The sequence below is a fragment of the Pseudomonas sp. FG6 genome (assembly GCF_057809015.1).
In genome coordinates this window covers 56803-112574 of record NZ_JBMDJD010000016.1, presented here as the reverse complement: position 1 = coordinate 112574, position 55772 = coordinate 56803, and the positions used below count along the sequence as shown (strand labels likewise).

The following is a 55772-nucleotide window of genomic DNA, read 5'->3' as shown; positions in this document are numbered from 1 at the left end:
ACGCTGCAACAATTGACTGATGCCGTTGAGTAGCCAGGCGACGGGGTAGAGGATCTTCAGGGGCACTCCGAGCAAGGCGTTGCCCAATGCCAGAACCGCATCGGGCTGGCGGGTCGCCAGGGTGCGCGGCAGGTAGTCGGCGAAGATCAATAACGCGGCGCTGGTGCCGAGCCAGGCCACCCACGGGCCGTTTTCCAGCCAGACAAAGATCGACAGCAAGGTGCCGATCACCACTGCCATGGCGCGGCAGAGGGTGTTGCACAGGATCAGGCTGACCAGGGGGAATGCCAGTTTCGCCAACGGTTTGTCGTTGGCGCGCGAGGCCTTGCGTTGGGCCAACAGGTGTTGCCGGGCGGCTTCGATGGCCGTGAACAGCGCCGACCAGAGGATCAGTACCACCAATACAGCCAGCAGCGGCCCCACGGGCAACGTATCCATCAGGGCCGTCCGTCAGACATGCAGGATGTATTCGCGGACCAGCTTGCTGCCGAAGTACGCCAGCATCAGCAGGCAGAAACCGGCCAGGGTCCAGCGGATGGCTTTGTGGCCACGCCAGCCAAGGTGGTTGCGGCCCCACAGCAGCACGCTGAACACCACCCACGCCAGGCAGGCCAGCAGGGTCTTGTGCACCAGGTGCTGGGCGAACAGGTTCTCGACGAACAGCCAGCCGGAGATCAATGACAGCGAGAGCAGGGTCCAACCGGCCCAGAGGAAGCCGAACAGCAGGCTTTCCATGGTTTGCAGCGGTGGGAAATTGCGGATCAGCCCGGACGGGTGCTTGTGCTTGAGCTGGTGGTCCTGCACCAGTAGCAGCAAGGCTTGGAACACCGCGATGGTGAACAGGCCGTAGGCCAGGATCGACAGCAGGATGTGGGCGAGGATGCCCGGCTCCTCGTCGATGACCTGCACCGTGCCCGACGGCGCGAACTGCGCCAGCAGGGCCGTGGCCATCCCCAAGGGGAACAGCAGCACCAGCAGGTTCTCCACCGGGATGCGCGAGCAGGCCAGCAGTGTCAGGGCGATCACGGCGACGGCGATCAGGCTGGCAGCGTTGAAGAAATCCAGGCCCAGGCCGATCGGCGTCATCAAGTGGGTATAAAGGCTGGCCGCGTGGCCGAGCACTGCCAGCACGCCAAGCGTGACCAGCAGGCGTTTGTTCGCCTTGGCGCCGGTGGCCAGGCGTGTGCCTTGATAGAGGGTCGCAGCGGCATAAAGACAAGCGGCGGCGAGAGTAATAAGCAAGCTGGGTGGCAAGGGGAGCATAAGTCCAGTTAGGCAGGCCCGAAAGGCGCTGAGTTTGGCATAGAACCCCCTCCGCACGAAAGACCGCGGCGAGGTGTACGTTGCACGCTTCTTCGCTATAATCCGCGACCTGCCCACGCCGCAGGCTCGCCGAGCACATTTTTATACGGTCCGGGCCGCCACTCTCCCGGCCTCACCTGGGCCTGAAAGGATCGCGCATGTTTGAAAACCTAACCGACCGTCTCTCGCAGACGCTGCGCCATGTCACCGGCAAGGCGAAACTGACCGAGGACAACATCAAAGACACCCTGCGCGAAGTGCGCATGGCGTTGCTCGAAGCCGACGTCGCCCTGCCGGTGGTCAAGGACTTCGTCAACTCGGTCAAGGAACGCGCCGTCGGCACCGAAGTGTCGCGCAGCCTGACGCCAGGCCAGGCGTTCGTGAAGATCGTCCAGGCCGAACTCGAAAGCCTGATGGGCGCGGCCAACGAAGACCTCAACCTCAGCGCCGTGCCGCCAGCGGTGGTGCTGATGGCCGGTCTGCAAGGTGCGGGCAAGACCACCACGGCCGGCAAGCTGGCGCGCTTGCTCAAAGAGCGCAAGAAGAAGTCGGTGATGGTGGTGTCCGCGGACGTCTACCGTCCGGCGGCGATCAAGCAGCTGGAAACCCTGGCCAACGATATCGGCGTGACCTTCTTCCCGTCCGACCTGAGCCAGAAGCCGGTGGACATCGCCCAGGCGGCAATCAAGGAAGCGAAGCTCAAGTTCATTGACGTGGTCATCGTCGATACCGCCGGTCGCCTGCACATCGATGAAGAGATGATGGGCGAGATCAAGGCGCTGCATGCCGCGGTCAATCCGGTGGAGACCCTGTTCGTGGTCGACGCTATGACCGGCCAGGACGCCGCCAACACCGCCAAGGCGTTTGGCGATGCGCTGCCGCTGACCGGTGTGATCCTGACCAAGGTCGACGGCGATGCCCGTGGCGGTGCCGCGCTGTCGGTGCGCGCCATCACTGGCAAGCCGATCAAGTTCATCGGTATGGGCGAGAAGAGCGAAGCGCTCGAACCGTTCCATCCCGAGCGTATCGCTTCGCGGATCCTGGGCATGGGCGACGTGCTCAGCCTGATCGAACAGGCCGAGCAGACCCTCGACAAGGAAAAGGCCGACAAACTGGCCAAGAAGCTGAAGAAGGGCAAGGGCTTCGATCTCGAGGATTTTCGCGACCAGCTGCAACAAATGAAGAACATGGGCGGCCTTGGCGGCCTCATGGACAAACTGCCGAGCATCGGTGGCGTGAACCTGGCACAGATGGGCAATGCCCAGAATGCGGCTGAAAAGCAGTTCAAGCAGATGGAGGCCATCATCAACTCCATGACCCCGGCCGAGCGCCGCGACCCCGAGCTGATCAGCGGCTCGCGCAAGCGCCGCATCGCACTGGGTTCGGGCACGCAGGTGCAGGACATCGGTCGCTTGATCAAGCAGCACAAGCAGATGCAGAAGATGATGAAGAAATTCTCCGCCAAGGGCGGGATGGCCAAGATGATGCGCGGCATGGGCGGTATGTTGCCCGGTGGCGGCATGCCGAAAATGTAAAGAATCTGCGCCGGCTATCATGTCGGCGTTGCCCTGCATGGATGCGGGGATCTCCAGCAAACCCGTGCTGCACGGGAGCTGACCTGCCGTTTTTCATGACGGCCCTATGGCAAATCTTGATCGCACGGCGCCGGGCGCCGGAAAAAGTCATTTGCAAAAGTCCGGATATTCCTTAGAATATGCGGCCTTTCGGGCACCCATGCCCGCTGTGCATTTAGATTTGCAGCACCGACTACAGGAACGATGTTCACATGCTAACAATCCGTCTTGCCCTTGGCGGCTCCAAAAAGCGCCCGTTTTACCACCTGACCGTAACCGACAGCCGCAACCCGCGTGACGGTTCCCACAAAGAACAGGTTGGTTTCTTCAACCCGATCGCACGTGGTCAGGAAGTTCGTCTGTCCGTGAACCAAGAGCGCGTTGCCTACTGGCTGAGCGTTGGTGCACAACCTTCTGAGCGCGTTGCTCAGTTGTTGAAGGAATCGGCTAAGGCTGCGGCCTGAGCAATATGAACGCGACGCCAAAAGATGCTGATGATCTGATCGTTATCGGCAAAATCTACTCTGTACATGGCGTTCGCGGCGAAGTGAAGGTGTATTCCTTTACTGATCCGATCAAGAACCTGTTGGACTACAAAGCCTGGACGCTCAAGCGCGAAGGCAGCGTGAAGCAGGTTGAGCTGGTCAGCGGACGCGGGAATGAAAAGTTCCTGGTCGCAAAGCTCAAGGGTCTCGATGATCGTGAAGAAGCGCGTCTTCTGGCCGGTTATGAGATCTGCGTGCCGCGCAACCTGTTCCCTGAACTGACCGACGGCGAGTACTACTGGTACCAGCTGGTAGGTCTGAAGGTCATCGACCACCTCGGGCAATTGCTCGGGAAGATCGATCACCTGCTCGAGACCGGTTCGAACGATGTCATGGTGGTAAAGCCTTGCGTCGGCAGCCTGGATGATCGCGAACGCCTGTTGCCCTATACCGAGCAATGCGTGTTGGCCGTCGACCTTGCAGCAGGCGAGATGAAGGTGGAATGGGATGCGGATTTCTGAACGTGGCTAATCTGCGCGTTGAAGTCATCACGTTGTTTCCCGAGATGTTTTCCGCCATCAGCGAGTACGGCATAACCAGCCGCGCGGTGAAACAGGAGCTGTTGCAGCTGACCTGTTGGAATCCGCGGGACTACACCACGGATCGACATCACACTGTGGACGATCGCCCGTTTGGCGGTGGTCCGGGCATGGTGATGAAGATCAAGCCCCTGGAAGATGCGCTGGTTCAGGCCAGGACGGCAGCCGGGGAGGGTGCGAAGGTGATTTACCTGTCGCCCCAAGGCCGCCAGCTGACTCAGTCGGCGGTACGCGAGCTGGCGAATTCGGATGCATTGATCCTGATTGCCGGCCGTTATGAAGGCATTGACGAGCGTTTCATTGAAGCTCATGTCGATGAAGAGTGGTCGATTGGCGACTATGTACTGTCTGGCGGCGAGCTGCCGGCGATGGTCCTGATCGATGCGGTTACACGACTGCTGCCTGGAGCTTTAGGGCATGCGGATTCCGCCGAGGAAGATTCCTTTACGGATGGTCTGCTGGATTGCCCGCATTACACCCGACCGGAGGTGTATGCGGATCAGCGTGTTCCCGACGTGTTGCTAAGTGGCAACCACGCGCACATCCGGCGTTGGCGTTTACAGCAGTCCCTTGGTCGGACCTATGAACGACGCGCCGATCTTCTGGAAAGCCGCTCGCTTTCTGGAGAAGAGAAGAAGCTGCTCGAGGAATATATCCGCGAGCGGGACGATAGTTCACAACGTATCGATGGTAAGTCCGACGACTTGCCTTAGGAGCACAGCATGACTAACAAAATCATCCTTGCACTCGAAGCAGAGCAGATGACCAAAGAGATCCCTACCTTTGCCCCAGGCGACACCATTGTCGTCCAGGTGAAAGTGAAGGAAGGCGACCGTTCGCGTCTGCAAGCGTTCGAAGGCGTTGTTATCGCCAAGCGTAACCGCGGTGTGAACAGTGCATTCACCGTTCGTAAAATCTCCAACGGTGTTGGCGTAGAGCGTACTTTCCAGACCTACAGCCCGCAAATCGACAGCATGGCTGTGAAGCGTCGCGGTGACGTGCGTAAAGCCAAGCTGTACTACCTGCGCGACCTGTCCGGTAAAGCAGCACGCATCAAGGAAAAACTGGCCTGAGTCCAGCTTCCGATGCAAAAAAAGCAGCCTGCGGGCTGCTTTTTTGTTGCCTGGAATTTGCTCTTTGAGCACCCTGCGTACCTTCACTACCTTTCTGGAGCAGCGCTGCCTGCCCGCTGCATGAGTGCCTATGCCAGCCATCGATCACCCGCTGATAGACCAGTTCCTCGACGCCTTGTGGCTGGAGAAAGGGCTGTCCGACAACACCCGCGATGCCTATCGCAGTGACCTGGCGCTGTTCAACGGTTGGTTGCAGGACAAGGATCTGGCGTTGATCAATGCCGGGCGGGAGTTGATCCTCGATCACTTGGCGTGGCGCCTGGAGCAGAACTACAAACCACGCTCGACCGCGCGGTTTCTCTCCGGTTTACGTGGGTTTTATCGCTATCTGCTGCGGGAAAAACTGATCGCGGTGGATCCGACCTTGCGTGTGGACATGCCGCAACTGGGCCGTCCGCTGCCCAAGTCCCTGTCGGAAGCCGATGTGGAGGCGCTGCTGAAGGCGCCTGACTTGAGTGAAGCCATCGGCCAGCGCGACCGGGCGATGCTGGAGGTCCTGTACGCCTGCGGCCTGCGTGTCACCGAGCTGATCAGCCTGACCCTGGAACAGGTCAACCTGCGCCAGGGCGTGCTACGGGTGATGGGCAAAGGCAGCAAGGAACGCCTGGTGCCGATGGGTGAGGAAGCGATCGTCTGGGTCGAGCGCTACCTGCGCGACGGCCGTCATGAGTTGCTGGGCGGGCGTCCCAGCGACGTGCTGTTCCCGAGTCGTAACGGCGAGCAGATGACCCGCCAGACCTTCTGGCATCGCATCAAGCACCAGGCCAAAGTGGCGGGAATCGGAAAATCCCTGTCGCCTCACACCTTGCGCCACGCTTTCGCCACCCACCTGCTCAACCACGGCGCCGACCTGCGAGTGGTGCAGATGCTGCTCGGCCACAGTGACCTGTCCACCACTCAGATCTACACCCACGTCGCCCGGGCGCGGCTGCAGGACTTGCATGCCAAGCATCACCCTCGCGGCTGAATGAAATCCCCTGTAGGAGCAAGGCTGCGGCCCAGATACCCTGACCCGTGGCGAGGGAGCTTGCTCCCGCTCGGCTGCAGCAGTCGTAACCGGACAACGCGGTTTACCTGAAGAACTACAGGGCCTGCTCCGCAGGCCAGCGGGAGCAAGCTCCCTCGCCACAGGGGCGGTTTGGGACCAAGAATCTCCCTTGGAAGGTGTCGTCAACGTCGTGCGTCAGCGGCATTCGGTCACGCGAGCCTTATGTGGTAGGCTTTGTCGGTTTGCACAGTGGGCGGTTGGAAGCCGAATCTGCACCCCGGCGTTTCCTCGTCCCATTTGTTCGCCACAGGAGTCCCCATGCGTTTGATCCAGTTGTTCACCGCCGCCGCCATTGCGCTGGCCAGTACCTTTGCCATCGCCGATGACGCGGCCGACAAGGCTATCCGCAAGAGCCTGGAGACCCTTCAGCTCGACGTGCCGATCGAGGCCATCTCCGCCAGCCCCATGGCCGGCCTGTATGAGGTCAAGCTCAAGGGCAGCCGCGTGCTGTACGCCAGCGCCGACGGCCAGTACATCGTCCAGGGCAACCTGTTCGAGCTCAAGGACGGCAAGCCGGTCAATCTCACCGAAATGACCGAGCGCCAGGGCATCTCCAAATTGATCAATGGTATTCCGGTCGCTGAGACCGTGGTTTACCCGGCGATTGGCGAAACCAAGTCCCACATCACTGTCTTCACCGACACCACCTGCCCGTATTGCCACAAGCTGCACGCCGAAGTGCCTGAGCTGAACAAGCGCGGCATCGAAGTGCGCTATGTTGCGTTCCCGCGCCAGGGCCTGGGCTCGCCGGGTGATGAGCAGTTGCAGGCGGTATGGTGCTCCAAGGACAAGAAAGCGGCCATGGACAAGATGGTCGACGGCAAGGAAATCAAGGCCGCCAAGTGCGATAACCCGGTTTCCAAGCAGTTCGCCCTGGGCCAGTCCATCGGCGTGAACGGCACGCCGGCCATCGTTTTGGCCGACGGCCAGGTGATTCCGGGCTATCAGCCGGCGCCACAAGTCGCCAAACTGGCCTTGAGCGCGAAATGATCATGGGCGATCCGCTTCTGAAGATCACGGCTCGGCGAAAACCTTCGTCGGGCCGTTAAACACAAAGTCGCGTTGCTGCGCGGCTGTATTTCACGGCCGACCTTGCGTCGGCCGTTTCATGGGGAGTCAAGAGTGAATCCGGTCAAAGTAGGCATCTGTGGGTTAGGTACCGTCGGTGGCGGCACCTTCAACGTACTTCAGCGCAACGCCGAGGAAATTGCTCGTCGTGCCGGGCGTGGGATCGAAGTGGCACAAATTGCCATGCGCACGCCAAAGCCTCAGTTCCAGACGACCGGTATTGCGATTACCAACGATGTCTTCGAAGTGGCCACGAACCCTGAGATCGACATCGTCATAGAACTGGTGGGCGGCTATACCGTTGCCCGCGAGTTGGTACTCAAGGCCATCGAGAATGGCAAGCATGTGGTCACCGCGAACAAGGCGCTCATCGCCGTTCACGGTAATGAGATTTTCGCCAAGGCACGCGAGAAGGGTGTGATCGTGGCTTTCGAAGCCGCCGTGGCCGGTGGCATCCCGGTGATCAAGGCGATCCGCGAAGGGCTGTCGGCCAACCGCATCAATTGGGTGGCGGGGATCATCAACGGCACCGGCAACTTCATCCTCACCGAAATGCGCGAGAAAGGTCGCACGTTCGAGGACGTGCTCGCCGAAGCCCAGGCCCTGGGCTACGCCGAGGCCGATCCGACGTTCGACGTGGAAGGCATCGACGCGGCGCACAAGCTGACGATCCTGGCATCCATCGCGTTCGGTATTCCGTTGCAGTTCGACAAGGCCTACACCGAAGGCATCACCAAGCTGACCACCGCTGACGTGAACTACGCCGAAGCCTTGGGCTATCGCATCAAGCACTTGGGCGTGGCGCGCAGCACCGCCAGCGGTATCGAACTGCGCGTGCACCCGACGCTGATCCCGGCCGATCGCCTGATCGCCAACGTCAACGGCGTGATGAACGCGGTGATGGTCAACGGCGATGCCTCTGGCTCGACGCTGTTCTACGGCGCTGGCGCTGGCATGGAACCGACCGCTTCTTCGGTAGTGGCAGACCTGGTGGACGTGGTTCGCGCCATGACCTCCGACCCGGAAAACCGTGTGCCGCACCTGGCGTTCCAGCCGGATTCGTTGTCGGCTCACCCGATTCTTCCGATCGAAGCGTGCGAAAGCTCCTACTACCTGCGCATCCAGGCCAAGGACCATCCAGGCGTGTTGGCCCAGGTGGCGAGCATCCTGTCGGAGCGTGGCATCAACATCGAGTCGATCATGCAGAAGGAAGTCGAGGAGCATGATGGCCTGGTGCCAATGATCCTGCTGACCCACCGCGTGGTCGAACAGCGCATCAATGATGCGATCGCTGCACTGGAAGCGCTCCAGGGCGTGGTTGGCCCGGTGGTCCGTATCCGCGTCGAACATTTGAACTAAGCAGCTCCGAGCTGCAAGCTGCAAGCTGCAAGTAAAAGCAGATCCGCGTTTACTTGCAGCTCGTAGCTGACAGCTCGCAGCTCAAACCGAAGGTTTGCCCCTATGCGTTATATCAGCACCCGCGGCCAGGCACCGGCCCTGAATTTCGAAGATGTCCTGCTGGCCGGCCTGGCCACGGACGGCGGCCTCTACGTGCCGGAGAACCTGCCGCGCTTCACCCAGGAAGAAATCGCCTCCTGGGCCGGCCTGCCGTATCACGAACTGGCTTTCCGGGTCATGCGCCCGTTTGTCACCGGCAGTATTCCGGACGCCGACTTCAAGAAGATCCTGGAAGAGACCTACGGCGTCTTTTCCCACAACGCCATCGCCCCGCTGCGCCAGCTCAACGGCAATGAGTGGGTCATGGAGCTGTTCCACGGCCCGACCCTGGCCTTCAAGGACTTTGCCCTGCAACTGCTCGGTCGCCTGCTGGACTACGTGCTGCAAAAACGTGGCGAGCGCGTGGTGATCGTCGGTGCCACCTCCGGCGACACCGGTTCGGCTGCCATCGAAGGCTGCAAGCATTGTGAAAACGTCGACATCTTCATCCTGCACCCGCATAACCGCGTCTCGGAAGTGCAACGCCGGCAGATGACGACGATTTTCGGCGATAACATCCACAACATCGCCATCGAAGGCAACTTCGACGACTGCCAGGAAATGGTCAAGGCCAGCTTTGCCGACCAGGGCTTCCTCAAGGGCACTCGCCTGGTGGCGGTCAACTCGATCAACTGGGCGCGGATCATGGCCCAGATCGTTTACTACTTCCACGCGGCCCTGCAACTGGGCGGCCCGGCCCGTTCGGTGGCGTTCTCGGTACCGACCGGCAACTTCGGCGACATCTTCGCCGGTTACCTGGCACGCAACATGGGGCTGCCGATCAACCAGTTGATCGTCGCCACCAACCGCAACGACATCCTGCACCGCTTCATGAGCGGTAACCAGTACGTCAAGGAAACCCTGCACGCCACGCTGTCGCCGTCGATGGACATCATGGTGTCGTCGAACTTCGAGCGCCTGCTGTTCGACCTGCACGGTCGCAATGGTGCGGCGATTGCCGGCCTGATGGACAGCTTCCGCCAGGGCGGGGGTTTCAGCGTCGAGGCTGAGCGCTGGACCGAAGCACGCAAACTGTTCGACTCCCTGGCCGTGGACGATGAGCAGACGTGCGAAACCATCGCCGAGGTGTTCGGGCAGAGCGGTGAGTTGCTCGACCCCCACACCGCGATCGGTGTCCGGGCCGCCCGTGAATGCCGTCGCAGCCTGGACATCCCGATGGTGATCCTGGGCACGGCGCATCCGGTCAAGTTCCCGGAAGCGGTGCAGAAAGCGGGCGTAGGAAAAGCGCTTGAACTCCCTGCACATCTTTCTGATTTGTTTGAGCGAGACGAGCGTTGCACCGTGTTGCCTAACGACCTGAAGGCCGTGCAGGCCTTTGTCAGCCAGCATGGCAACCGCGGCAAACCTCTCTAAGCGCTGAAAGCTGTCACATTTTGAAGCCCGTCTCCTGACGGGCTTTCTTGTTTCTGCATGCCAAACTGGCCGGGTGTCGCCCTTGGAGGGGCGGGCGAGTCATCTCGAAGGATATGCAGATGTTGTTTTTTACCAAAGGCAAGCCAGCCCTGGGCTGGGTAATGGGCATGGCCCTGATGTATTGGGCGCAGGGGTGCAACGCGGCACAATTGGCGGCTTTCGAAACGCCACCGGCCAATCCCGGCGAGCGGCTGGTGTTGGACGCGCAGGAACTCAAGTGGATCAAGGAAAACCCCCGCGTCATCGTGGCCACGATGCAGTTTCCGTTGTACCTGTTCAGGAATGAATTGGGGCAATGGAATGGGTTGAACCACGACATTCTCCAACGCATTGCGCAAATGACGGGCCTTGAGTTCGTGCATCGAGAGTCGTTCTCCCCCGCAGAGTTGATGACGATGCTGGAAAATGGCGAGGCCGACATGACGACCCTGTTGGCAATGAATGAGGAGCGTCGGGATTTCCTGAGTTTCAGCCATGCGTTCGGCGGCTCCGGCTGGGTATTCGTCGGCCGTGACGGGGAGTCGATCCTGCACTCGCTGGAGCAGCTTGAAGGCAAGGTCCTGGCCTTGCCGGCACGGCATGCGTTGGAGGCACAGATCAGGCGTGACTACCCGGCCATCGAGTTGCGCACGACCAAGACGCTTGGTGAGGCGCGTGCGCTGGTGGAGAGTCGCGAAGCCTACGCCACCATCGAAAATGAAACCGGTGTGCACCTTTACCCTGCCGGACAGTTGCAGGTAGGAAGAGGCCTTGAGGGCCTGTGGGAGCCGGATTACCTGGCGGTGCGCCAAGACCTGGTCCCGCTGCTTAGTATCTTGAACAAGGCGCTGGAGGCCTTCCCGGCCGCAGAGATGCGTGCGCTGCGTTCCAAGTGGATGGCCGGTATTTTTCCGGAACCGCCGCCCTCGACCTGGGAAAGGCTGTCTGGCTGGGGCTACTGGTGCGTGACAATGGTCGTGCTGTTCGGCCTCCTGTCCTTGCTGTGGAACCGCCGCCTGAAGGTCCAGATCGACCAGCGTCTCAGGGCCGAAGCGGTTCTCAAGGATCAGTTGATGCTCCAGAACGCCTTGATGGACGCGGTACCCGATCCGATTTTCATCCGTGACCTGCAAGGGCGCCTGGTCATGTGCAACAAAAGCTATGAAGACCAATTTGCGACCCGTTTCGAGAAGTTGCGGGGCAAGCGGCTGGACGAATGTGTGGCGTTTCCGGCGGCCACCGCGCAACTGCTGCATGGGGAAGTGATGGAGCAGTTGCGAACCGGCCAGTCGCGATTCGTCGACCGTCAACTGATGTTCAGCGGCGGACTGCGGCAGGTCTACCACTGGTCGGTGCCTTTCTATGGGGCCGACGGGCAACTGCGCGGTCTGCTGGGGGGCTGGATCGACGTCGGGCGGCGCTGGCGTCGTACCGATCAGAGCCTGGCCTCAACCCCGAGGGTCTCGACCTGATCATCTCAGCGAAGGCTGTTGTTTACCTGTCATATTGGACGCGCATGCTCGATTGAACGGGTCCAAGGCGTGCCGGTTCGGTGCGCCGACGAACTTTGGACTGCACCGCGCGGTCATTGACTGTGTACATGCAGTTGTTTTCGGACTATTGAAGGGTGAGCGAATGGAAAGTATCAGCCTGTTGCTGGGTGAGGCCCTGAGCCCGTATCAAGTCACGCTGACGCCCTCCGGTGCCAAGGGTGAATGCCTGGTGACCTTGAAAAATGCCGCCGGGGCCATCATCGTCGAACGAGTCTTCCATCAAGCGCAATTGACCGACAAACGCCAACTGACGGATGTCGTCGACGGCTTGCACCGCGATGTATTGATCGCCGAAGGGCGCCTGGAGCCCTGCGTGATCGCGGCGCTGCGTAACCTGGCCCGCGACAAGGTCATGGCCGCGCCGAATTGACCCCGATTCTGTGGGAACCTTCCGACGTCTTGGCGAGTCAGACTGTTTACCAACAAGAGCAGGCATTGTGCTCCGGTGCTTGTCGCTTGTTGCACGGACCTTAGTGGTTTCGTTTAACCCCGAGTTGTCTCCCCACTTCTCGGGGTTTCTTTTTGCCTGGCGTTCAAGGTTTGGCGTGTTCTGCCAGATGCTAAAGCTTTTGTGGGAGCGAGCAGGCTCGCTCCCACAGTGGATCTCCAGTGATCACGATGTTTTTGTGGCGCTTCAAATAGCCCCGTCAGCGCGCAGCTTGGCGATCCCCTGCGCGTCGTAGCCCAGTTCAGCGAGTACTTGCCCGTTGTGCTCTCCCAGCGCCGGGCCGACCCATTCGGCGCTGCCCGGGGTGTCAGAGAGTTTAGGCACGATTCCCGGCATCTTGAACGCCTTGCCGTCCGGCAGCCTGGCCTGCAGGAACATTTCACGGGCAAGGAATTGCGGGTCGCTGAACATGTCCTCGGCGCTGAAAATCCGACTGGCCGGCACGCCCGCCTGGTTCAGCTGTTCGATGACGGTATCGAGCGGCAGCGAGTTGACCCAGCGATCGATAACGCCATACAGCTCGTCCCGCCGCACGTCCCGCCCATCGTTGCTGGCCAGTTGCGGATCCTCGGCCAGGTCGTCGCGGCCGATGACCTGCATGAAGCGCTTGAAGATCGCGTCGCCATTGGCGCCAATCTGCACATGCTTGCCGTCGGCGCTGGTGTGGATGGAGGAGGGGGTGATGCCGGGCATGATGTTGCCGGTGCGCTCGCGGATGAAACCGAACACGTCGAACTCCGGCACCATGCTTTCCATCATGGCGAAAATGGCCTCGTACAGGGCTACGTCCACCACCTGCCCGGTGCCGCCATTGATCTCGCGATGACGCAAGGCCATCAGGGCGCCAATCACGCCCCAGAGGGCGGCGATGGAGTCGCCGATGGAGATCCCGGTGCGTACCGGTGGGCGGTCCTCGAAGCCGGTGATGTAGCGCAGGCCGCCCATGGATTCGCCCACGGCGCCGAACCCCGGCTGGTCCTTCATCGGCCCGGTCTGGCCAAAGCCCGAGAGCCGGACCATCACCAGTTTCGGGTTCAATGCGTGCAGGACATCCCAGCCCAGGCCGAGCTTTTCCAGCACGCCGGGTCGAAAGTTCTCGATCAGGATGTCGGCTTCGCCGATCAGTTGTTTCAGGATAGCCAGGCCGTCCGGGTGCTTGAGGTTCAAGGTCACGGATTTCTTGTTGCGGGCCTGGACGAACCACCACAGCGAAGTGCCTTCGTACAGCTTGCGCCACTTGCGCAGCGGATCGCCGCCATCAGGCGATTCGACCTTGATCACCTCGGCGCCGAATTCGCCGCAGATCCTCGAAGCAAAGGGCCCGGCGATCAGGGTGCCGAGTTCGATGACTTTGACGCCGGCAAGGGGTTTGGCAGTAAGCGACATGACAGATCCTGTAGGACAAAGGCAGAACGGATAGAGCGTTTTATCATAGGCCAGTGTCGCTCGCCGCAGGTTGATGGTCGGCAATTCGTGGATTGCCCGCGTCATCGGTTAGACTTGCCGCCTTTCCTCGTATCAAGAAGCCCGTTCATGGCCCAGCCGTCCACGACTTACAAGTTTGAACTGAACCTCACTGACCTCGACCGCAATGTGTATGAGAATGTGAAACAGACCATCGCCCGCCATCCTTCGGAAACCGAGGAGCGCATGACCGTGCGCCTGCTGGCCTACGCGTTCTGGTACAACGAGCTGCTGTCGTTTGGCCGGGGTCTGTCGGACGTGGACGAACCGGCGCTGTGGGAAAAAAGCCTGGATGAACGCGTGTTGCACTGGATCGAAGTCGGCCAGCCCGATGCCGAGCGCCTGACCTGGTGCTCGCGCCGCACCGAGCGCACCAGCCTGCTGGCCTACGGCAGCCTGCGGGTCTGGGAAGGCAAGGTGGTTCCGGCGGTCAAGAACCTGAAGAACGTCAACATCGCCGCCGTGCCCCAGGACGTGCTCGAAACCCTGGCCCAGGACATGCCGCGAGTGATCAAGTGGGATGTGATGATCAGCGAAGGCACGATCTTCGTCACCGACGACCGTGGCCAGCATGAAGTCCAGCTGCAATGGTTGCTGGGCGAGCGCGGTTGAGCCATTGCCCCTGTATTAAGTGAACGCATTGTGGCGAGGGAGCTTGCTCCCGCTTGGGTGCGCAGCGCCCACAAAAAGGGGCCGCTTCGCCCGAACGCGGACCGGCCCAGCGGGAGCAAGCTCCCTCGCCACGGTCCAGGATCCAAAAAAATAGAGAAATGTCTGTTTTCCCATGCGCATAGAACCCCGCCCGCTACCCGACACCCTGCCGTTTCTCGGTGACCTTCCGCCGCTGTTGACCCGGCTGTATGCCGCCCGTGGCGTGCAGTCCGAGGCTGAACTGGACAAGAGCCTGGCGCGCTTGATTCCTTTCCAGCAGCTCAAGGGGATCGATGCGGCGGTGGACTTGCTGGTGGTGGCGCTGGAGCAGCGCCAGCGGATTCTGATCGTCGGTGACTTCGATGCCGATGGCGCGACGGCCAGCACCGTGGGCATGTTGGGGTTGCGCCTGCTCGGTGCCGCCCATGTCGACTACCTGGTGCCCAATCGCTTTGAATACGGCTACGGACTGACCCCGGAAATCGTCGAAGTCGCCCTGGTGCGCGAGCCGCAATTGCTGATCACCGTGGACAATGGCATTTCCAGCGTGGAAGGCGTGGCGGCGGCGAAGGCGGCGGGGCTCAAGGTGCTGGTGACCGACCACCACTTGCCGGGTCTTGAGCTGCCGGCAGCCGACGCCATCGTCAATCCGAACCAGCCAGGCTGCGAATTCCCGAGCAAGGCCCTGGCCGGTGTCGGGGTGATTTTCTATGTGCTGATGGCGCTGCGTGCGCGCCTGCGCAGCCTGGGTTGGTACACCAGCAAACCGCAACCGAACATCGGCGAATTGCTCGACTTGGTGGCGTTGGGCAGCGTGGCCGACGTGGTGCCGCTGGACGCCAACAACCGGATCCTGGTGCATCAGGGCCTGGAACGGATTCGCGCCGGCCGGGCCCGGCCCGGTATCAAGGCGATCCTTGAGGTGGCCAAGCGTGATGCCTCACGAATCACCTCCACCGACCTGGGCTTTATCCTCGGCCCGCGCCTGAACGCGGCAGGGCGCCTGGACGATATGAGCCTGGGCATCGAATGCCTGCTCACCGACGACGCGGCCCTGGCGCGGGAAATGGCGGCACAACTGGACGGCATGAACCAGGATCGCAAATCCATCGAGCAAGGCATGCAGCGCGAAGCCCTGGCCCAGCTCAAGGACCTGCCGGTGGAGTCGATGCCGTTCGGCTTGTGCCTGTTCGATCCGCAGTGGCATCAAGGGGTCATTGGCATCCTCGCCTCGCGAATGAAAGAGCGCTATTTCCGTCCAACCATTGCCTTTGCCGATGCCGGGGACGGCTTGCTCAAGGGCTCGGGTCGCTCGGTGCCGGGCTTTCATATCCGCGACGCGTTGAGCGTGGTGGCGGCGCAGCATCCGACCTTGATCAGCAAATACGGCGGCCACGCCATGGCGGCGGGGCTGACGCTGCCGGAGGCGAACTTTCCGTTGTTCGCCCAGGCGTTCGACGCCGAAGTGCGCAGGCAATTGCGCGAAGAAGACCTGACCGGCCGGCTGTTGTCGGACGGCACCCTGGCGGTTGAGGAGTTCCACCTGGAACTGGCCCGGGCGCTGCGCCATGCCGGTCCTTGGGGCCAGCACTTCCCGGAGCCGATGTTCCACGGCGTGTTCCAGCTGGTTGAGCAACGGGTGGTCGGCGAACGGCACCTGAAGGTGGTGCTCAGGAGCGAGTGTGGTTCGGTCAAGCTTGACGGCATCGCCTTCGGCATCGACCGTGAGATCTGGCCGAACCCCACTGTGCGCTGGGTCGAGTTGGCCTACAAGCTCGATCTCAACGAGTTCCGTGGGCAGGAAACGGTGCAGTTGATGATTGCCCACATCGAGCCGCGCTAGTCGATACGCCAACTGGCCTGATTTTTGAGCTTCTGAGCTCACAGGGGTTCAGGCCAGTGTTGAGTGAGCAGCATTGCGCCATACCGTCGGTTTTTAGGTCCTGAACCCTCCCGCCTTCCCGGTTGTCGACTAGTCTCTAAGCACTGGTTGATAGCCCTTGTGACGTCTTGTCGATTTTCGTTGCCCGCGGGGGCGGGTGTTGTCCCTTTTGTCACTCGTCGACTTTTCAAACAGAACCCTGGAGCCTGCCCACTGATTCGAGAGGTGCCCCATGAGTCTGCTGCTGGAACCCTATACCGTTCGCCAATTGACCCTGCCCAATCGCATCGCGGTGTCGCCGATGTGCCAGTATTCGAGCACCGACGGCCTGGCCAACGATTGGCACCTGGTGCACCTCGGCAGCCGCGCCGTGGGGGGGGCTGGTCTGGTCTTCACCGAAGCCACCGCCGTCACCGCCGACGGTCGCATCACCGCCCAGGACCTTGGGCTGTGGAACGATGAACAGATCGAACCCTTGCAACGCATCACCCGTTTCATTACCGCCCAAGGAGCCGTGCCGGGCATTCAACTGGCCCATGCCGGACGCAAGGCCAGCACCTGGCGACCCTGGCTGGGCAAGCACGGTAGCGTGAAACCGGCGGATGGCGGCTGGGTGCCGGTCGGTCCGTCGCCGATTGCCTTCGACCCGCAACACACCCAGCCGGCCCAGTTGGACGAAGGGCAGATCGCCGGGGTGATCCAGGCTTTCGTGGAGGCGGCCAAGCGGGCCCTCACGGCGGGCTTCAAGGTCGTCGAGGTCCACGCCGCCCATGGTTACCTGTTACATCAATTCCTGTCGCCGTTGAGCAATCAGCGGCGCGATCAATACGGCGGCTCGTTCGAGAACCGCATCCGCCTGGTGTTGCAGGTCACCGAAGCGGTCCGGGCCGTGTGGCCCGAGGAGTTGCCAGTGTTCGTGCGCGTCTCCGCCACCGACTGGGTCGAGGATGGTTGGAACCCCGATGAGACGGTGGAGCTGGCGCGGCGCTTCAGGACCCTGGGGGTAGACCTTATCGATGTGTCGTCGGGCGGCACGGCCGCGAATGCGGAAATCCCCACCGGCCCGGGCTACCAGACGCGCTTTGCCGAAAGGGTGCGCAAGGAGTCGGAAATTGCCACCGGCACCGTCGGCATGATCACCGAACCGGCCCAGGCCGAGCACATTTTGCGAACTTGTCAGGCCGACATCATTTTCCTGGCCCGCGAACTGTTGCGCGATCCGTACTGGGCGCTGCATGCCGATGATGACCTGGGTGGGCGCAAGGCCGTGTGGCCGGCGCAGTACCAACGGGCGACGCACCGGGACCAGCCGATCCATGAGTCGGATTTGCGCGATTGAGTGTTCGGTAAAAGCAAAAGCCCCGGGCGTCATTGGCCGGGGCTTTTGCTTATCTGGAATTGTGGGTGCTTGCACTGACGCAGCAGGGCTCAGGGATACTTGCGCTTATCCGGCGCCGGCGGGAAGTACTGGTACAGCCAGGTCTCGCTCAAGGTCCGGTCCTTGGTACGAATGAACAGGCGCATCTGCACCGGGTCTACGCGGTCGTCGGTCGGATACCAGTCGAAGGTGATGCGGTAGCCCTTGATCTCATCGAGCACCAACACGTTGAAGTCCTTGACCTCGCCATGGGAGCAGGTGACCACGGGTTCGATGCCGGTGCCCGGGGGCAGCTGGTCGAGGCCGCCGCCGCTGAAATCCACGGCGAAGCGACGTGCCCAGACGGTCGGATAATGCTCGCCTGGCGCCCAACCTTCGATGAAACCACCCATGCCGGAACGGGTCGCATCGACGTGCGCCAGGTCGGTGCTCACCGGGGGCAGGGCGCTCCAGTAGAGCTTGTAGCCATAGTTGAGCGAGTCGCCGGCAGCGACGGGTTTCTTCGGCGTCCAGAACGCGACGATGTTATCCAGGGTTTCGCCGGTCGTCGGGATTTCCAGCAGGTCGACCGAGCCTTCGCCCCAGGCCGTGGTGGGTTCGACCCACAGGCTTGGGCGCTTGCTGTACCAGTCCACGGTGTCCTGGTAGCTGGAAAAGTCATGGTCGGTCTGCACCAGGCCAAAGCCTTTCGGGTCCTTGTCGGCAAAGGCATTGAACTGCAGGGTGGCCGGGTTGTTCAGGGGACGGCACACCCACTCGCCGTTGCCGCGCCACATGGCCAGGCGGTCGGAGTCGTGGATCTGCGGGTGAATGGTGTCGCACATGCGCCGCTCGACGGTGCCACAACTGAACATGCTGGTCATCGGCGCGATCCCCAGTTGTTCGATGGCGGTACGGGCGTTGACGTGGGCGTCGATCTCCATCACCACGCGGGTCGGCTGGCAGTCGATGTCAAAACGATAGGCGCCGGTCGCGCTGGGGGAGTCGAGCAGGGCGTAGACCACGAAGCGGGTGCTGTTCTTGTCCGGGGTCTCGAACCAGAACTTGGTGAAGTCGGGGAATTCCTCACGCTTCTTGGCGTAAGTGTCGATGGCCAGGCCGCGTGCGGACAGCCCGTATTGGCCGGTGGCGTCCACGGCGCGGAAGTAACTGGCCCCCAGGAACGACAGGATATCGTGCCGGTCCAGCTCCGGGGCCTTGAACACCCGGAACCCGGAAAAGCCCAGGTCACCGGTCAGTTGCGACGTATTGACCGTGGTCTTCTCGTAGTTGAACAACTCCGGACGGAAATGCACTTCACGGGCCATCCGGGTTTTGGAGTCGACGCTGTACATGCGCACCGGCTGCTTGAAGCCCATGCCGACATGGAAGAACTGCACGTCCAATTGGCCGCCCAGCTTGTTCCACAAGGAATGCTTGGCGTCGTATTGAATGGCGTTGAACTGCAATGGCGACATCATTGCCAGGGTCGGCGGCAGGACTTGCTTGGTGTCGACGTAGCGGCCCTTGGCAAGTTGCCGGGCCTGGTCTTTCAGATCATTGAAATCGAAGGGACGGGCTTCGCCATCGGCAGTCTGGTCAGCAGCCCAGGCACGGGCGGCCATGAGCCCGTAGGCCGAAAGTCCGGTGTAGGCGGCGAAGGCCATGGAGGCCTTGAGCAGATTCCTGCGGTGCATAGATACAACCTTTCTCGAAGCAATTCCGTGCCGTTCCTGGCAACAGAGATCAGTGGAGGAGTTCGGACATGCCTTGGCCAAACGCGACGAACGTAGAACAGATGCCTGAGAATTGGATCGGTTCACCGAGGCGCAAAATCATAGGGGAAATACCCGCTTTGCGAGAAAAGAAAGCGAGGCTTAGTCAAATTTTCTTACAGATATTTCTTTTTTTGTGCCGATCATGATCTTTTTTGACTAATTACTCTAAAACTCCCTTTTCACGGGTTGAATCCTCCCTATTCTCTAGCGTGATAGACGACTCAGCCCGGATGCGGATGGCGCTATCAGGACTACTCGACGTACAGAAGGACAACTCATGACAAAAATACAGGGCATTACCCAAATGCTGGGGATCTTTCCAGGCCTGGCCAACCCGCGCCGGCCACGCCGGCTCAGCCTGGAAGAATTGAAACTGGTTGAACGCTATCGAGAGTTGTCGGAAAACGATCGGATCGCCATGCGCTACCTGGTGGATGCGATGCGCAGTGTTTCGCGGTTTTGAAGGGCGACGATCAGTGGCTGGGGCAGGGAGCACCGGTCGACGTCACTCCCTCGGCCAGTCCTGGGGACGTTCGGTGCGCTGGTGCAGTATTCGCAGGATCTGCAATTGTCCATGTATGAGCCGGTAGGGGGCAACGAAGGGATAGCGCGTCAGCACCAGCTCCCGAACATCCGGGACGACTGAAGGACGGCCCGACCCGGGAAAGCGTTGCAGTTGGCGCAGTGTCTCCAGGAGGGTGGTAATGACATCGTCAGCGCCTGCTGCGCCGATGGTGCTTTGGTAATGTTCGTGAATCGAGTCGAGGTCACTCTGCGCTTTGTCGGTCAGTACGATGCTCGGCACGCTTTGCCCACTTAGCCTTCACGGCATCCAGGTCGGTCAGGTTTCCAGCATCGGCGTCTGCGATGCCTTCGCTGATGGCTTGCAGATGCCAGGACTCGGCTTCCACATATCGAACCAATGCACGTTTGAGATGATATTGACGGTCGCGGTCGGTGGCGGCAGCCAGCAAATCCAGCTGTTGGGCCAGACCTTCTTCCACACGAAAGGATAAAACGGGCGAGGCCATGGCGAATCTCCGGGGGTGTATACATTGTAGACACCGTAGGTGCTGCCAGGATTTCCGTCAACCGGCCAACGTGCACCGATCGACGAAAACCTTAGCAGGACGAGGGCAGGGGAGGCGCGAGCATGTGTTGCCAACGTTGTCTCGTTTTCAATGCTTGAACATCACATGCCGCACCACCGTGTAATCCTCTAACCCATACATGGACATGTCCTTGCCATAGCCGGAACGTTTCTGACCGCCATGGGGCATTTCGCTGACGAGCATGAAGTGGGTGTTCACCCAGGTGCAGCCGTACTGCAGGCGTGCCGACAGGCGATGGGCGCGGCCGATGTCGGCGGTCCACACCGATGAAGCCAGGCCGTAATCCGAATCGTTGGCCCAGGCCAGCACTTGCGCTTCGTCGAGGAACGGCGTGACGGACACCACCGGTCCGAAGACCTCTCGGCGGACGATTTCGTCATCTTGCTGGGCGTCGGCCAGCACCGTCGGCTCGAAGAAGAACCCGTTGCCGTCCACAGCCTTGCCACCCGTGACCAGGCGGATGTGCGGCTGGGTGATGGCCCGTTCGACGAACCCGGCCACGCGGTCACGGTGCTGGGCGGTGATCAACGGGCCCATCTCGGTGTCGGGGGCAGTTTGCAGGCCGTACTTGATGCTGCCCACCGCGGCGCCGAGTTTTTCGACAAAGCGCTCGTAGATGCCTTGCTGGGCATAGATGCGGCAAGCGGCGGTGCAGTCCTGGCCGGCGTTGTAGAAACCGAAGGTGCGGATGCCTTCCACGGCGGCATCGATGTCGGCATCGTCGAAGATGATCACCGGGGCCTTGCCGCCCAGTTCCATGTGGGTGCGCTTGACGCTGTCGGCGGTGCTGGAAATGATGTTCGAGCCGGTGGCAATGGAGCCGGTCAGCGACACCATGCGCACTTTCGGATGCGTGACCAGTGGCTGGCCAACGCTTGGCCCACGGCCGAAGATCACGTTGAGTACGCCGGCGGGGAAAATTTCCGACGCCAGTTCCGCCAGGCGCAGCGCCGTCAGGGGTGTCTGTTCAGATGGCTTGAGCACCACGGTATTGCCGGCGGCCAGGGCCGGGGCGATTTTCCAGGCGACCATCATCAGCGGGTAGTTCCACGGCGCGATGGAGGCGATGACGCCCACCGGATCGCGGCGGGTCATCGACGTATGCCCCGGCAGGTATTCGCCGCCCGCCGAGCCCGTCATGCAGCGGCTGGCCCCGGCGAAAAAGCGGAACACATCGGCAATCGCCGGGATCTCGTCGTTCAGGGCGGCGCTCAGGGGTTTGCCGCAGTTGTCCGACTCCAGTTTCGCCAGTTCCTCGCCGTGGGCTTCGATGGTGTCGGCCAGCTTGAGCAGCAACAGGGAACGGTCCTTTGGACTGACTTGCGACCAGCTTTCGAAGGCGCTGTCGGCGGCGCGAACGGCCGCGTCGACCTGCGCTTCGCTGGCTTCGTTGATCTCCACCAGCACCCGTCCCAGCGCCGGGTTGAACACCGCCTGGCCCGGGCCCTCGCCATTGACCAGGTGGCCGTTGATCAGCAGTTTGGTTTGCATGTCCGTGTCCTCTTGAATTTTGTTTGTAACTCCCACAGGGGCCGGTTCCACAGTGACATCTATTTCCCTCCACTCCCCGCCACGCTCTCACCCCCGCGAGTCAGGTAGTAGGCACCCAATATAGGCAACATCGTCACCAGCATCACCAGCATCGCCACGACATTGGTCACCGGCACATCCCGTGGGCGGCTGAGCTGGTTGAGCAGCCACAGCGGCAAGGTGCGTTCGTGGCCGGCGGTGAAGGTGGTGACGATGATTTCGTCGAACGACAGCGCGAACGCCAACATCCCGCCGGCCAGCAGCGCCGAGCCGAGGTTGGGCAGGATGATGTAGCGAAAGGTCTGCCAGCCGTCGGCGCCCAGGTCCATCGAGGCCTCGATCAGGCTGTGGGAGGTACGGCGCAGGCGCGCGATGACGTTGTTGTAGACGATCACCACGCAAAACGTCGCGTGGCCGACGACGATGGTGAACAACCCCGGCTCGATCCCCAGGGTCTTGAAGGTCGCCAGCAAGGCGATGCCGGTGATGATCCCCGGCAGGGCGATGGGCAGGATCAGCATCAGCGAAATGCCCTGCTTGCCGAAGAAGTCGCGACGGTACAGCGCGGCCGAAGCCAGCGTGCCGAGCACCAGGGCGATCAGCGTGGCGATGGCCGCGACTTGCAACGACAGCTTGATCGCCTCCAGCACATCCGGGCGCGCGAAGGCCACGCTGAACCACTTCAGGGTCAAGCCCTTGGGCGGAAAACTGAACGCGGCGTCCTCGGTGTTGAAGGCATAGAGGAAGATGATCAGGATCGGGAAGTGCAGGAACACCAGCCCGCCCCACGCCGCGACGCGCAAGCCCCACGAGGCCCGGTCTTGAGAGTCAGAGCGCATCGAAAGCTCCCAGTCGCTTGACGATGGACAGGTAGAGGGCAATCAGCACGATAGGCACCAGGGTGAACGCGGCCGCCATGGGCATGTTGCCGATGGCTCCCTGCTGGGCATACACCATGCTGCCGACAAAGTAGCCCGGCGGGCCCACCAGTTGCGGCACGATGAAATCCCCCAGGGTCAGCGAGAAGGTGAAGATCGAGCCGGCGGCGATGCCCGGGATCGACAGCGGCAGGATCACCTGCATGAACGTCTGGCGTGGCCTGGCGCCCAGATCCGCCGAGGCTTGCAGCAGCGATGGCGGCAGGCGTTCCAGGGAGGCCTGGATCGGCAGGATCATGAACGGCAGCCAGATGTAGACGAACACCAGGAAACGCCCCAGGTGTGACGTGGACAATGTGCTGCCGCCCACCCCAGGAATGCCCAGCACCCCTTGCAGGGCCGGCTCGAGCTCCAGGTGCTGGACGAACCATTGCGCCACGCCGCCCTTGGCCAGCAGAAGCGTCCAGGCATAGGCCTTGACGATGTAGCTGGCCCACATCGGCAGCATGACCGCGATGTAGAAAAATGCCTTGGTCTTGCCGCTGGTGTAGCGCGCCATGTAGTAGGCAATCGGGAAGGCGACGGTGGCGCTGGCGATAGACACCACGATGGCCATGCTCAGGGTGCGCAGGATGATGTCGAAGTTCGAGGGCTGGAACAGCGCGGTGAAATTGGCCAGGGTCAGGTCCGGCGTGACCGTCATGGTGAAGTCGTCGAAGGTGTAGAAGCCCTGCCAGAGCAAGGTCAGCAGCGAACCCAGGTAGATCGCGCCGAACCAGATCAGCGGCGGTACCAGCAGCAACGACAGGTACAGGTTGGGGCGCCGGTACAGCAGGTTGGAAAAACGTCGCAACGGTGAGCCGGGCGTGGGCGCCGGGGGGATGGCCAGTGCGTTCATGTCACACCTCGCTCGGCGCGCTGTCGTGCAGCGCGATCATCGCTTCACGGGCCCAGCGCACACTCAACTGCTGGCCCGTCTGGTGCTGGGTACTGTTGTCGTTCCACTGGGTGTTGGCCTGGCTGATGTTCAGGGTTTGGCCGTTCGCCAGTTTCAGTTCGTAGCGCGTGGCGCTGCCCTGGTACTGGATGTCGTGGAGCAGGCCCCGTACTTCGATTTCATCGCCGGCCAGCGGCCCTTCGGCGAAACGCACGTGTTCCGGGCGAATCGAAAAGGGCTGTGGATAACCGCTCAATTCGCGGGCCAGCTCACCACGGATCACGTTGGAGGTGCCGACGAATTCGGCAACGAAGGGGGTGGCCGGTTTCATGTACAGGTTGCGCGGGGTGTCGACCTGTTCGATGCGTCCCTTGTTGAACACCGCCACGCGGTCGGACATCGACAGCGCTTCGGTCTGGTCGTGGGTGACGAAAATGAAGGTGATGCCCAGCTGCCGTTGCAGTTTCTTCAGCTCGCCCTGCATCTGTTCGCGCAGCTTCAGGTCCAGGGCGCCCAGGGGTTCATCGAGCAGCAACACCCGCGGGCGATTGACCAGCGCGCGGGCCAGGGCCACGCGCTGGCGCTGACCACCGGAGAGCTGCACCGGTTTGCGTTCGCCGTAGCCGGCCAGGGCCACCATCTCCAGCGCCTCCTCGGCGCGCTTGATGCGTTCGGCCTTGGGCACGCCCTTGACCTTCAGGCCGTAGGCCACGTTGTCGCGCACGTTCATGTGGGGGAAGAGGGCGTAGTCCTGGAAGACCGTATTGACGTCGCGTTGATAGGGCGCCAGGCCCGTGGCCTCTTCGCCATGGATGCGGATCGAGCCGGCGCTGGGCTGTTCGAACCCGGCGATCAGGCGCAGGCAGGTGGTCTTGCCCGAACCGGAGGGCCCGAGCATGGAAAAGAACTCGCCGTCCTGGATGTCGATAGAAACCCGGTCCACGGCCTTCACCTCGCCGAACTGACGGGAAACCTGGGTGAATTGGACTGCAAGCGTCATGGTGCGGGGCTCCAGAAAGCATGAGTTCTGTTGATGCATGGCTGGGTTGTCGGGCACGGATCTGTGGCTGCACCCTGTGGGAGCAAGGCTTGCCCGCGATGAGGGAGACGCGGTCCTCCTGGGAACCGAGGTGCCTTCATCGCGAGCAAGCTTTGCTCCCACCGAACTTTCACGGTCGCACAAGGACAGCGTTCACCTTCACTTACTTGGCAGTTGGGCGAACCTCAGCGCCCGCCCATGATCGCAATGTAGTCCTGGGTCCAGCGGCTGTACGGCACGAACTTGCCGCCCTCGGCCTGTGGGGTTTTCCAGAAGGCGATCTTGTCGAATTGGTCGAAACCGTTGGTCTTGCAGCCTTCGGCGCCCAGCAGTTCGCTGCCCTTGCAGGCCGCCGGCACTGCCGGCAACGAACCGAACCAGGCCGCGACGTCACCCTGGACTTTCGGTTGCAGCGACCAGTCCATCCATTTATAGGCGCAGTTGGGGTGCTTGGCCTCGGCATGGAGCATCGTCGTGTCGGCCCAGCCCGTGGCACCTTCTTTCGGGATCGTCGAGGCGATCGGTTGTTTCTCGTTCACCAGGCCGTTGACCTGATACGGCCAGGCACCGGACGCGACCACGCCTTCGTTCTTGAAGTCACTCATCTGCACGGTGGTGTCGTGCCAGTAACGGTGAATCAACGGTTGCTGGGCCCGCAGCAGGTCCAGCACGGCCTTGTACTGGGCCTCGTCGAGCTGGTAGGGGTCCTTGATGCCCAGCTCAGGCTTGGCGCTCTTGAGGTAGAGCGCCGCGTCGGCAATGTAGATCGGGCCGTCGTAGGCTTGCACCCGCCCCTTGTTGGGCTTGCCGTCGGGCAGGTTCTGGGCGTTGAACAGCACGCCCCAGCTGGTGGGCGCTTTCTTGAAGACGTCAGTGTTGTACATCAGCACGTTCGGTCCCCACTGGTAGGGGCTGCCGTAGGTTTGCTGGTTGACCACGTACCAGGGCGCATCCTTGAGGCGCGGGTCGAGGTTCTTCCAGTTGGGGATCAACGCGGTGTTGATCGGTTGTACGCGCTTGCCAGCGATCAGGCGCAACGAGGCATCGCCCGAGGCAGTGACCAGGTCGTAACCGCCCTTGGCCATCAGGCTGACCATTTCATCGGACGTGGCGGCGGTCTTCACATTGACCTTGCAACCGGTCTCCTTTTCGAAGCCGGTGACCCAGTCGTAGGCCTTGTCGCTCTCGCCGCGTTCGATGTAGCCCGGCCAGGCGACGATATCCAGCTGGCCTTCGCCGGCACCGACGGCCTTGAGCGGTTCGGCGGCCTGCAGGCTGACGCTGGTCAGCAGCGCCGTGGTGATTGCACTGAGCAATACGGTCTTGTGCGCGTACATGGAAATCCCTCTGGCTTTGATTAGGGTCGGGGTCGTCTTGAACGGGGTGAATGCCGTGAATGACCTGCTACTAGCGTAGTGCTGTTATTTGCAGGCGTCAGGCAACCTCTTTTGTGGGAGCGAGCAAGCTCGCAGTGATTTGGGCCGCGCCCCCAAATATTGGACAGTTTTATGCTCGACGCACTTCGCCAAAAAATCATCCCTCTGCGCCATACGGGCCCGACGCCACCCTCGGCTATACTCCCCAGCATTTTCAAGGACCCGAGGTTTTACTGTGAAAAACTGGACGTTGCGCCAACGCATCCTGGCGAGTTTTGCGGTAATCATCGCCATCATGCTGCTCATGGTGGTGGTCTCGTACTCGCGGTTGCTCAAGATCCAGGACAGTGAAGAACGGGTTCGGGTCGACGCGGTGCCAGGGGTGTATTACAGCTCCATGATCCGCGGGGGCTGGGTCGACAGCTACGTCTTGACCCAGCAGATCGTCGGTCTTTCGGGGAACCGCGAAATCAGCGCCGACGACAAGGCGCGCTACCAGGGCTTCGAGCAGCACCTGCGCGACGAAATACAGAACTATCAAAAGCTGATCCAGAACCCGGCCGACCAGGCCTCTTTCGATGAGTTCGAGAACAATCACCAGGCGTTCAACCTGGCCATGGCGAAGGTTCTGGACCTTTACCAGCGCAAGGACTACGAAGGTGCGCGGCAGGCGTTGGAGAAAGAGCTGACGCCGGCCTGGATCGGCGGCCGCACGCATCTGAACCACATCATCGAGCGCAATCGCGAACTGGCGGAAGGGGCCACCCAGACCATCGACGATGCCGTGACGGCCGCCTATGTCGCCATGGGCCTGGCGTTTCTCGTCGCGCTGATCATCGCCGTGCTCTGCGGGCTCTTGCTGATGCGGGCGATCATGGCGCCGATGAACCGCATCGTGGAAATCCTCGGGATCATGCGCAGCGGTGACCTGAGCGGGCGCCTGGACCTGGCGCGCAAGGACGAGTTCGGTGCCGTGCAGACCGGTTTCAACGATATGATGGCCGAGCTGACGTCGCTGGTGTCCCAGGCCCAGCGCTCGTCGGTGCAGGTCACCACCTCGGTGACCGAGATCGCCGCCACCTCACGCCAGCAACAGGCCACGGCCACCGAAACGGCGGCCACCACCACTGAGATCGGTGCGACGTCCCGGGAAATCGCCGCCACCTCGCGGGACCTGGTGCGCACCATGACCGAAGTCTCCACCGCCGCCGACCAGGCCTCGGTGGCCGCCGGTTCCGGCCAGCAAGGGCTGGCGCGGATGGAAGAAACCATGCATTCGGTCATGGGCGCCGCCGACCTGGTGAACGCCAAGCTGGCGATCCTCAACGAGAAGGCCGGCAACATCAACCAGGTGGTGGTGACCATCGTCAAGGTGGCCGACCAGACCAACCTGCTGTCCCTCAATGCCGCCATCGAGGCCGAGAAGGCCGGAGAGTACGGGCGCGGTTTCGCCGTGGTTGCCACGGAGGTGCGACGCCTGGCCGACCAGACCGCCGTCGCTACCTACGACATCGAGCAGATGGTGCGCGAGATCCAGTCTGCGGTGTCGGCCGGGGTGATGGGCATGGACAAGTTCTCCGAAGAGGTGCGCCGCGGCATGGCCGAGGTGCAGCAGGTTGGTGAGCAACTGTCGCAGATCATCCATCAGGTCCAGGCGCTGGCGCCGCGGGTGCTGATGGTCAATGAAGGCATGCAGGCCCAGGCCACGGGGGCCGAGCAGATCAACCATGCGCTGGTCCAACTGGGCGATGCCAGCAGCCAGACGGTCGAGTCCTTGCGCCAGGCCAGTTCGGCGATTGACGAACTGAGCCAAGTGGCCGTGGGGCTGCGTAGCGGCGTCTCGCGTTTCAAAGTCTGATGGGCGAACTCGAGCCCCGGCGTGATGCCGCCTCGGCGGCCCGCCACGCGTTGTTCCTGGTGTTTTGCATCGGCAACGAGCGCTATGCCCTGCAGGCCATCGACGTGGTGGAAGTCTTGCCGCGCCTGCCGCTCAAGCCTATCGCCCGGGCGCCGTCCTGGGTGGCTGGGGTGTTTGCCTGGCGCGGGCGCGTGGTGCCGGTGATCGACCTGTGTTCCTTGACGTTCGGCCAGGGCGCCGAGGTCCGCACCAGCACACGGCTGGTGCTGGTGCACTACCGACCCGACGCGCGACAGCCCGGGCAGGTGCTGGGGCTGATCCTGGAGCAGGCCACCGACACCTTGCGTTGCGATCCGGCGGATTTCCAACCCTATGGCCTGGAGAACCGGTTGGCGCCGTACCTCGGGCCGGTGCGCCAAGACGCCCAAGGGCTGCTGCAATGGGTGCGGGTCAACGACCTGCTCGACGACTCGGTGCGTGCCGTGCTGTTTCCCTCGCCGCCGTTGAACCTCGATGACTTGCAGGCCCTGCCATGAACGATGACACGCGTTTTTTCGTGTTCCTCAAGGATCGCATCGGCCTGGATGTCACCTCCGTCGGCACCGCCATCATCGAGCGGGCCGTGCGCCAGCGCATCCTTGCCCAGCCTGGACGGACCGCCGACGAATATTGGCAGTGCCTGCAACAGTCGGCTGACGAACAGCACGCGCTGATCGAGGCGGTGATCGTCCCGGAGACCTGGTTCTTCCGTTACCCCGAATCCTTCGCGACCCTCGCCCGGCTGGCGGTCAAGCGCCTCACCGAGATCCGGCACCTGCGCGCCTTGCGCATCCTCAGCTTGCCGTGTTCCACCGGTGAAGAACCCTATTCCATCGCCATGGCCTTGCTCGATGCGGGCCTTGCGCCACATCAGTTCAAGATCGACGGCCTGGACGTCAGCCCGCTGTCGGTGGCGCGGGCCCGGGAAGCTCGCTATGGCAGGAACTCCTTTCGCGGTGCCGACTTGGGGTTTCGCGAACGCCATTTCGTCGCCGAAGGGGAAAGCTATTGCCTCAGCGAGCGGGTGCGCGAGCAGGTGCGCCTGCAAGTGGGTAACCTGTTGGACCCCACCTTGCTGGCGAACGAGCCGCCCTACGATTTCGTGTTCTGCCGCAACCTGCTGATCTATTTCGATCAGCCGACCCAGCGCCTGGTGTTCGAAGTCCTCAAGCGCCTGACCCAGCAGGACGGCGTGCTGTTCATCGGCCCGGCGGAGGGCAGCTTGCTGGGACGGCTGGGCATGCGTTCGATCGGCGTCGCCCAGTCATTTGCCTTCAGCCGCCAAGGGCTGCCGCCGCCTGCGCCGCCACCCATGTCGGTGCTAATGCCGACCCCGCTGCCGGTTCGCCCGCCGCCGCAGGCGGTCCCTCCGGTCGCTCGGCCACAGCCCTTTGCCGCCCGCCCCTCTGTCACCAGTGCGCCGCCTAAGGTCGAATCCAAGGGCAACGATGCCGCCGCGTTACTGGCGAGCATCGCCGACCTGGCCAACAGCGGAAAAAGCGCCGAGGCCCGTGCCGCCTGCGAACAGTACTTGCGCAGCCATGAACCCAAGGCCCAGGTCTTTTACTGGCTGGGCCTGCTCAGCGACATGGCCGGCAATGCCCTCCAAGCCCAGGGCTTCTACCGCAAGGCGCTCTATCTTGAACCGCAACACGCCGAAGCCCTGGTGCATCTGGCCGCGCTGCTGGCTTCTCAGGGAGACGAGGCTGCAGCCCGTCGATTGCAGGAACGTGCCGCCCGCAGCGGGCGCACGGCAGACAGTGAGCGTAGACGATGAGCGGTTCGGCTTTTTACAACGTAACCCATGACGATGCCCAGGCCATCGACGATTGCTGGAATCGCATCGGCGTGCATGGCGACAGATCCTGTCCATTGCTGGCCGAACACATCCATTGCCGCAACTGTTCGGTGTATTCGGCGGCCGCCACCCGCTTGCTCGACCGCTACGCCTTGCAGCAGGACGACCGGGACCTGGCCGGTGCCCCGGTGGACGTCGACATCGTTACGCGTTCGCTGCTGGTGTTCCGCCTGGGCGAAGAGTGGCTGGGCCTGCCCACCCGCAGCCTGGTGGAAGTCGCACCGTTGCAGCCGATCCATTCCTTGCCCCACCAGCGTTCACGGGCCCTGCTTGGCGTGGTGAATGTGCGCGGGGCGCTGGTGGCCTGCCTGTCGCTGGTGGAGTTGTTGGACCTGGAACCCGGTGGGCCGCTGGTCCCGGGCGGGCGGATCATGCCGCGCCTGCTGATTGTCGCCGCCCAGGGCGGTCCGGTGGTGGTGCCGGTGGACGAGGTGGACGGCATCCACGCCATCGACGAGCGCATCCTGGCGAGCGCTTCGCAAGCGTCCGGCAAATACACCCGCGGTGTCTTGCAATACCGGGGCCGCAGCCTGCGCTGGCTGGACGAGGAACAATTGCTGTCCGCCGTGACCCGGAGCCTGTCATGAATCCCGATCAGATGCGCGACGCCTCGTTGCTGGAGCTGTTCAGCCTGGAAGCCGAAGCCCAGACCCAAGTGCTGAGCAGCGGGTTGCTGGCCCTGGAGCGCGATCCGACCCAGGCCGAACACCTTGAGTCGTGCATGCGCGCGGCCCATTCCCTCAAGGGCGCCGCACGGATCGTCGGAGTGGACGCCGGAGTCAGCGTGGCGCATGTCATGGAAGACTGCCTGGTCAGCGCCCAGGAGCGACGGCTGCTCTTGAGGGCTGAACACATCGACGCCTTGTTGCAGGGCACCGACCTGCTGACCCGCATCGCGACCCCTGGAAACGGCGTTGCACAAACGGACATCGACGCCTACGTGGCGCTGCTCGGGCTCTTGCTCGATCCCGCGGCCGTGCCGGCGCCGACGGTCACGCCCAACGTCCAGGCGCCCGCCGAGCCTGAGCCCGTGCCCGTCGCGCCCATGCCCGTCGAGCTGTCTGAGCCTGAACCGGTCGCGCCCGTGGAGCCGGCAACCAAGCACAAGCACATGACCGAGGGCGGCGAACGGGTCTTGCGGGTCACGGCCGAACGCCTCAACAGCTTGCTGGACCTGTCGAGCAAATCCCTGGTGGAAACCCAGCGCCTCAAGCCCTGGCTGGCGACGATGCAACGGCTCAAGCGCCAGCAGAGCAACGGCTTGCGCGCCTTGGAAGAACTCAACGTACACCTCAAGGACCACGCCCTGAGCCTCCAGGCCCAGGAAGCCCTCGGCGATGCCCGGCGCCTGCTGGCCGAAACCCAGCAAGTGCTGGCGGAGAAAACCGCCGAGCTGGATGAGTTCGCCTGGCAGGCCAGCCAGCGCGCGCAGGTGTTGTACGACACGGCATTAGCATGTCGCATGCGGCCGTTTGCCGACGTGCTTTTTGGGCAGGCGCGCATGGTCCGTGACCTGGGCCGCAGCCTGGGCAAGCAGGTACGCCTGGAGATTGAAGGGGAGAAAACCCAGGTCGATCGCGATGTGCTGGAGAAACTCGAAGCACCGCTGACCCACTTGCTGCGCAACGCCGTGGACCATGGCATCGAGGCCCCGGAGCAACGGGTGCTGGCCGGCAAGCCGGCCGAAGGCCTGATCCGCCTGCGGGCCTCCCACCAGGCCGGCCTGCTGGTGCTGGAACTGGCAGACGACGGCGCCGGCGTGGACCTGGAGCGGGTTCGCCGCAGCATCGTCGAGCGTGGACTTTCCCAGCAGCAGACCGCGGCCAGCATGAGCGAAGAGGAATTGCTGAGCTTCCTGTTCCTGCCTGGCTTCAGCCTGCGCGAGCAGGTCACCGAAGTGTCCGGGCGCGGTGTCGGTCTCGACGCCGTCCAGCACATGGTCCGGCAGTTGCGCGGTGCGGTGGTGCTGGAGCAGACGGCGGGCCAGGGCAGCCGCTTCCATCTTGAGGTGCCGCTGACGCTGTCGGTGGTGCGCAGCCTGGTGGTGGAGGTTGGCCAGGAAGCCTATGCCTTTCCCCTGGCGCACATCGAACGCATGTGCGACCTGGCGCCGGACGACATCGTCCAGGTCGAGGGTCGCCAGCATTTCTGGCACGAGGGCCGGCATATCGGGCTGGTCGCCGCCAGCCAGTTGCTCAATCGCCCCGCGTCACAGGGCAGCGGCCAGTCCCTCAAGGTCGTGGTCATCCGCGAGCGCGAGACTATCTATGGCGTCGCGGTGGAGCGCTTCATCGGCGAGCGAACCCTGGTGGTCCTGCCGCTGGACGAGCGCCTGGGCAAGGTCCAGGACATTTCCGCCGGTGCCTTGCTCGACGATGGCTCGGTGGTGTTGATCGTCGATGTCGAAGACCTGCTGCGCTCGGTGGACAAACTGCTCGATACCGGGCGCCTGGAGCGTATCGCCCGGCAGGACCAGGCCCAGGCCGCGCGCAAACGCATCCTGGTGGTGGACGACTCCCTCACCGTGCGCGAGCTGCAACGCAAGCTACTCCTCAATCGCGGCTACGACGTGGCGGTTGCGGTGGATGGCATGGACGGTTGGAACGCCCTGCGCTCGGAGGCCTTCGACCTGCTGATCACCGACATTGACATGCCGCGCATGGACGGTATCGAGCTGGTCTCGTTGCTGCGGCGCGACAGCCGCTTGCAATCGCTGCCGGTGATGGTGGTGTCCTACAAGGACCGCGAGGAAGATCGCCGCCGTGGCCTGGACGCCGGAGCCGACTATTATCTAGCCAAGGCGAGTTTCCATGACGACGCCTTGCTCGACGCCGTGGTCGAATTGATTGGAGGAGCACGCGCTTGAAGGTCGCCATCGTCAATGACATGCCCCTGGCGGTCGAGGCCCTGCGCCGAGCACTGGCGTTCGAGCCGGCGCATCAACTGGTCTGGGTGGCGGCCAACGGGGTGGAAGCCGTCCAGCGCTGCGCCGAATACACCCCGGACTTGATCCTGATGGACCTGTTCATGCCGATCATGGATGGCGTGGAGGCCACCCGGCGGATCATGGCCGAAACCCCGTGCGCCATTGTGATCGTCACGGGCGACAGCCAGCAGAACGTCCATCGAGTGTTCGAGGCCATGGGCCATGGCGCGCTGGATGTGGTCGACACGCCGGCCCTGGGCGTTGGCAATCCCGAGGATGCGGCGGCGCCGTTGCTGCGCAAGATCGCCAACATCGGCTGGCTGATCGGTGAGCGCAACAAACATGAACGACCGGCGCTGGCCACCCTGCGCCCGCCCGTGTCGCGTACCAGCCTGGTGGCCATCGGGTCGTCGGCGGGTGGGCCGGCGGCGCTGGAGGTGCTGCTCAAGGCACTGCCGCGCGACTTTGCCCCGGCCATCGTGCTGGTCCAGCATGTGGACGAGGTGTTTGCCGCCGGCATGGCCGAGTGGTTGGGCAGTGTATCGGGTCATCATGTGCGCCTGGCCCGGCAGGGTGAGACGCCCCGAAGCGGCACGGTGTTGCTGGCCGGGACCAACCATCACCTGCGTTTGTTGAAGGACGGTACCCTGGCCTACACCGCTGAACCGGTGAACGAGATCTACCGGCCTTCCATCGACGTGTTTTTTGAAAGTGTCGCCCGCTTCTGGAACGGCGACGCGGCGGGGGTCTTGCTCACTGGCATGGGACGAGACGGCGCCCAGGGGCTTAAACTCATGCGCCAGCAAGGTTGTGTGACCATCGCCCAGGATCAGCGCAGCAGCGCCGTGTATGGGATGCCCAAGGCGGCCGCGGCCATCGACGCCGCCACCCATATTCTTGCCCTGGACGCTATCGCGCCACGGTTGTTGGAGATTTTTACCCAATGATGAACCCCGCCAGCCTTGCCCCCAGCCTTACGCAGGTGAGCCCTCATGACTGAGTTGCAGCTCGACGAATTCAAGAGCGACGAGAACGCCGCCATGGTCCTGCTTGTCGACGATCAGGCGATGATCGGCGAGGCGGTGCGACGCGGGTTGTCGAACGAGGAGAACATCGACTTCCACTTCTGCTCCGACCCGCACCAGGCCATCGCGCATGCGATCCGCATCAAGCCGACGGTCATCCTCCAGGACCTGGTGATGCCTGGTCTCGATGGCCTGAGCCTGGTGCGCGAATACCGTAACCATCCGGCCACCCGCGACATTCCGATCATCGTCCTGTCGACCAAGGAAGACCCGTTGATCAAGAGCGCGGCGTTCGCTGCCGGGGCCAACGACTACCTGGTCAAGTTGCCGGACAACATCGAGTTGGTGGCGCGCATCCGCTATCACTCGCGCTCCTACATCATGCTGTTGCAGCGCGACGCGGCCTACCGTGCCCTGCGGGTCAGCCAGCAACAGTTGCTCGACACCAACCTGGTGCTGCAACGGTTGATGAACTCCGACGGCCTGACCGGGCTGTCGAACCGCCGTCACTTCGATGAGTACCTGGAGCTGGAGTGGAGGCGGGCGATACGCGACCAGAGCCAGTTGTCGCTGTTGATGATCGATGTCGACTACTTCAAGTCCTACAACGACAACTTCGGCCACCTGGAGGGCGACGAAGCCCTGCGCAAGGTCGCGGCGGCGATCCGCGAGGCGTGCAGTCGCCCCTCTGACTTGCCGGCCCGCTACGGCGGCGAGGAATTTGCCCTGGTCCTGCCCAGCACTTCGTCCGGTGGCGCCCGGTTGATGGCCGAGAAACTGCGCCAGAGCGTCGTTGCCTTGAGCATCCCCCATGCCACGCCTGGCGGTGGCGAGCGCCTGACCATCAGCATCGGCGTCTCGACCGTCACCCCGCAGCAGGGCAGCGACTGCCGGCAACTGATCTCGGCGGCGGACAAGGGGCTGTACATGGCCAAGCACAATGGGCGTAACCGGGTGGGGGTTGAATAACGTCGCCACTGGCGAGGCAGCGTTTTGTGGCGAGGGAGCTTGCTCCCGCTGGGGCGCGCAGCGGCCCTGAAGCCAGCTGGCTCGGTGTGTCAGAAAAGTTGAGTCGACGGTTTTTGGGCTGCTGCGCACCCCAGCGGGAGCAAGCTCCCTCGCCACAGGGCCTGTGGCGTACTAAGGAATTGGTGCCCCTAAAGCCGCCAGGCGGGCTGCCGCCGCCGCTTGATTACGTTATACTCGCCGGCTTTCAAAAGTTCACCGCGAGTGCTGCCCGTCATGGAAATCAACCCGATCCTGAACACCATCAAGGACCTGTCCGAGCGCTCCGAAACTATTCGGGGGTATCTTTGACTACGATCAAAAGCATGAGCGTCTGACCGAAGTCAATCGCGAGCTTGAAGATCCGAGTGTCTGGAACAACCCTTCGTACGCCCAGGAGCTGGGCCGCGAGCGTTCGGCGCTGGCGCAGATCGTCGAGACCCTGGACGAATTGTCCAGCGGCCTGGCCGATTGTCGCGACCTGCTGGACATGGCGGTCGAAGAGAACGATGAAGGCGCGGTCGGCGATGTCGTCGCCGAGCTGACACGCCTCGACGAATCCCTGGCCAAGCTGGAGTTCCGCCGCATGTTCAGCGGCGAGATGGACATGAACAACGCCTACCTGGACATCCAGGCCGGCTCCGGCGGCACCGAAGCCCAGGACTGGGCCAACATCCTGTTGCGCATGTACCTGCGCTGGGCGGACAAGCGCGGTTTCGACGCCACCATCATGGAGCTGTCGGCCGGTGAAGTCGCCGGGATCAAGGGCGCCACCGTACACATCAAGGGCGAATACGCCTTTGGCTGGCTGCGGACCGAAATCGGCGTGCACCGCCTGGTGCGCAAGAGCCCGTTCGACTCCGGCAACCGTCGCCACACCTCGTTCTCGGCTGTGTTCGTCTCGCCGGAAATCGATGACAACATCGAGATCGAGATCAATCCGGCGGACCTGCGCATCGACACCTACCGTTCCTCCGGGGCCGGTGGCCAGCACGTTAACACCACCGACTCGGCCGTACGGATTACCCACGTACCGACCAACACCGTGGTCAGCTGCCAGAACGAGCGCTCCCAGCACGCCAACAAAGACACCGCGATGAAAATGCTGCGGGCCCGCCTGTACGAACAGGAAGTGCAGAAGCGCAACGCGGCGTCCCAGGCGCTGGAAGACACCAAGTCGGACATCGGCTGGGGTCACCAGATCCGTTCGTACGTGCTTGACGCCTCGCGGATCAAGGACCTGCGCACCAACATCGAACGCAGCGACTGCGACAAGGTACTCGACGGCGACATCGACGAATACCTGGAAGCAAGCCTCAAGCAAGGCCTGTAAAAGATGCAACGCGGGATCGACTGACACACTGCGATCCCTGTGGGAGCGGGCTTGCCCGCGATCCCCAGCCGCAGGCTGGGGGCAACGAACCTGTGATGGAATCCTTAAAGACATGAGCGACCTAGAACTCGACCCGCAAGCCCTGCAACAGGAAGAAAACTCCCTGATCGCCCTGCGCAAGGAAAAGCTGGCTGCCGAGCGCAACAAGGGCCAGGCCTTCCCCAACGACTTCCGCCGTGACGCGTACTGCGACGTCCTGCAGAAGCAGTATGCGGACGAGACCAAGGAAGAGCTGGCCGAGGCTGCGATTCCCGTCAAGGTGGCCGGTCGTATCATGCTCAACCGTGGTTCGTTCATGGTGATCCAGGACATGAGCGGGCGCATCCAGGTCTACGTCAACCGCAAGACCTTGCCTGAAGAAACCCTGGCCGCCGTCAAGACCTGGGACCTGGGCGACATCATCGCCGCCGAAGGCACCCTGGCCCGTTCCGGCAAGGGCGACCTGTACGTCGAGATGACCAGCGTGCGCCTGCTGACCAAGTCCCTGCGCCCGCTGCCGGACAAGCACCACGGCCTGACCGACACCGAGCAGCGCTATCGCCAGCGCTACGTCGACCTGATCGTCAACGAAGACGTGCGCCAGACGTTCCGCGTGCGCTCCCAGGTGATCGCCCACATCCGCAGTTTCCTGATGAAGCGTGACTTCCTGGAAGTCGAGACGCCGATGCTGCAGACCATTCCCGGCGGTGCGGCGGCCAAGCCGTTCGAGACCCACCACAACGCCCTGGACATGGAAATGTTCCTGCGCATCGCGCCGGAGCTGTACCTCAAGCGCCTGGTGGTCGGTGGCTTTGAAAAGGTCTTCGAGATCAACCGCAACTTCCGTAACGAAGGCGTTTCGACCCGGCACAACCCCGAGTTCACCATGCTCGAGTTCTACCAGGCCTATGCCGACTACGAAGACAACATGGACCTGACCGAGGAACTGTTCCGCGAGCTGGCGCAGCTGGTGCTCGGGACCACCGACGTGCCGTACGGCGACAAGGTGTTCCACTTCGGCGAGCCGTTCGTGCGCCTGTCGGTGTTCGACTCGATCCTCAAGTACAACCCTGAACTGACCGCCGATGACCTGAACGACATCGAGAAGGCACGCGCCATCGCCAAGAAGGCCGGCGCCAAGGTGCTGGGCTTCGAAGGTCTGGGCAAGTTGCAGGTGATGATTTTCGAAGAACTGGTGGAGCACAAGCTGGAACAGCCGCACTTCATCACCCAGTACCCGTTCGAAGTGTCGCCGCTGGCCCGTCGCAACGACGAGAACCCGAGCGTCACCGACCGTTTCGAGCTGTTCATCGGTGGTCGCGAAATCGCCAACGCCTACTCCGAGCTCAATGATGCCGAAGACCAGGCCGAGCGTTTCATGGCCCAGGTGGCCGACAAGGACGCCGGTGACGACGAAGCCATGCACTACGATGCCGATTTCGTCCGCGCCCTGGAGTACGGCATGCCGCCGACCGCCGGCGAAGGTATCGGCATCGATCGCCTGGTGATGTTGTTGACCAACTCGCCGTCGATCCGGGATGTGATTCTCTTCCCGCACATGCGGCCCCAAGCGTAAATGTTTCAACTAAAAAGCCGCCTGGAAGGGCGGCTTTTTATTGCCTGTCTGGTACAAACGTATCAATTGGTTACTTTTGAAAGAGTGAGGAAAGACCTGTCGTGAATCGTGCAATGGCTTCGGAAGGTGCAGCGGGCGTTGCCACTGCTGTCGCTGAAAGTGTTCAGTACCAGGGGCGCAAGGCCAGCCGACAGGGCAGTGAGCAGCGCCGCCAGGAGATTCTCGATGCGGCCATGCGCATTGTGGTGCGCGATGGCGTGCGCGCCGTGCGCCATCGCGCCGTGGCCGCCGAAGCCGGCGTGCCGCTGTCGGCCACCACCTATTACTTCAAGGACATCGATGACCTGCTCACCGATACCTTCGCCCAGTACGTGGAGCGCAGCGCGGCGTTCATGGCCAAGCTGTGGGCCAACAACGAAGGCTTGTTGCGCGAAATGGTCGCCTACGGTGACGGCAGCGCCGAATCGCGTTCGCAACTGGCCGACGACATCGCCCGGATGACCGCCGACTACGTGCAGCGGCAACTGGACAGTCGTCGTGACTACCTGATGGCCGAACAGGCTTTTCGCCAGGAGGCCTTGCTCAACCCGCGCCTGGCGGAACTGGTGCGTTCCCATCAGCAGATCCTGTTGCACGGCACCTGCCAGTTTTTCCAGGTATTGGGCTCGCGCGAACCGCAGCAGGATGCCAAGGTGTTGACGGCGATTATCGGACGGATGGAATATCAGGGCTTGCTCAATGGCGCCGAGCCGGTCGCCGACGAAGACATGCTCGGCATCCTGACCCGCTACATGCACCTGGTACTGGCGTCGGTGTAACCCGTTGTGGGAGTAGGCTATGTGGGAGCAAAGCTTGCTCGCGATGAACGATAACGCGGTCCCTCGATAGGCTGAGGTGCCTTCATCGCGAGCAAGCTTTGCTCCCACACACCTGCTTCTATAAAGGACTAGGCGATGTGTGCCATAGGGAGTTCGAATGAAAGCCTGGCGTGCCGTTGTCCTGGCCGTGTCGCTGTCGCTCAGTGGTTGCCTGGTGTCTTTCAAGGCGCCGTTACCCGACAGCGAGGTTGCGCCCAAGGGCCTGCTCGGACACTGGACCAGCACCAACGCCTGGGGTGAACCGCTGAACCTGGAGCTGACCGAGGTCGGCAAGCATCACTACCAGGCCATCAGTTATTTCCGGGCACGCCCCCAGAAGCGCGAAGCCATTCCCCTGACCGTCTCTCGTCACGGCAGCCGCTGGTACCTGTCGGCCAAGGTGCCGGCGCGCTATGGTGGGCATTTCGTGATTGCCGGTTTCGAACTGACCGATAAGCAGGAGCTGGTGGTCTACAACCTCGACCTGGAGCAGATCAACCAGGCCATCGGCCAGCAGCGCCTCAGCGGCCAGCCGAACCCGAGCGAAGAAGGCGATGGCGTGCTGGTGGACAGCGACATGAGCAAGGTCTTCAGTTACCTCGACGACCCGGCCAATACCGATGTGTTCTCGGAGGCCGTGCGCTACCGGCGGCTGGGCAAAACCCAATAACCGCGGCAGACGGATATTTTTTCACAGGAGCTACGGGTGGACGATTACCAGCAGACAATACGCACCTTGTCCGATCGCATTGTGCTGGCGCAGGCGCCGATTCGCATTCTCGACGCGGTGAAGTGGGACGAGAACGTCCGCAAAGGGTTCCTCAAGGCCAAGGGCAAGGAAATGCCTGCCGTGGACCGCGACTATTACCTCAACCGGCCGCTGTCCTTCGATTCCAGCAAGGTGAAGCTGGAGTTCCAGAACATCGAGCGCGACATCACCCGCCAGCTCGGCCAGTTCAACCCGGTCGGCCAGATCATGCGTCGCATGTGCAAGGAATACCGCATGGTGGTGCGCATGCTCGAAGCGCGTGGCACCGAGGATTTCGGGCTGATTTCCCAGGAACTCTACGGCGCCGCTTCCGACGCGTTCCACGCCGGTGACCCGACCTTGTCGGACCTGGGCCTGATGTTGTCGGACTACCTGAACAACATCGACGGCCGTGGCGACCTCAAGGACGAGCCGAAAGTCCTCAGCGCCAAGGAAGCCGTGGGCTTGCTGCAACATCGTCTCAACCGGGTCTTCGGTGAAGCCGAAGGCACCATCCGGGTGTTCGAGTCCGACGGGATTGTCGCCGACGCAGCGGCCGGCGCGGACTACATCAAGATCCGCTCCGACGCGATGTTCAACGAGCGGGACGTGCGGGCCCTGGAGGTCCACGAGGGCCTGGTACACGTCGGCACCACGCTCAACGGCCTGAACCAGCCGATCTGCACCTTCCTGTCCAAGGGGCCACCCTCGTCCACCGTGACCCAGGAAGGCCTGGCGATCCTGATGGAAATCATCACCTTCGCCTCCTACCCCAGTCGCTTGCGCAAACTCACCAACCGCACGCGGGCCATTCATATGGTGGAGGAGGGCGCCGATTTCCTGCAGGTCTTCGAGTTCTTCCGCGGGCAAGGGTTTGAAATGGCCGAAAGCTACGGCAACGCCAGCCGGGTCTTCCGTGGCTCGGTGCCGACCGGTCTGCCATTCACCAAGGATTTGTCCTACCTCAAGGGCTTCATCATGGTTTACAACTATATTCAGTTGGCCGTGCGCAAAGGCAAGCTGGAACAGGTGCCGCTGCTGTTCTGCGGCAAGACCACCCTTGAGGACATGCGCACCCTGCGACAACTGGTGGACGAGGGCCTGGTCGTACCGCCAAAGTATTTGCCCGAGCAGTTCCGCGACATGAACGCGTTGTCGGCGTGGATGTGTTTCTCCAACTTCTTGAACCACCTGAGCCTGGACCGGATCGAAGCGGATTATTCCAATATCCTTTAACCACAGCGCCACCCTGTGGGAGCGCGCTTGTGTGGGAGCGAGCAAGCCCGCTCCCACAGATGCTCTCCCACAGGGAGACTGTGTTTAATTTCTGACTTGCGAGGCTTCACCGGATGCGAACCCTCGGCATCATTTTCCTGCTGCTGGCCCTCAACGGCTGCAGCGCCCTGCTGTTCTACCCCGAGCGCGGCCTGCCGTTCACCCCGGAGCGGGCGCGGCTCGAGTACCGCGACGTCACCCTGACCACCGCCGATGGCCTGAAATTGCGCGGCTGGTGGCTGCCGGTGAAACCCGGCGTAGCGGTCAAGGGCACCGTGCTGCACCTGCATGGCAACGGCGGCAACCTGGCCTGGCACCTGGGCGGGAGCTGGTGGTTGCCAGAGCAGGGATACCAGGTGTTGATGGTCGATTACCGCGGCTACGGGGTGTCCGAAGGCGAGCCGGGCCTGCCGGCGATCTACCAGGACATCGACGCGGCGTTCCAGTGGCTCGACCAGTCCCCCGAAGTCCGGGGCAAGCCGCTGGTGCTGCTCGGCCAGAGCCTCGGCGGCGCGCTGGCGGTGCATTACCTGGTGGAGCACCCGCAGCGCCAGCGCCAACTCAAGGCGCTCGTGCTCGACGGTGTGCCGGCCAGCTATCGCGAGGTCGGGCGTTTTGCCCTGAGCACCTCCTGGCTGACCTGGCCGTTCCAGGTGCCGCTGTCCTGGCTGGTACCGGACGGCGACAGCGCGATCAGTTCCATGGCGCAACTGAACGGCGTGCCGAAATTGATCTACCACAGCCTGGACGATCCCATCGTGCCGCTTTCCAACGGCATCCGTCTGTATCAAGCTGCGCCCCCGCCGCGGGTGCTGCAACTGACCCGCGGCGGGCACGTGCAGACGTTCGCCGATCCGACCTGGCGCACCGTGATGCTGCGTTACCTCGACGACCCCAGCCACTTTGACGGCCTGCGTCGCCTGGGCGAAGTCCCGAATTACCCGAAATTACCCATTGAATCACCAGAGAGTCCGCAATGAGCGAAGAACGTAACGCCATCCCCCTGATCATCACCGGCATCTGCACCATCCTCGGCACCGTTGCGGTGCTGTGGTACTACGGCTACCTGCATTTCGCCAAGCCTGAGGATGCGTTGTTGCTCAATGAGTTCACCATGCTCAAGACCATGCCCGGCGAGGACTACAAGGTCTCCCTGGAACCGGCCAGCCAGGTTGCCCAGTGCATCGACGGCGTGCTGGTGTTGTTCGACACCGAACAGAAAGGCCTGACCGGCGTACTGGTCAACGACAAGAAACGCGCGGTGCGTTGCATGGGCCAGGAAACGCCGCAGAAGCTGATGCCGTAAGCCTTCCCAGACACCACAGTTCCTTTGTGGGAGAACCCTTGTGGGAGCGAGCCTGCTCGCGATAGCGGTGCATCAGTCGATATCTGCTTTGCCTGACCCGCCGCTGTCGCGAGCAGGCTCGCTCCCACAGGGAGTGTGTTGAGCCGAAGATGTGTTTGGTCGATAAAAAGCCCCGCCTGATCGAAGTCAGGCGGGGCTTTTTGATTGCACTCGGCCGATCAGTTCGCGCTCAAGCTCGAACGCGGAGCCACTGGCTGGTTGTCGTTGGAAATGGTCACTTCCACTCGACGGTTCATGGCGCGGCCCGAGACGCTGCCGTTGTCGGCGACCGGGAACTCCTTGCCGTAACCCTGGATCACGATGCGGGCCGGATCGACGCCCATCTTCACCAGGGCAGTGCGCACGGAACTCGCGCGGCGCTCGGACAGCGACTGGTTGTAGGCGTCTGAACCGGTGCTGTCGGTGTAGCCTTCGACGATCACCTTGCGGTCCGGGTTTTCCTGGAGGAACTGCGCCAGTTTGTTCACGTTGGTGATGCCGCTGGCACGCAAGTCGGACTTGTTGGTGGCAAACAGCACGTCGCCGAAGGTCACCAGCGTACCGCGTTCGGTCTGCTTGGCGTTGAGGCTGTCTTTCAGTTGCTTGATCTGCGCGTTACGCGCGTCGAGCAGTGCCCGGGCACGTTCGTCGCCGGCGTTTTTCAGCTCGGCTTCCGCGTTGCGCAGGGCGATGGTCTGCTTGGCCACTTCGACGCGCTGGTTGGTCAGGTAGGCCAACTGATCGACCTTGGCGTCGTCTTCCTTGTCCTGGTAGGCCTTGTCGGCCTTGGCCAGGTAATCGGCGGCGTCCTTGGTTTCCAGTGCGGCGACCTTGGTGGCGGCCGGGTCAGCCTGCAGGCCGTTGTAGTGGGTGCGGGCCTGCTCCAGGTTCGCGTTCGGGTCGGTGGAGCAAGCGGCCAGCGAGACACAGGCGGCCAGCAGGGCGGGCATCATCAAATGTTTGTGCATCATAGTCTGTCGTCCTTTTATCAATGAGCAGTGGTCGCGGCGTGAACGGCTTACTGAACCTTGTTCATGCCTTCCTGACGCAATTCCTGAACCCCTTTCTGGGAATCCTTGAGGGCCTGTTCGGCCTTGGCGGCCTGGGCCTTGCGCTCGGCGACGCGGGCGTCCCACTCGGCCTGTTCGGCCAGACGCTTGGCTTCGTCGTACTTTTTGTCGTGCATGGCGATCTCGGCCTGCTTGAGCTTGTCCTGGGCCGATTTCATTTCCACCGCAGCGAATTCGGTACCGCCGGCGCTGACAGCGCTGTTTACTGCCGATTGCGTCACCGCGTACTGCTCCGAAGGTGGGTTGCCGGCGCAACCGGCCAGGATGAAGCTGCTACCGATGGCCAGGGCAGCCAATTTCAAACCGCGCAGGCCTGTGGATGAGGGGTTGGCAGTGCAGGTATTCATAGGCTTCAACTCCATTGGAAAACTCCTGAAAAACGACACATCCATGCTGGAGACCGAAGCCGTGACGTCTGTTTTGGCGCGGGCGCCAGGACACGTTCATTTAAACGGCCGTTCCAGTATGGTTACTCGGTGTGACCCGGGGCGTTTTTCAAAAGTTCAGAGAAGATGGCCATTCGCCAAAAGAATGGCTGACTGAACGGTCAGTGCCAAAAAAGGCTGAACTTTCAAGGCGTGCAGCGGTATTCCCGGCACGGGGGAGCATGCATTTTCTGGTGCGCGCGCAGGCACTGTCTCGCGTCGCTCGGCAGCGCCTACGGGATCAGTGCTTGGCTTTGTCGGTCTGCGCGCTGAGTTCGTGCAGGTGACGGCGGGACAACGCAAGGAATCGTGGCGTCGGCCCCACGTCTTCGTACAGCGGGTCGCCTTCCTCATCGGTGGCGACGACTTGCGAACCCTTGATGTAGGGGAAGCTGGCCTCCAGCTCTTCGAGGGCTGCGCCGATCAGCTCGCCCAACAGTTCTTCCGGGTGGCGCTTGGGGTACATGTCGCAGATCGCCGCCAGTCGCGCGGCAGCTTCCACGTCCAGGTGAATGGTGTAGCCAGTCTGGGTCAGGTGGCCCTTGGCGTTTTCTTCCCAATGCTGGGCAAGCTCGCGGATTTTCATGATGGCCTCGTTAAGCCTGCTCGTGGCAGGCGCGGTGAGTGGCAAGCCGTTGTGTGGCTTATCCATGAGACTAGCTTTGTCCCAGGAGGTTTAAAGACCCTTCGTCGCTTGTCATGAGCGACGGGCATCGGCACTCTCTATCTCCTGTGTCTCAACCGATCGCTGTCCGGACCTTTTTGCTGGAGAACTGCTGATGACCGATATCGATGCCCGTTTGCGCGAGGACGTCCACCTGCTCGGCGAGTTGCTGGGCAACACCATCCGCGACCAGTACGGGGACACCTTTCTCGACAAGATCGAGCAGATCCGCAAGGGCGCCAAGGCCGATCGACGCGGTTCCATGGACGCCGAGCTCAGCGCCAGCCTGGACCAGTTGAGCGAGGATGAATTGCTGCCGGTGGCCCGCGCGTTCAACCAGTTCCTCAACCTGGCGAACATCGCTGAGCAATACCAATTGATCCACCGCCGCGAAGAGTCGCAGCCCGCGCCGTTCGAGTCGCGGGTGCTACCTGAGCTGCTTGCCCGGCTGCGGGCCGAAGGCCATGGGGCCGAGACCCTGGCGCGGCAATTGGGGCGACTGGAAATCGAGCTGGTCCTCACCGCCCACCCCACGGAGGTGGCGCGGCGTACCTTGATCCAGAAATACGATGCCATCGCCGCGCAACTGGCCGCCCAGGATCATCGCGACCTGACCAGCGCCGAACGGGCGCAGATCCACGAGCGTCTGCAACGGCTGATCGCCGAGGCCTGGCACACCGAGGAAATCCGCCGTACCCGGCCGACGCCCGTGGACGAAGCCAAGTGGGGCTTCGCGGTGATCGAGCATTCGCTCTGGCAGGCCATTCCCAATTACCTGCGCAAGGCCGACCAGGCCCTGCACGCCGCCACGGGGCTGCGCCTGCCGCTGGAGGCCGCGCCGATCCGCTTTGCGTCGTGGATGGGCGGTGACCGTGACGGTAACCCGAATGTCACCGCCACGGTGACCCGTGAAGTGCTGCTGCTGGCGCGCTGGATGGCGGCGGACCTGTACCTGCGCGACATCGATCACCTGGCTGCCGAACTGTCGATGCAAAAAGCCAGCGAAGCCCTGCGCGCCCAGGCCGGCGACAGTGCCGAGCCTTACCGTGCGGTGCTCAAGCAGTTGCGTGACCGCCTGCGGGCCACGCGTAACTGGGCCCAGGCGGCCTTGAAAGCCAGCATTCCGGCGCCTGCCGATGTGTTGCAAAGCAACCGTGAACTGTTGGACCCGCTGGAGCTGTGCTACCAGTCGCTGCACGAGTGCGGCATGGGCGTGATCGCCGACGGCCCGCTGCTCGACTGCCTGCGCCGGGCAGTGACTTTCGGCTTGTTCCTCGTCCGGCTCGATGTACGCCAGGATTCTACGCGCCACAGTGCGGCCATGACGGAAATCACCGATTACCTGGGGCTGGGGCGCTATGAGGACTGGAACGAGGAGCAGCGTATCGGTTTCTTGCTGGGTGAGCTGAACAATCGGCGTCCGCTGCTGCCGGCGCATTTCAAGCCATCGGCCGATACGGCGGAAGTGCTTGCGACCTGCCGGGAAGTGGCTGCGGCGCCTGCGGCGTCCCTCGGCTCCTACGTGATTTCCATGGCGGGTGCCGCTTCCGATGTCCTCGCGGTGCAGTTGCTGTTGAAAGAGGCGGGAGTGTTGCGACCGATGCGGGTGGTGCCGCTGTTCGAAACCCTGGCCGACCTGGACAACGCTGGGCCGGTGATCGAGCGGTTGTTGCTGCTGCCGGGCTATCGTTCGCGTCTGCAAGGTCCCCAGGAAGTGATGATTGGCTACTCCGATTCGGCCAAGGACGCCGGCACCACGGCGGCGGCCTGGGCGCAGTATCGGGCCCAGGAGCGGTTGGTGGAGATTTGCCGCGAGCAGCAAGTGGAACTGTTGTTGTTCCACGGTCGTGGCGGCACCGTGGGACGCGGCGGCGGCCCGGCCCATGCGGCGATCCTGTCGCAACCGCCGGGCTCGGTGGCCGGGCGTTTCCGTACCACCGAACAGGGCGAGATGATTCGCTTCAAGTTCGGTCTTTCGGACATCGCCGAACAGAACCTCAACCTCTATCTCGCGGCGGTGCTGGAAGCCACCTTGCTGCCACCGCCGCCGCCCACGCCGCAGTGGCGACACCTGATGGACGAGCTGGCAGCCGACGGTGTGAGTGCCTATCGTGCGGTGGTCCGGGAAAACCCGGAGTTCGTCGAGTACTTCCGCCAGTCCACCCCGGAGCAGGAGCTGGGCCGCCTGCCCTTGGGCAGCCGGCCGGCCAAGCGCCGCGCCGGGGGCATCGAAAGCCTGCGGGCGATCCCGTGGATCTTTGGCTGGACCCAGACCCGCTTGATGTTGCCGGCCTGGCTCGGCTGGGAAACGGCCCTGGGCAAGGCGTTGGAGCGCGGCGAGGGCAAGTTGCTGGAGGAAATGCGCGAACAATGGCCGTTCTTCCGCACGCGCATCGACATGCTGGAGATGGTATTGGCCAAGGCTGACACCGATATCGCGCGTTCCTACGATGAGCGCCTGGTGGAGCCGGGACTGTTGCCTTTGGGTGCGCATTTACGCGACCTATTGTCGCAGGCATGCGCCGTGGTCTTGGGGTTGACCGGTCAGTCGCAGCTACTGGCACATAGCCCAGAAACCCTGGAATTCATTCGCCTGCGCAACACCTACCTCGACCCGTTGCACCTGTTGCAGGCCGAACTGCTGGCCCGTTCGCGGCAGCAGGGAGTGGCCCAGGGCAGCCCCGTAGAACAGGCGTTGCTGGTGTCTGTGGCAGGCATTGCCGCCGGTTTGCGCAACACCGGCTGACGTCGGTCGGCGAGCCGAAACGGCTCGCCCGCCATCGACAGGTAGGGTTTAACGGGGGAGAAACAGGTCGGTCAGGCGACAACCTGTTGCTTGGTTGCGACTTTCGCCACCTCATCCCAAGGTCGCGTCGGGTGGGGGTTCCTCCGACTTTCGGCGGCTTGTGTGGGTCGGGCCTGCTGTGTATCTTGAGCAGCCCTTGGCCGTTTGGGCGGCCGCGATCCAGTTTTCCGAGATTGGCCCCACGAGGCGAATCCGAGCGTTTTACATAAAAAAATTGAGGAGCACATCGATGCGCGTCATTCTGCTGGGAGCTCCCGGGGCCGGTAAAGGTACTCAGGCTAAGTTCATCACCGAAAAATTCGGTATCCCGCAAATCTCCACTGGCGACATGCTGCGTGCCGCGGTCAAGGCCGGCACCGAGCTGGGCGTCAAGGCCAAGAGCATCATGGATGCCGGCGGCCTGGTGTCGGATGACCTGATCATCGCCCTGGTCAAGGATCGCATCGCTCAAGCCGACTGCGCCAATGGCTTCCTGTTCGACGGTTTCCCTCGCACCATTCCCCAGGCCGAAGCCCTGGTGACCGCTGGTGTGGAGCTGGACCATGTAGTCGAGATCGCGGTCGACGACGAAGAGATCGTCCAGCGTATCGCCGGCCGTCGCGTGCACGAGGCTTCCGGCCGCGTCTACCACATCGTCTACAACCCACCGAAGGTCGCCGGCAAGGACGACGTCAGTGGTGAAGAGCTGGTGCAGCGCAAGGACGACACGGAAGAAACCGTGCGTCATCGCCTGTCGGTCTACCATTCCCAGACCAAGCCTTTGGTGGCGTTCTACCAGAACCTGTCGGCTGCCCAAGGCAAGCCCAAGTACAGCCACATCCCGGGCGTTGGCTCGGTCGATGCGATCACCGGCAAGGTGCTCGAAGCGTTGAGCTGAAAAGCCCGACCTGTTGCATGAACTACGGCCCGCTTGCGGGCCGTAGTTGTTTATACTGGCGCACTTTTTTCCACTTGATCTACGGACACACCGATGAGCACCTTGCTGGCCCTGGACACCGCAACCGAAGCTTGCTCCGTTGCCTTGCTGCACAACGGCAAGGTTACGAGCCATTACGAGGTGATCCCGCGCCTGCATGCCCAGAAACTGCTGCCGATGATCCAGCAGCTGCTGAGCGACGCCGGGACAACCTTGCAGGCGGTGGAGGCGATCGCCTTTGGCCGTGGGCCGGGCGCGTTCACGGGCGTGCGTATCGCCATCGGCGTGGTGCAGGGGTTGGCGTTTGCGCTGGAGCGTCCGGTGCTGCCGGTGTCCAACCTGGCGGTGCTGGCCCAGCGCGCGTTGCGTGAGCACGGTGCCCGTCAGGTCGCGGCGGCCATCGATGCGCGCATGGACGAGGTGTACTGGGGCTGCTACCGCGAAACCGATGGCGAGATGCGCCTGGTGGGCGCTGAAGCGGTATTGCCACCTGAAGCGGCGGCATTGCCGGGCGATGCCAGCGGTGATTGGTTTGGCGCCGGTACCGGTTGGGGCTACGGCGAGCGCATCGGCGTCAACCTCGTCGGCCAGGACGCCTCGATGCTGCCTCATGCCGAAGATTTGCTCACCCTGGCACGTTTTGCCTGGGCCCGTGGCGAAGCCATCCCGGCCGACCAGGCACAACCGGTGTACCTGCGGGACAAAGTGGCGACGCCCAAGTCTGAGCGATCCTGACCCAATCTCAAGTGGGCAGCATTGTGGCGAGGGAGCTTGCTCCCGCTGGGTTGCGAAGCAGCCCTAAGATCTGCCTCCGAGGTCTTCCTGATTGACCGCATTCTGCTTGCTTGGGGCTGCTGTGCAGCCCAGCGGGAGCAAGCTCCCTCGCCACAACGGCAGTGGATTTCCGCTTAAAAGTCACAGCCATTATCACCAGTCGTCATATTTTCACCCCGTTTTTAAACCTTTTTGACTTTATGTGTTCTAGTTAGCACTTGTGCATTTGCGCGGCTGTAAAAGTGCCGCTAAATTGCCACTATCGATACCGAGCATTTTGTCATGCGTATAGACGGCTTTTCATCCCAGTCCTACCCCATCAAGCGCAAGCCGCGTACAGGCAAGGTCGCTGAGCCCGAGTCGTTCGACGACATCGATGGCGAATGGGAGGCCCCGTCGGAGGAGCAATTGGCTGCCCGCGCTGCCAAGGCTTCTGCGCAACGCCTGAGCAATCTTCCCGCCCGCCAGCAAGACATGCTTTACCACCGAGCCATGACCCGCAGTGTGTCCACCGCGCTGGCCAGCTACCTGAGCACCGCCGGTTTTGTCGATTGGGACATGGAAGTGCTGGGGCTCGACCTCTACATCTGATGGCGTTGCCTTATTACTTGGGCTGTCCGTCCTGGAGCGAACCCGCCTGGCGTGATTATCTGTATCCCCAGGAAGCCAAAAGCTCAGACTTCCTCAGTCTGTATTCCCAAGTCTTCAACGCGGTGGAAGGCAATACGACCTTCTACGCCAGCCCGTCTGCGACGGTCGTGCAGCGTTGGGCCGAGACCATGCCCGCGCACTTTCGCTTCACTGCCAAGCTACCTGGTGACATCAGTCACAACGGTGATCTGCGCGAACAACTGACGGCCACCGAAACCTTCGTGCAACTGCTCAGCCCCTTGGGCGCGCGCGTCGCGCCGTTCTGGTTGCAACTGTCCAAGGCGTTCACCCCGCAGCGACTGCCCGAGCTGGCGGCCTTCATCGATGCCTTTGAGCGCCCCTTGGCCGTAGAGGTACGCCACGACGAGTTCTTCGCCAAGGGCGAGGCCGAGCGCCGCCTTAATCGGTTGTTGCTCGATCGTGGAGTCGAGCGCATCTGTCTCGACCCGCGGGCATTGTTCAGTTGCACCTCGACCGAGCCTTCCGTGCTTCACGCCCAATCGAAAAAACCGCGGGTGCCGCCCCGGCCGACGGCGTTTACCCAGGCCCCGCAGGTCCGTTTCATCGGCCATCCGGTGCTGGAAGCCAACGAGCCGTTCCTCACGCCCTGGGTGGAGAAAGTTGCCGGCTGGATCGAAGAGGGGCGCACGCCGTATGTCTTCCTGCACACCGCCGACAACTTGCTGGCGGCGAAGCTCGCGCAGCATTTTCACCGCCGATTGATGAGCCGATTGCCTGGCTTGCCGGCGCTGCCTGAGCTATATAGAGAGCCCGCCGTCGAGCAACTGGGTTTGCTCTGAGGCACAACCCTTCTTTGCTCAGGAGCGATTTCATGGATGCGCAAACCCGTCGAGCGCAGGCGTTCAAGGCCTTGCACGAACGTGAGGGGGTTTTTGTCATTCCCAACCCGTGGGATGCCGGTTCAGCCAAAATGCTCGCCAGCCTGGGCTTCGAGGCCCTGGCGACCACCAGTGCCGGCCATGCTTTTTCCCTGGGGCGATCTGATGGGGCCTTGGGCCTGGATGACACCTTGGCCAATGTCCGGGCCATTGTGGCGGCCACTGACCTGCCGGTGGCCGTCGACCTGGAAAATGGTTTCGCCGATGCGCCCGAGGACTGCGCCCGTAACCTGCTCCGTGCCGCAGAGGCCGGCGCGGTAGGTGGCTCGATCGAAGACGCCACCGGGCGTGAAGCCAGCCCGATCTATTGCTTCGACCACGCCGTGGCGCGGGTCAAGGCCGCCGCCGATGCCGTGCGCACGTTGCCGTATCCGTTCCTGCTGACTGCCCGGGCGGAAAACTTCCTGCACGGCAATCCCGACCTGGACGACACCATTCGCCGCCTGAAAGCCTTCGCGGACGCCGGCGCCGATGTGCTCTACGCGCCGGGGTTGAGCACGGCCGGGCAAGTGCTGGCGGTGGTGCAGGCCGTGGCGCCGAAACCAGTGAACGTGTTGATGTCCGGGGCGCTGGACCTGAGCGTCGCGCAGTTGAGCGAGTTGGGCGTCAAGCGCATCAGTGTCGGCTCGGCCCTGGCCCTGGCGGCGTATGGCGAGTTCTTCCGCGCCGCCGAGGAAATCCAGGGGCAGGGCACGTTCACCTTCACTCGCCGCTCAATGCCGTTCAAGCAGGCCAATCAACTGTTCAAGGGGTAATGCCCGAGGCGTTTTCGTGCAGGGAATGCACTGGACATCGCTGGGTTTTGCCCGGCCGATATCAGGCGGCGATGCGCAGGTTCTGCAGCACGATCGGGCGTGCCCAGCGGGTGTCGAAATCCAATTGTTTCTGCTGTGCCACCAGTTCTTCGTGTGGGAACGGCGGGAACGGCTTGTCCAGCAGGTCCAGTTCGAGCTCGGCGATAGGCAGGTGCAATGGGCGCGGTTGTGGCGCTGGGCCTGGCTCCGGCAGCGGCTGGCCGGCGGTGAGGACGATGGGACGAACCCAATGGCTTTCGAAGTTCTGCTGTTTCTGCTGGGCCGTGATTTCTTCAGGCGGGAAGGGTGGGAAAGGCTTGTCGAGCAAGTCGAGTTCGAATTCGGCGATCGGCAGGAACAGCGGCTCAGGCGGTTTGACCTGGGTTTCGGTGACGTCGCACGTGCGCTGGCTGACGATGTGGTCCAGCAGTTCGGCGCCGAGGGTCGGTTCAACAGCCTCATCGAGCGGCACTGGCTGGTAGCTGCCAGGCGCTGGCGCGTTTTCACCCAGTTGATCGGCCAGTGCCCGGGCAAAGAAATCCTGCCACAGGTGACTGACGCCGCTCAGCGCCTGGGTGTTGCGCAGGCTGTAATCGCCGTAGGGGGAGATCACGCCTATCAATGGGGATTGAATGTCTGACATTTTTCTCGGTCGACGCTCAGCTCTGGCAAAATGCCGTTCACCGTTGTTATCGGCCGTTTTTGTCGATCCTTAATTTTTTGAGCGTGTTTTCATGAGTGAGCAACCTGCGGCCTGCCGCATCCATGTCGAGGCCTTGGCCCCGGCTTTCCAGGCACAGGCCGAACACTGGGCCGAACGGCTTGGCTTGCCGATGCAAGTGGACGACGGCGAATTTGCCTTGCAGGTGGGTGAGCAAGGGCTGCAATTGCAGCAACTGGGGCCGGACGCGCCGGGGCCGGTACGGGTCGACTTCGTCGAGGGCGGGGCAGCGCATCGGCGTTTGTATGGCGGTGGCAGCGGGCAGATGATCGCCAAGGCGGTGGGGATCGCTCAGGGCGTGCGGCCGCAGGTGCTGGATGCCACGGCCGGGTTGGGCAAGGACGCGTTCGTGCTGGCCAGCCTGGGCTGCGAAATGACCCTGATCGAGCGCCAGCCGCTGATTGGCGCGCTGCTGGAAGATGGCTTGGCCCGTGGCGCGGAAGATTTCGACGTGGCACCGATCGTGGCGCGCATGCGTTTACTCAGGGGCAATGCCATCGAGGTGATGCGCCAGTGGGAAGGCGAGCCGCCCCAGGTGATCTATCTCGACCCGATGTTTCCTCACCGTGAGAAAACCGCCCTGGTGAAGAAGGAAATGCGCCTGTTCCGCCCCCTGGTGGGCGATGATCCGGACGCCGCGCAACTGTTGGCCGCCGCCCTGGCGCTGGCGACTCACCGAGTGGTGGTCAAGCGCCCGCGCAAGGCCCCGTGCATCGAAGGGCCGAAGCCCAGCCATGGGCTCGAAGGCAAATCCAGCCGGTATGACATCTACCCGAAGAAAGCGCTCAAGCCCTGAGACCGAATTGTTCTCATTCGCGAGCAGGCTCGCTCCCACAATGGATTGGCGTCGTTCATGGAACCTGTGGGAGCGAGCCTGCTCGCGATGAGGTCGGCCCAGGCACCGAAAATCTAAGACCTGTAAGCCCGCATGAACAACCCCACCACCTCCTGCACATGGGTCTCGGCCGCTTCGGGCGGCAGCGGCGGGGCGCAGCCATACAGCAAGCGGAAGTTCGCCGCGCCCTTGATCAGGCAGAAAAAGTGCTCGGCGGCATGGAGTGGCTTGTCGATGTCCAATGCGCCGCTCTGATTGACCTTGCCCAACAGTCGCTCCATGCCTGACAGCATTCGCTGCGGGCCGGCCTCGTAGAAGATCGTCGAGAGTTTCGGGTCCTGGCTGCCCAGGGCCATGATCAAGCGATGCAGGTTCACCGACTCTTCGCTGTTGACCAGTTGATGAAAGCCCCTGGCGATGTTCAACAGTACCTGTTCGATCGGGACGCCATCAGGCCACTCGAAGAAAAGCGGCGGCACCTGTTCCTCGCATTTGGCGATCACGGCTGCGGAAAACAACGTCTCCTTGTCGTTGAAGTGGCTGTAGACCGTCAGCTTCGAGACCCCGGCCTCGGTGGCGACGGCGTCCATGCTGGTATTGGCGTAGCCCAGGCTGATGAACAGGCGCTTTGCCGCGTCGAGAATGGCCTGGCGCTTGGCCAGATCCTTTGGACGACCCGGCCCGCCGGGAGGTGTTGGATTGTTCGACATTTGTTGACTTTAATACTGGACTGGTGAGTTTGCTATTAATAACATACCCGCCAGTATAATTATTCCAAGCGTCCTTAGCGAAAGGTCTCTCGTCATGTTCCGCTATGCCCTGCCCCTCGCCTTGCCAGTCAGCCTGGCTTTTTTATTGTCTGCGTGCGGTCATGACGAACCTGCGGCCGTCACCGTACGTCCCGCCATGGTCGTGAAGCCAGAGCCTTCGACCCAGGCGATGGACAGTTATCCCGGTGAAGTTCGCGCCCGCTTCGAGCCGGACCTGGCCTTTCGCATTGGCGGCAAGGTGAGTCGACGGCTCGTCGAAGAGGGCCAGCGGGTCAAGGCCAACCAGCCGCTGGCCGAGCTCGATCCCGAGGATGTGCGCCTGCAACTGGAAGCCAGTCGCGCCCAGGTCGCCGCCGCCGAGGCCAACCTGAACCTGGTGCGTGCCGAGCGTGATCGCTATAAAACCCTGATGGAGCGGCAGATGGTCAGCCGTTCGCAGTACGACAACGCCGAAAACCTGTATCGCTCCGGCGCGGCGCGGCTCAAGCAGATCAAGGCTGAGTTCGACGTAGCCAGCAACCAGGCCAGCTACTCGGTGTTGCGTGCCCCCCAGGATGGCGTGGTCGCGCGACGCTCGGTTGAGGTCGGGCAAGTGGTGTCTGCCGGGCAAACGGTGTTTACCCTGGCCACCGACGGCGAGCGGGAAGTGCTGATCAGCCTGCCGGAACAGAGTATCGGCCGCTTCAAGATCGGCCAGCCCGTTTCGGTGGAGCTTTGGAGTCAGCCCGATCGGCGTTTCAATGGCCACATTCGCGAACTTTCGCCGGCCGCCGACCCCAAATCGCGCACCTTTGCCGCTCGCGTGGCCTTCACCGCCGCCAGCGTTCCGGCTGAGCTGGGCCAGAGCGCCCGGGTGTTTATCCAGGTCGCCGACAAGGTGCCGCTGTCGGTGCCGCTTTCTGCCCTCACCGCCGAGAATGGTGCCACCTACGTGTGGGTAGTCAACGCCAATAACACGCTGAAAAAGGTCCCGGTGCGGGTCGGTGCCTTCGGCGAGAAGACCGTTCCAGTGCTCGAAGGCCTGGGCCCCGATGACTGGGTCGTGGCCGCCGGTGTGCATGTGCTCCTCGACGGCCAGCAAGTGCGGCCGGTGGACCGCTCCAACCGCGTGGTCAACCTGACGGCCAAGGAGTAGTCCCGATGGGTTTCAACCTTTCCGAATGGGCGTTGCGCAACCGCCAGATCGTACTGTTCCTGATGCTGTTGCTGGCCATGGTCGGCGCGCTTTCCTACACCAAGCTGGGTCAGAGTGAAGACCCGCCGTTCACGTTCAAGGCCATGGTGATCACCACCAACTGGCCAGGGGCGACGGCCGAGGAAGTTTCCCGGCAGGTCACCGAGCGCATCGAAAAGAAACTGATGGAAACCGGCGATTACGAGCGGATCGTCTCGTTTTCCCGTCCGGGTGAATCCCAAGTGACGTTCATGGCCCGTGACTCCCTGCATTCGGCGCAGATTCCCGAGCTTTGGTACCAGATCCGCAAAAAGGTCGGTGACATCCACCACACCTTGCCGCCGGGTATCCAGGGGCCGTTCTTCAACGATGAATTCGGCACCACCTTCGGCAACATCTACGCACTGACCGGTGAGGGCTTCGACTACGCCGTGCTCAAGGACTACGCTGATCGCGTCCAGATCCAACTGCAACGGGTCAAGGACGTGGGCAAGGTCGACCTGCTCGGCTTGCAGGACGAGAAGATCTGGATCGAGCTGTCGAACGTCAAGCTGGCCACCCTGGGGCTGCCCCTGGCGGCGGTCCAGCAAGCCCTTGAGGAGCAAAATGCGGTATCGACCGCAGGCTTCTTCGAAACCGGCAGCGAGCGCCTGCAGCTGCGGGTCTCGGGTAACTTTCGGAGCGTGGAAGAAATCCGCGACTTCCCGATTCGTGTCGCTGACCGGACGTTCCGCATCAGCGATGTGGCCGATGTCCGGCGTGGCTTCAACGAGCCGCCGGCGCCACGCATGCGCTTCATGGGCGAAGACGCCATTGGCCTGGCCGTGGCGATGAAAGAAGGGGGCGACATCCTGGTCCTGGGCAAGGCCCTGGAAGTGGAGTTTTCCCGTATCCAGGACACGTTGCCGGCCGGCATGCAGCTGCGCAAGGTGTCGGACCAACCGGCGGCCGTGAAGACGGGCGTGGGTGAATTCGTCCAGGTGCTGGTGGAGGCGCTGACGATCGTCCTGCTGGTGAGCTTCTTCTCCCTCGGGCTGCGCACCGGCATGGTGGTGGCCCTGGCGATCCCGCTGGTGCTGGCGATGACCTTCGCCGCGATGTATTACCTGGGCATCGGCTTGCACAAGATTTCCCTGGGGGCGCTGGTGCTGGCGCTGGGGCTTCTGGTGGACGACGCGATCATTGCGGTAGAGATGATGGCGATCAAGATGGAGCAGGGCTTCGACCGCATCAAGGCAGCCAGTTTCGCCTGGACCAGCACGGCG

At 62.5% G+C, this 55772-nt stretch carries 54 protein-coding genes (2 of these 54 only partly in view); 38 read left to right on the top strand and 16 right to left on the bottom strand.

Features of this window, described 5'->3' with window-relative positions:
* Both ACODSJ_RS12995 and ACODSJ_RS12990 read right to left on the bottom strand, forming a co-directional pair.
* Positions 1 to 438, bottom strand: the 5' end (the start) of a protein-coding gene (locus ACODSJ_RS12995) for a transporter associated domain-containing protein (RefSeq protein ID WP_489102104.1). Its footprint begins 804 nt before the window's first position; 438 of the gene's 1242 nt are visible here — the first part of the coding sequence; its start codon is at positions 436 to 438; the stop codon falls past the left edge of the window.
* Between the two features lie 12 nt (positions 439 to 450).
* Positions 451 to 1263: a cytochrome C assembly family protein gene (locus ACODSJ_RS12990; protein WP_489102103.1), complete on the bottom strand. Its 813-nt coding sequence runs from the start codon at positions 1261 to 1263 to the stop codon at positions 451 to 453.
* 197 nt (positions 1264 to 1460) lie between these two features.
* On the opposite strand from ACODSJ_RS12990, the gene ffh reads away from it, so the two are divergent.
* The 11 genes from ffh to ACODSJ_RS12935 all read left to right on the top strand — a co-directional run bounded on the left by ffh (position 1461) and on the right by ACODSJ_RS12935 (position 12042).
* Positions 1461 to 2837, top strand: a complete 1377-nt coding sequence (gene ffh, locus ACODSJ_RS12985) for a signal recognition particle protein (RefSeq protein ID WP_489102102.1) — start codon at positions 1461 to 1463, stop codon at positions 2835 to 2837.
* Positions 2838 to 3088: 251 nt separating this feature from the next.
* Positions 3089 to 3340: a 30S ribosomal protein S16 gene (gene rpsP / locus ACODSJ_RS12980; RefSeq protein ID WP_007927680.1), complete on the top strand. Its 252-nt coding sequence runs from the start codon at positions 3089 to 3091 to the stop codon at positions 3338 to 3340.
* 5 nt (positions 3341 to 3345) lie between these two features.
* Positions 3346 to 3882, top strand: a complete 537-nt coding sequence (gene rimM, locus ACODSJ_RS12975) for a ribosome maturation factor RimM (protein WP_489102101.1) — start codon at positions 3346 to 3348, stop codon at positions 3880 to 3882.
* Positions 3864 to 4673, top strand: coding sequence for a tRNA (guanosine(37)-N1)-methyltransferase TrmD (gene trmD, locus ACODSJ_RS12970; protein WP_171061421.1), 810 nt, complete (start codon positions 3864 to 3866; stop codon positions 4671 to 4673). Before rimM ends, trmD begins: the two co-directional genes overlap by 19 nt.
* A gap of 9 nt (positions 4674 to 4682) precedes the next feature.
* Complete coding sequence (rplS, locus tag ACODSJ_RS12965; protein ID WP_003175895.1) at positions 4683 to 5033, top strand: 50S ribosomal protein L19; 351 nt, start codon at positions 4683 to 4685, stop codon at positions 5031 to 5033.
* A gap of 130 nt (positions 5034 to 5163) precedes the next feature.
* On the top strand, positions 5164 to 6060 hold the full coding sequence (xerD, locus tag ACODSJ_RS12960; RefSeq protein WP_489102100.1) for a site-specific tyrosine recombinase XerD: 897 nt from the start codon (positions 5164 to 5166) through the stop codon (positions 6058 to 6060).
* A 339-nt stretch (positions 6061 to 6399) separates the two neighbouring features.
* Positions 6400 to 7131, top strand: a complete 732-nt coding sequence (gene dsbC / locus ACODSJ_RS12955; RefSeq protein ID WP_489102099.1) for a bifunctional protein-disulfide isomerase/oxidoreductase DsbC — start codon at positions 6400 to 6402, stop codon at positions 7129 to 7131.
* Positions 7132 to 7263: 132 nt separating this feature from the next.
* Positions 7264 to 8568 carry a homoserine dehydrogenase gene (locus tag ACODSJ_RS12950; RefSeq protein ID WP_215005380.1) on the top strand — a complete coding sequence of 435 codons (1305 nt, stop codon included), beginning with the start codon at positions 7264 to 7266 and terminating at the stop codon, positions 8566 to 8568.
* Positions 8569 to 8670: 102 nt separating this feature from the next.
* Complete coding sequence (thrC, locus tag ACODSJ_RS12945; protein ID WP_489102098.1) at positions 8671 to 10080, top strand: threonine synthase; 1410 nt, start codon at positions 8671 to 8673, stop codon at positions 10078 to 10080.
* A 119-nt stretch (positions 10081 to 10199) separates the two neighbouring features.
* Positions 10200 to 11591, top strand: a complete 1392-nt coding sequence (locus ACODSJ_RS12940; protein WP_489102097.1) for a transporter substrate-binding domain-containing protein — start codon at positions 10200 to 10202, stop codon at positions 11589 to 11591.
* A gap of 163 nt (positions 11592 to 11754) precedes the next feature.
* Positions 11755 to 12042 carry a DUF3509 domain-containing protein gene (locus tag ACODSJ_RS12935; RefSeq protein ID WP_489102096.1) on the top strand — a complete coding sequence of 96 codons (288 nt, stop codon included), beginning with the start codon at positions 11755 to 11757 and terminating at the stop codon, positions 12040 to 12042.
* Between the two features lie 264 nt (positions 12043 to 12306).
* On the opposite strand, the gene ACODSJ_RS12930 is transcribed toward ACODSJ_RS12935, so the two are convergent.
* Positions 12307 to 13506 carry a CaiB/BaiF CoA transferase family protein gene (locus tag ACODSJ_RS12930; RefSeq protein ID WP_489102095.1) on the bottom strand — a complete coding sequence of 400 codons (1200 nt, stop codon included), beginning with the start codon at positions 13504 to 13506 and terminating at the stop codon, positions 12307 to 12309.
* A 147-nt stretch (positions 13507 to 13653) separates the two neighbouring features.
* Between ACODSJ_RS12930 and ACODSJ_RS12925 the strand changes: the two genes are divergently transcribed.
* The 3 genes from ACODSJ_RS12925 to ACODSJ_RS12915 all read left to right on the top strand — a co-directional run bounded on the left by ACODSJ_RS12925 (position 13654) and on the right by ACODSJ_RS12915 (position 17456).
* Complete coding sequence (locus ACODSJ_RS12925; RefSeq protein ID WP_260956467.1) at positions 13654 to 14196, top strand: YaeQ family protein; 543 nt, start codon at positions 13654 to 13656, stop codon at positions 14194 to 14196.
* 172 nt (positions 14197 to 14368) lie between these two features.
* Positions 14369 to 16078 (top strand): single-stranded-DNA-specific exonuclease RecJ, encoded by a 1710-nt coding sequence (gene recJ, locus ACODSJ_RS12920; RefSeq protein ID WP_489102094.1) that lies wholly within the window; start codon positions 14369 to 14371, stop codon positions 16076 to 16078.
* A gap of 271 nt (positions 16079 to 16349) precedes the next feature.
* A complete protein-coding gene (locus ACODSJ_RS12915; protein WP_489102093.1) occupies positions 16350 to 17456 on the top strand; it encodes an NADH:flavin oxidoreductase/NADH oxidase in 1107 nt (368 codons plus the stop codon).
* 89 nt (positions 17457 to 17545) lie between these two features.
* Here ACODSJ_RS12915 and ACODSJ_RS12910 read toward each other — a convergent pair whose 3' ends face one another.
* Positions 17546 to 19171 (bottom strand): glucan biosynthesis protein D, encoded by a 1626-nt coding sequence (locus tag ACODSJ_RS12910; RefSeq protein ID WP_489102092.1) that lies wholly within the window; start codon positions 19169 to 19171, stop codon positions 17546 to 17548.
* A gap of 358 nt (positions 19172 to 19529) precedes the next feature.
* On the opposite strand from ACODSJ_RS12910, the gene ACODSJ_RS12905 reads away from it, so the two are divergent.
* Positions 19530 to 19715, top strand: a complete 186-nt coding sequence (locus ACODSJ_RS12905) for a hypothetical protein (protein ID WP_489102091.1) — start codon at positions 19530 to 19532, stop codon at positions 19713 to 19715.
* A gap of 42 nt (positions 19716 to 19757) precedes the next feature.
* On the opposite strand, the gene ACODSJ_RS12900 is transcribed toward ACODSJ_RS12905, so the two are convergent.
* From ACODSJ_RS12900 to ydcS, 7 genes are all read right to left on the bottom strand, one after another.
* Positions 19758 to 20057 (bottom strand): type II toxin-antitoxin system RelE/ParE family toxin, encoded by a 300-nt coding sequence (locus ACODSJ_RS12900; protein WP_489102090.1) that lies wholly within the window; start codon positions 20055 to 20057, stop codon positions 19758 to 19760.
* On the bottom strand, positions 20020 to 20283 hold the full coding sequence (locus ACODSJ_RS12895) for a CopG family ribbon-helix-helix protein (protein ID WP_489102089.1): 264 nt from the start codon (positions 20281 to 20283) through the stop codon (positions 20020 to 20022). The genes ACODSJ_RS12900 and ACODSJ_RS12895 overlap by 38 nt, the downstream gene beginning before the upstream one ends.
* Positions 20284 to 20430: 147 nt before the next feature.
* The gene (locus ACODSJ_RS12890) at positions 20431 to 21855 is read right to left on the bottom strand and encodes a gamma-aminobutyraldehyde dehydrogenase (protein ID WP_489102088.1); all 1425 of its coding nucleotides are present in this window, start codon (positions 21853 to 21855) and stop codon (positions 20431 to 20433) included.
* Positions 21856 to 21914: 59 nt separating this feature from the next.
* The gene (locus tag ACODSJ_RS12885; protein ID WP_489102087.1) at positions 21915 to 22733 is read right to left on the bottom strand and encodes an ABC transporter permease; all 819 of its coding nucleotides are present in this window, start codon (positions 22731 to 22733) and stop codon (positions 21915 to 21917) included.
* A complete protein-coding gene (locus ACODSJ_RS12880) occupies positions 22723 to 23670 on the bottom strand; it encodes an ABC transporter permease (protein WP_489102086.1) in 948 nt (315 codons plus the stop codon). The genes ACODSJ_RS12885 and ACODSJ_RS12880 overlap by 11 nt, the downstream gene beginning before the upstream one ends.
* 1 nt (position 23671) lies before the next feature.
* Positions 23672 to 24709 carry an ABC transporter ATP-binding protein gene (locus ACODSJ_RS12875; protein WP_489102085.1) on the bottom strand — a complete coding sequence of 346 codons (1038 nt, stop codon included), beginning with the start codon at positions 24707 to 24709 and terminating at the stop codon, positions 23672 to 23674.
* Between the two features lie 224 nt (positions 24710 to 24933).
* Positions 24934 to 26085, bottom strand: a complete 1152-nt coding sequence (ydcS, locus tag ACODSJ_RS12870) for a putative ABC transporter substrate-binding protein YdcS (RefSeq protein ID WP_489102084.1) — start codon at positions 26083 to 26085, stop codon at positions 24934 to 24936.
* 274 nt (positions 26086 to 26359) lie between these two features.
* Between ydcS and ACODSJ_RS12865 the strand changes: the two genes are divergently transcribed.
* The 14 genes from ACODSJ_RS12865 (at position 26360) to ACODSJ_RS12800 (ending at position 41969) form a co-directional block, all read left to right on the top strand.
* A complete protein-coding gene (locus ACODSJ_RS12865) occupies positions 26360 to 27982 on the top strand; it encodes a methyl-accepting chemotaxis protein (RefSeq protein WP_489102083.1) in 1623 nt (540 codons plus the stop codon).
* Entirely contained in the window at positions 27982 to 28518 is a 537-nt protein-coding gene (locus ACODSJ_RS12860; protein ID WP_489102082.1) for a chemotaxis protein CheW, read from the top strand. The genes ACODSJ_RS12865 and ACODSJ_RS12860 overlap by 1 nt, the downstream gene beginning before the upstream one ends.
* Complete coding sequence (locus ACODSJ_RS12855; RefSeq protein WP_489102081.1) at positions 28515 to 29798, top strand: CheR family methyltransferase; 1284 nt, start codon at positions 28515 to 28517, stop codon at positions 29796 to 29798. Before ACODSJ_RS12860 ends, ACODSJ_RS12855 begins: the two co-directional genes overlap by 4 nt.
* On the top strand, positions 29795 to 30466 hold the full coding sequence (locus ACODSJ_RS12850; protein WP_489102080.1) for a chemotaxis protein CheW: 672 nt from the start codon (positions 29795 to 29797) through the stop codon (positions 30464 to 30466). The genes ACODSJ_RS12855 and ACODSJ_RS12850 overlap by 4 nt, the downstream gene beginning before the upstream one ends.
* On the top strand, positions 30463 to 32745 hold the full coding sequence (locus ACODSJ_RS12845; RefSeq protein ID WP_489102079.1) for a hybrid sensor histidine kinase/response regulator: 2283 nt from the start codon (positions 30463 to 30465) through the stop codon (positions 32743 to 32745). Before ACODSJ_RS12850 ends, ACODSJ_RS12845 begins: the two co-directional genes overlap by 4 nt.
* Positions 32742 to 33752, top strand: coding sequence for a chemotaxis response regulator protein-glutamate methylesterase (locus ACODSJ_RS12840; RefSeq protein ID WP_489102078.1), 1011 nt, complete (start codon positions 32742 to 32744; stop codon positions 33750 to 33752). Before ACODSJ_RS12845 ends, ACODSJ_RS12840 begins: the two co-directional genes overlap by 4 nt.
* A gap of 45 nt (positions 33753 to 33797) precedes the next feature.
* The gene (locus tag ACODSJ_RS12835; protein ID WP_489102077.1) at positions 33798 to 34799 is read left to right on the top strand and encodes a diguanylate cyclase domain-containing protein; all 1002 of its coding nucleotides are present in this window, start codon (positions 33798 to 33800) and stop codon (positions 34797 to 34799) included.
* Positions 34800 to 35072: 273 nt separating this feature from the next.
* Positions 35073 to 36168 (top strand): peptide chain release factor 2 gene (gene prfB / locus ACODSJ_RS12830; protein ID WP_489102076.1). Its coding sequence is split into 2 segments (ribosomal slippage): positions 35073 to 35144 and positions 35146 to 36168, totalling 1095 coding nucleotides; the frame shifts between segments, so codons are not numbered across the junction.
* 112 nt (positions 36169 to 36280) lie between these two features.
* A complete protein-coding gene (gene lysS / locus ACODSJ_RS12825) occupies positions 36281 to 37783 on the top strand; it encodes a lysine--tRNA ligase (RefSeq protein WP_489102075.1) in 1503 nt (500 codons plus the stop codon).
* 101 nt (positions 37784 to 37884) lie between these two features.
* On the top strand, positions 37885 to 38601 hold the full coding sequence (locus ACODSJ_RS12820) for a TetR/AcrR family transcriptional regulator (protein WP_489102074.1): 717 nt from the start codon (positions 37885 to 37887) through the stop codon (positions 38599 to 38601).
* 157 nt (positions 38602 to 38758) lie between these two features.
* Positions 38759 to 39310: a hypothetical protein gene (locus ACODSJ_RS12815; protein ID WP_489102073.1), complete on the top strand. Its 552-nt coding sequence runs from the start codon at positions 38759 to 38761 to the stop codon at positions 39308 to 39310.
* A gap of 36 nt (positions 39311 to 39346) precedes the next feature.
* Positions 39347 to 40624, top strand: a complete 1278-nt coding sequence (locus ACODSJ_RS12810) for a flavohemoglobin expression-modulating QEGLA motif protein (RefSeq protein WP_489102072.1) — start codon at positions 39347 to 39349, stop codon at positions 40622 to 40624.
* Between the two features lie 113 nt (positions 40625 to 40737).
* Positions 40738 to 41643, top strand: a complete 906-nt coding sequence (locus ACODSJ_RS12805) for an alpha/beta hydrolase (protein ID WP_489102071.1) — start codon at positions 40738 to 40740, stop codon at positions 41641 to 41643.
* Positions 41640 to 41969 (top strand): PA3694 family proteiin, encoded by a 330-nt coding sequence (locus ACODSJ_RS12800; RefSeq protein ID WP_489102070.1) that lies wholly within the window; start codon positions 41640 to 41642, stop codon positions 41967 to 41969. Before ACODSJ_RS12805 ends, ACODSJ_RS12800 begins: the two co-directional genes overlap by 4 nt.
* Before the next feature lie 218 nt (positions 41970 to 42187).
* On the opposite strand, the gene lptF is transcribed toward ACODSJ_RS12800, so the two are convergent.
* The 3 genes from lptF to ACODSJ_RS12785 all read right to left on the bottom strand — a co-directional run bounded on the left by lptF (position 42188) and on the right by ACODSJ_RS12785 (position 44089).
* Positions 42188 to 42976 carry a lipotoxin F family OmpA-related lipoprotein LptF gene (gene lptF / locus ACODSJ_RS12795; RefSeq protein WP_489102126.1) on the bottom strand — a complete coding sequence of 263 codons (789 nt, stop codon included), beginning with the start codon at positions 42974 to 42976 and terminating at the stop codon, positions 42188 to 42190.
* 50 nt (positions 42977 to 43026) lie between these two features.
* Complete coding sequence (locus tag ACODSJ_RS12790; protein WP_489102069.1) at positions 43027 to 43425, bottom strand: DUF4398 domain-containing protein; 399 nt, start codon at positions 43423 to 43425, stop codon at positions 43027 to 43029.
* Positions 43426 to 43744: 319 nt separating this feature from the next.
* On the bottom strand, positions 43745 to 44089 hold the full coding sequence (locus tag ACODSJ_RS12785) for a pilin assembly protein (protein WP_489102068.1): 345 nt from the start codon (positions 44087 to 44089) through the stop codon (positions 43745 to 43747).
* 193 nt (positions 44090 to 44282) lie between these two features.
* Here ACODSJ_RS12785 and ppc point away from each other — a divergent pair, with 193 nt between their 5' ends.
* The 6 genes from ppc to ACODSJ_RS12755 all read left to right on the top strand — a co-directional run bounded on the left by ppc (position 44283) and on the right by ACODSJ_RS12755 (position 50968).
* The gene (gene ppc, locus ACODSJ_RS12780) at positions 44283 to 46913 is read left to right on the top strand and encodes a phosphoenolpyruvate carboxylase (RefSeq protein ID WP_489102067.1); all 2631 of its coding nucleotides are present in this window, start codon (positions 44283 to 44285) and stop codon (positions 46911 to 46913) included.
* A gap of 289 nt (positions 46914 to 47202) precedes the next feature.
* Positions 47203 to 47850 (top strand): adenylate kinase, encoded by a 648-nt coding sequence (gene adk, locus ACODSJ_RS12775; protein WP_489102066.1) that lies wholly within the window; start codon positions 47203 to 47205, stop codon positions 47848 to 47850.
* A 93-nt stretch (positions 47851 to 47943) separates the two neighbouring features.
* The gene (gene tsaB / locus ACODSJ_RS12770) at positions 47944 to 48624 is read left to right on the top strand and encodes a tRNA (adenosine(37)-N6)-threonylcarbamoyltransferase complex dimerization subunit type 1 TsaB (protein WP_489102065.1); all 681 of its coding nucleotides are present in this window, start codon (positions 47944 to 47946) and stop codon (positions 48622 to 48624) included.
* Positions 48625 to 48945: 321 nt separating this feature from the next.
* Positions 48946 to 49254 carry a hypothetical protein gene (locus ACODSJ_RS12765; RefSeq protein ID WP_489102064.1) on the top strand — a complete coding sequence of 103 codons (309 nt, stop codon included), beginning with the start codon at positions 48946 to 48948 and terminating at the stop codon, positions 49252 to 49254.
* A complete protein-coding gene (locus ACODSJ_RS12760; protein WP_489102063.1) occupies positions 49254 to 50114 on the top strand; it encodes a DUF72 domain-containing protein in 861 nt (286 codons plus the stop codon). The genes ACODSJ_RS12765 and ACODSJ_RS12760 overlap by 1 nt, the downstream gene beginning before the upstream one ends.
* A gap of 32 nt (positions 50115 to 50146) precedes the next feature.
* Complete coding sequence (locus tag ACODSJ_RS12755; RefSeq protein ID WP_489102062.1) at positions 50147 to 50968, top strand: isocitrate lyase/PEP mutase family protein; 822 nt, start codon at positions 50147 to 50149, stop codon at positions 50966 to 50968.
* Positions 50969 to 51029: 61 nt separating this feature from the next.
* On the opposite strand, the gene ACODSJ_RS12750 is transcribed toward ACODSJ_RS12755, so the two are convergent.
* A complete protein-coding gene (locus ACODSJ_RS12750) occupies positions 51030 to 51650 on the bottom strand; it encodes an energy transducer TonB (protein ID WP_489102061.1) in 621 nt (206 codons plus the stop codon).
* A 91-nt stretch (positions 51651 to 51741) separates the two neighbouring features.
* Here ACODSJ_RS12750 and ACODSJ_RS12745 point away from each other — a divergent pair, with 91 nt between their 5' ends.
* The gene (locus tag ACODSJ_RS12745; protein WP_489102060.1) at positions 51742 to 52524 is read left to right on the top strand and encodes a class I SAM-dependent methyltransferase; all 783 of its coding nucleotides are present in this window, start codon (positions 51742 to 51744) and stop codon (positions 52522 to 52524) included.
* A 113-nt stretch (positions 52525 to 52637) separates the two neighbouring features.
* Here ACODSJ_RS12745 and ACODSJ_RS12740 read toward each other — a convergent pair whose 3' ends face one another.
* Positions 52638 to 53273, bottom strand: a complete 636-nt coding sequence (locus tag ACODSJ_RS12740; RefSeq protein WP_489102059.1) for a TetR/AcrR family transcriptional regulator — start codon at positions 53271 to 53273, stop codon at positions 52638 to 52640.
* A 94-nt stretch (positions 53274 to 53367) separates the two neighbouring features.
* Here ACODSJ_RS12740 and ACODSJ_RS12735 point away from each other — a divergent pair, with 94 nt between their 5' ends.
* Positions 53368 to 54468 carry an efflux RND transporter periplasmic adaptor subunit gene (locus ACODSJ_RS12735; RefSeq protein WP_489102058.1) on the top strand — a complete coding sequence of 367 codons (1101 nt, stop codon included), beginning with the start codon at positions 53368 to 53370 and terminating at the stop codon, positions 54466 to 54468.
* 5 nt (positions 54469 to 54473) lie between these two features.
* A protein-coding gene (locus tag ACODSJ_RS12730) for an efflux RND transporter permease subunit (RefSeq protein WP_489102057.1) crosses the window boundary here: on the top strand, positions 54474 to 55772 show its 5' portion. The gene runs 1767 nt beyond the window's last position; 1299 of the gene's 3066 nt are visible here — the first part of the coding sequence; it begins with the start codon at positions 54474 to 54476; its stop codon lies off the right edge, out of view.

Excerpts from the sequence above, each read along its gene's own strand:
- ACODSJ_RS12990 (WP_489102103.1), bottom strand. The coding sequence starts at position 1,263 with ATGCTCCCCTTGCCACCCAGCTTGCTTATTACTCTCGCCGCCGCTTGT.
- ffh (WP_489102102.1), top strand. The coding sequence starts at position 1,461 with ATGTTTGAAAACCTAACCGACCGTCTCTCGCAGACGCTGCGCCATGTC.
- rpsP (WP_007927680.1), top strand. The coding sequence starts at position 3,089 with ATGCTAACAATCCGTCTTGCCCTTGGCGGCTCCAAAAAGCGCCCGTTT.
- rimM (WP_489102101.1), top strand. The coding sequence starts at position 3,346 with ATGAACGCGACGCCAAAAGATGCTGATGATCTGATCGTTATCGGCAAA.
- trmD (WP_171061421.1), top strand. The coding sequence starts at position 3,864 with ATGGGATGCGGATTTCTGAACGTGGCTAATCTGCGCGTTGAAGTCATC.
- rplS (WP_003175895.1), top strand. The coding sequence starts at position 4,683 with ATGACTAACAAAATCATCCTTGCACTCGAAGCAGAGCAGATGACCAAA.
- xerD (WP_489102100.1), top strand. The coding sequence starts at position 5,164 with ATGCCAGCCATCGATCACCCGCTGATAGACCAGTTCCTCGACGCCTTG.
- dsbC (WP_489102099.1), top strand. The coding sequence starts at position 6,400 with ATGCGTTTGATCCAGTTGTTCACCGCCGCCGCCATTGCGCTGGCCAGT.
- thrC (WP_489102098.1), top strand. The coding sequence starts at position 8,671 with ATGCGTTATATCAGCACCCGCGGCCAGGCACCGGCCCTGAATTTCGAA.
- ACODSJ_RS12940 (WP_489102097.1), top strand. The coding sequence starts at position 10,200 with ATGTTGTTTTTTACCAAAGGCAAGCCAGCCCTGGGCTGGGTAATGGGC.
- ACODSJ_RS12935 (WP_489102096.1), top strand. The coding sequence starts at position 11,755 with ATGGAAAGTATCAGCCTGTTGCTGGGTGAGGCCCTGAGCCCGTATCAA.
- ACODSJ_RS12930 (WP_489102095.1), bottom strand. The coding sequence starts at position 13,506 with ATGTCGCTTACTGCCAAACCCCTTGCCGGCGTCAAAGTCATCGAACTC.
- ACODSJ_RS12925 (WP_260956467.1), top strand. The coding sequence starts at position 13,654 with ATGGCCCAGCCGTCCACGACTTACAAGTTTGAACTGAACCTCACTGAC.
- recJ (WP_489102094.1), top strand. The coding sequence starts at position 14,369 with ATGCGCATAGAACCCCGCCCGCTACCCGACACCCTGCCGTTTCTCGGT.
- ACODSJ_RS12915 (WP_489102093.1), top strand. The coding sequence starts at position 16,350 with ATGAGTCTGCTGCTGGAACCCTATACCGTTCGCCAATTGACCCTGCCC.
- ACODSJ_RS12910 (WP_489102092.1), bottom strand. The coding sequence starts at position 19,171 with ATGCACCGCAGGAATCTGCTCAAGGCCTCCATGGCCTTCGCCGCCTAC.
- ACODSJ_RS12905 (WP_489102091.1), top strand. The coding sequence starts at position 19,530 with ATGACAAAAATACAGGGCATTACCCAAATGCTGGGGATCTTTCCAGGC.
- ACODSJ_RS12895 (WP_489102089.1), bottom strand. The coding sequence starts at position 20,283 with ATGGCCTCGCCCGTTTTATCCTTTCGTGTGGAAGAAGGTCTGGCCCAA.
- ACODSJ_RS12890 (WP_489102088.1), bottom strand. The coding sequence starts at position 21,855 with ATGCAAACCAAACTGCTGATCAACGGCCACCTGGTCAATGGCGAGGGC.
- ACODSJ_RS12885 (WP_489102087.1), bottom strand. The coding sequence starts at position 22,733 with ATGCGCTCTGACTCTCAAGACCGGGCCTCGTGGGGCTTGCGCGTCGCG.
- ACODSJ_RS12880 (WP_489102086.1), bottom strand. The coding sequence starts at position 23,670 with ATGAACGCACTGGCCATCCCCCCGGCGCCCACGCCCGGCTCACCGTTG.
- ACODSJ_RS12875 (WP_489102085.1), bottom strand. The coding sequence starts at position 24,709 with ATGACGCTTGCAGTCCAATTCACCCAGGTTTCCCGTCAGTTCGGCGAG.
- ydcS (WP_489102084.1), bottom strand. The coding sequence starts at position 26,085 with ATGTACGCGCACAAGACCGTATTGCTCAGTGCAATCACCACGGCGCTG.
- ACODSJ_RS12860 (WP_489102082.1), top strand. The coding sequence starts at position 27,982 with ATGGGCGAACTCGAGCCCCGGCGTGATGCCGCCTCGGCGGCCCGCCAC.
- ACODSJ_RS12855 (WP_489102081.1), top strand. The coding sequence starts at position 28,515 with ATGAACGATGACACGCGTTTTTTCGTGTTCCTCAAGGATCGCATCGGC.
- ACODSJ_RS12850 (WP_489102080.1), top strand. The coding sequence starts at position 29,795 with ATGAGCGGTTCGGCTTTTTACAACGTAACCCATGACGATGCCCAGGCC.
- ACODSJ_RS12845 (WP_489102079.1), top strand. The coding sequence starts at position 30,463 with ATGAATCCCGATCAGATGCGCGACGCCTCGTTGCTGGAGCTGTTCAGC.
- ACODSJ_RS12835 (WP_489102077.1), top strand. The coding sequence starts at position 33,798 with ATGACTGAGTTGCAGCTCGACGAATTCAAGAGCGACGAGAACGCCGCC.
- lysS (WP_489102075.1), top strand. The coding sequence starts at position 36,281 with ATGAGCGACCTAGAACTCGACCCGCAAGCCCTGCAACAGGAAGAAAAC.
- ACODSJ_RS12815 (WP_489102073.1), top strand. The coding sequence starts at position 38,759 with ATGAAAGCCTGGCGTGCCGTTGTCCTGGCCGTGTCGCTGTCGCTCAGT.
- ACODSJ_RS12805 (WP_489102071.1), top strand. The coding sequence starts at position 40,738 with ATGCGAACCCTCGGCATCATTTTCCTGCTGCTGGCCCTCAACGGCTGC.
- ACODSJ_RS12800 (WP_489102070.1), top strand. The coding sequence starts at position 41,640 with ATGAGCGAAGAACGTAACGCCATCCCCCTGATCATCACCGGCATCTGC.
- lptF (WP_489102126.1), bottom strand. The coding sequence starts at position 42,976 with ATGCACAAACATTTGATGATGCCCGCCCTGCTGGCCGCCTGTGTCTCG.
- ACODSJ_RS12790 (WP_489102069.1), bottom strand. The coding sequence starts at position 43,425 with ATGAATACCTGCACTGCCAACCCCTCATCCACAGGCCTGCGCGGTTTG.
- ACODSJ_RS12785 (WP_489102068.1), bottom strand. The coding sequence starts at position 44,089 with ATGAAAATCCGCGAGCTTGCCCAGCATTGGGAAGAAAACGCCAAGGGC.
- ppc (WP_489102067.1), top strand. The coding sequence starts at position 44,283 with ATGACCGATATCGATGCCCGTTTGCGCGAGGACGTCCACCTGCTCGGC.
- adk (WP_489102066.1), top strand. The coding sequence starts at position 47,203 with ATGCGCGTCATTCTGCTGGGAGCTCCCGGGGCCGGTAAAGGTACTCAG.
- tsaB (WP_489102065.1), top strand. The coding sequence starts at position 47,944 with ATGAGCACCTTGCTGGCCCTGGACACCGCAACCGAAGCTTGCTCCGTT.
- ACODSJ_RS12765 (WP_489102064.1), top strand. The coding sequence starts at position 48,946 with ATGCGTATAGACGGCTTTTCATCCCAGTCCTACCCCATCAAGCGCAAG.
- ACODSJ_RS12760 (WP_489102063.1), top strand. The coding sequence starts at position 49,254 with ATGGCGTTGCCTTATTACTTGGGCTGTCCGTCCTGGAGCGAACCCGCC.
- ACODSJ_RS12755 (WP_489102062.1), top strand. The coding sequence starts at position 50,147 with ATGGATGCGCAAACCCGTCGAGCGCAGGCGTTCAAGGCCTTGCACGAA.
- ACODSJ_RS12750 (WP_489102061.1), bottom strand. The coding sequence starts at position 51,650 with ATGTCAGACATTCAATCCCCATTGATAGGCGTGATCTCCCCCTACGGC.
- ACODSJ_RS12745 (WP_489102060.1), top strand. The coding sequence starts at position 51,742 with ATGAGTGAGCAACCTGCGGCCTGCCGCATCCATGTCGAGGCCTTGGCC.
- ACODSJ_RS12740 (WP_489102059.1), bottom strand. The coding sequence starts at position 53,273 with ATGTCGAACAATCCAACACCTCCCGGCGGGCCGGGTCGTCCAAAGGAT.
- ACODSJ_RS12735 (WP_489102058.1), top strand. The coding sequence starts at position 53,368 with ATGTTCCGCTATGCCCTGCCCCTCGCCTTGCCAGTCAGCCTGGCTTTT.